Raw genomic sequence first — 55,666 nt, forward strand, 5'->3', positions numbered from 1 at the left:
AATGGCGCGGTGTACCCGGTGACGCGGCCCTGACGTCAGTCGCGCTGGTCGTCGCGGGTCAGGCGGGATTTGCGCAGGCCGCCGTGGCTGTAGAACAGCCCGGTATCGCCGCGCCAGTGGAAGAGTGTGGCAAGGAAGGCGGAGCTGATACGGCCGACGTCCCAGCTGCGCAGTTTGCGGTAGGCCCAGTGCCAGCTGTCGGCATTCGAGGAGTCGCCCATGGAATCGTCCTTGATTCGAAAAGCGGAAGTACAAGGACGTTAGTGCGCAGGACGGGCCTGCGCAAGTCTCCGCTCCCGCGCACAGTTCGGCGGTCAGCTGGCCGCCGCCTCCTCGACGTATTCCTTGAGCCAGCGCAGCACCTCCACGGCGTCCCAGCGGCTGGGGTCGAACATTGCATAGGCCTGTCCCTGGTAGCCGACCACGTCCAGCGGGCGGTGGTAGCCGGCGCGTTGCAGCAGCGCCTCGATCTCGGCGAAGCAGGCGTTGAAGTGCGTGCGGCTGAAGGGGGTCTTGCCTTCGGTGACCAGCCCCTCGAGGAGCAGTTCCTCGACGGCTTCGCGCACTTCGTCGATGTCCATGTGATTCACGGTGTACTTCAGCTGATGGATGCTCACCATCGCTCGCTCCTTGAGAGGGACCGACCCTCGTAATACGGCGCTCCGTGATGTCGGTTCGTCGCGCCTTTGTCGTCGTTGAGCGAATGTTCTCAAAATACTGTATGCATGAACAGTATTTTGTGATTACTATTGCCTCGCTGTCTGACCGAATCCATGGAAGCCCGCAGGCGCCCGAATGGCGTCCGGGGCCCGTCGACGAATGAGGAGGGTGTAGCGATGCTGGGGAAACTGATGGCGTGCGGGATGCTGGCGGTACTGGCTGGCTGCGCGGAACCGCCGATGGACGTGCCCAGGGCCAATGGCGCCTATCTGATCATCGAGGGGCGCGAGGCCTGGGCGGTGCTGATCGCCGACGGCAAGCGCATCGAAGAGCGCGGCACGGTGCATGACGCCATCCGCCTGCCGAAGGCGCGCTCCAGCATCGCCGCCAGTTATGTGATCGACACTCCCAACTGCGGCCGGCTGCAGTGGCTGACCGAGACGGAAGGTGATTCCGTGGTGCGCTTGACGCCTGGCGATGATGAGCAGGACCTGTCCGCCTGCCGGATCAGCGGCGGCCTCAGCCGGGCCTGGACGGCCCTGGATTATTCGAGCTGACGGCGTCTCGTCGGGCGACGAAATTTGTTGCAAATACTGATGAAGCCTTCACGTTTTTTTCACGAGAGTGAGGGGAGTATGGCTTTCAGCTAAAGGATTAGCTCCCCATGAAAAAGCCCGCATACGAGCGGGCTTTTTTATGCCTGTCATCTGGCCGGGCGCAGTCGCCAGCGATGGCCGCGAACGGTCAATTGCGCGTGACCTGGAAGGCCTCGCCGGTGGCGAAGAAGGCGCCGCCGGCCTGGTAGTGGATGGTGCGCAACTCATCGTTGGGGAAGTGCCAGCGACCGTTGGAGAAGGCGCGCTCGTCCGCGTAGGCGGCCACCACCTCGGCGATGAACAGGTCGTATTTTTCCTGGTTGTTCGGCTCGCTGATCACCTTGCATTCCAGATAGGCCACGCAGCCCTCGACGATCGGCGCTTCGATGTGGCGTGCCCGCGTGGTGCGGATATCCAGTTGCTCGAACTTGTTCATCTCGCCGCCATTGCTGGAGCCGACCGCCAGGGTCAGTTCCGCCTGCTGGCGCGAGGGCAGCTGGATGACGAAGGCTCCGGAGTTTTCCACCAGGTGACGTGACCAGGTGTTGCGGTCGAGCACCAGCAGCAGCTTGGGTGGGTCGAAGTCCAGCGGCATGACCCAGGCGGCGGCCATTACATTGGCAACGCCGTTGTGTTCGCTAGTGACCAGGGTGCTCGGGCCGTGGTTGAGCAGCAGGTAGGCCTTGGCCAGCGGCACGTCTTTCAGGTGACTCATTGAGTGTTCCTCGGGGCTGGGCTCAGAGCAGCAGGCCGTCCACCGGCTTCAGCGGTTCGGGCAGGGGCGTCTCGCCGAGGATTTCCAGCACGGCGATTTCCAGGTTGCGGCTCATGGCGTCCAGCGGCAGGTCGTTGGGTTGGGTGTCGAACGGGTCGGCGATCTGGTCACCCAGGGCGTCCAGCCCGAAGAAGGTGTAGGCCAGCACGCACACCGCCAGTGGGGTGAACCAGCCAATGCTGTCGACCAGGCAGAATGGCAGCAGGAAGCAGTAGACGTGCACGATGCGGTGCAGCATCAGGATGTAGGGGTAGGGAATCGGGGTGTTGCGGATGCGCTCGCAGCCGCCGAGTACGTAGGAGAGCCGGGTCATCTGCTGGTCGATGGCGGCCAGGGTGATGTCGCCGGCACCGGCCTGCCGGGCGCGCTCGGCAAAGCGCTGGCCGAGGCTGGCCAGCAAGGCGTTGGTCGGGGAGGCGGTGGTGTCCAGCGCGGTCGCTTCTTCGGTGCCGAGCAGGCGGCGCACGTCCTCGCTCTGCGGGTTGCCGCGCAGTTGGTCGCGTAGCACATAGGCAAAGGCGATCAGCGGGTTGCACAGGCTGCGGCGGGCTTCCGGGTCTAGGTCCGGCAACAGCGAGCGGGTCTGGCGGGCCAGGTTACGCGTCACGATCAGCAGCTCGCCCCACAGGGTGCGTGCCTCCCAGAAGCGCTGGTAGGCCACGTTGTTGCGAAAGCCCAGGAAGATGGCCAGCGTCAGGCCCCAGAGGGTAAAGGGCGTAGAGGTGATGACCACCTTGTAGTGGTAGAGCGTGCCGTGGGTGGCCACCACCAGCGAACTGAGCAGCACCGTGTAGAGCACCTTGCGCCAGATGGCCGGGATGATCGAGCCCTTCAGCGAGAACAGCAGGACCCAGAGTGTCGGGGTTTGCGGGCGGAGGATCATGCGGCGGCGTCCGGAAGCGGTGGAGCGGGCATGATAGCTGAGACGAGCGGTCAGGAGGGCTCGAGCGTAGGGCGTATAACGCTCCGCGTTATACGCCGTTTGACCTTGGCCTCCGGGCTCTCCAGGGTTGACCTTGGAGCGGACGATGGACGCGGTGAATCGGCGTACAACCGCGAACGGTTGTACGCCCTACGGTAAGGTTCAGCCTTGCTGGTAAAGCTTCACGATCGCCGAGAAGTCCAACTGGCCGTTGCCCTGGTTGCTGAAGGTCTGGAACAGCTGCTGGGCCAGTGCGCCGAGCAGTACCGGTTGGCGCACCTGGCGTGCGGCCTCGCTGGCCAGCCCCAGGTCCTTGAGCATCAGGTCGGTGCCGAAGCCGCCGCTGTAGCCGCGCGCCGCCGGGGCGCCGGTGAGCGGGTTGTTCACCTCCGAGCTCCAGCAGCGGCCGCTTGAGGTGTTGATGATGCCGGCCAGCACTTCCGCGTTCATCCCCAGCTTCACGCCCAGGGACATGGCTTCCGCCACGCCGATCATGGAAATACCCAGCAGCAGGTTGTTCGCCACCTTGGCCACCTGGCCGTTGCCGGCGCCGCCGCAGTGCACGATGTTCTTGCCCATGGCCGCCAGCACCGGGCGTGCGCGTTCGAAGTCGGCCGGCTCGCCGCCAACCATGAAGGTCAGGGTGCCCGCTGTGGCACCGGCGGTGCCGCCGGAGACCGGCGCATCCAGCATCGGGTTGCCGTGGGCCTGGGCGGCGGCGGAGACCTCGCGGGCGTTCAGCGGGTCGATGGTCGACGAGTCGATCAGCAGCACGCCGGGCTGCACGTTGGCCAGCAGGCCGTCGTCGCCGAGGAAGACCAGCTTCACGTGGGCAGCGGCGGGCAGCATGGTGATGATCACCTCGACGTCGTCGCGGGCCACTTCGGCGGGCGAGGCAAGCGCGCGGGCGCCGAGGGCGACGGCCGCTTCCACGGCCTTGGCGGAGAGGTCGAAGACGCTCAGGTCGAAGCCGGCCTTGAGCAGGTTGGCGGCCATGGGGCCGCCCATGTTGCCGAGTCCGATGAAGCCGATGCGCATGGGGTTGTCCTCTTGTTCTGATGGTCGGACAGGAAACAGGCCCCGGCCCGCCAGCATCCTGGCTGGCGTCCGGGGCGGTTGGGGCGGGAAGGGCTTACTTGAGGTGGATGGTGGTATTCACCGCGCCACCGACTTCGTTCTCGTCGAACCAGCGTTCGGTGACGGTTTTGGTCTGGGTGTAGAACTGCACCACCTGCTTGCCGTACGGGCCGAGGTCGCCCAGCTTGGAGCCGCGCGAGCCGGTGAAGGAGAACATCGGCACCGGCACCGGGATCGGCACGTTGATGCCGACCTGGCCCACGTCGATCTCTTCCTTGAAGTGCCGTGCGGCGGCGCCGGAGCGGGTGAACAGGGCGGTGCCGTTACCGTTGGGGTTGGCGTTGATCAGCTCGATGGCCTCGTCGAAGGTCTTCGCCGACACCACGCAAAGTACCGGGCCGAAGATTTCTTCGCGGTAGATGGTCATCTGCGGGGTGACGCCGGAGAAGACGGTCGGGCCGACGAAGTTGCCCTTGGCGTAGCCGGCGACCTGCGGGTTGCGGCCGTCCAGCTCCAGCTTGGCGCCTTCCTGGGCGCCGCGTTCGATCAGGCCGCTGACACGGTCCAGCGCTGCGCAGGAAACCAGCGGGCCGACATCGGTATTGGCTTCGGTACCGCCGCTGACCTTGAGGCTCTTGGCCTTGGCCACCAGGTCGGGAATCCATTCGTTGGCCTCGCCGACGAGAATCGCCACCGACAGGGCCATGCAGCGCTGCCCGGCGGCACCGAAGGCGGCGCCGGCGATGGCATTCAGGGTCTGCTCCTTGTTGGCGTCGGGCAGCACGATGGCGTGGTTCTTCGCACCCATCATGCACTGCACGCGCTTGCCGGCCTGCGAGGCGCGGTTGTAGACGTGGGTGCCGACACGGGTCGAGCCGACGAAGGAAACGGCCTTGATGTCCGGATGGTCGCAGATCGCGTTCACCACGTCCGGGCCACCATGGATGACGTTGAGCACGCCCGGCGGCACGCCGGCTTCATGGGCCAGTTCGACCAGGCGCATGGTCACCATCGGGTCCTGCTCGGAGGGCTTGAGGACGAAGGTGTTGCCGGTGGCGATCGCCATCGGGAACATCCACAGCGGGATCATCGCCGGGAAGTTGAAGGGGGTGATGCCGGCGCAGACGCCGATGGGCTGCAGCAGGGTGAAGGTATCCACGCCGCCGGCCACGTTGTTGGCCAGCTCGCCCAGTTGCAGGTTGCCGATGCCGGCAGCGTGCTCGACCACTTCCAGGCCACGGAATACGTCGCCTTCAGCGTCTGGCAGGGTCTTGCCCTGTTCGGCGGTGAGGATCGCCGCCAGCTCCTTCATGTTCTCGCGAATCAGCTGCTGGTACTTGAGGAAGATGCGCGCGCGGGCGCCGATGGGGGTTTTCTTCCAGGTCTTGAACGCGGCCTTGGCGCTGGCGACGGCGCGGTCGACTTCCTCTTGCGTGGCGAAGGGCACGCGGGCGAGGACTTCCTGGGTGGCGGGGTTGATCACATCGCGCCATTCGGAGGTGGTGGACTCGACGGGCTTGCCGTCGAGGAACAGTTTGACGGTAGGGACGGCAGTTGCGGTCATCGGGATTCTCCCAGCCTGAGGCTTTCTTGTTGTCTGAACCGATCCTAACAGTGCATTTTTGATGTTCTCAATGCGGTGATGTGCAAGTATGGTCTGCGTTTTTGCACAACTGCCGCAGAGTGGGGCGATTCATGGATTGGGATAACCTGCGTTTCTTCCTCGAACTCTCCCGCGCCGGCAAGCTCACCGTCGCTGCCCGCCGCCTGGGCGTGGACCACACCACGGTCGCCCGCCGCCTGCAGGCGCTGGAGAAGAGTATCGGCGCGCAACTGCTGGTGCGCGAGCCGGGCGGTTACCGGCTGACCGAGGCCGGCCACGGCCTGCTGCCCCAGGCCGAGGCGATGGAAAGTGCCTGCAAGGTGATCGAGAAGCGCCTGGCGGGAGCCGAGGACAATCTCTCCGGCAAGGTGCGCATCGGCGCCACCGAAGGTTATGGCTCGACCCTGCTGACCTCGCAACTGGTAGAGCTGAACCGCCGCCACCCGCACCTGGGCGTGGACCTGCTGGCGGTGCCACGGGCGTTGCAGCTGTCGCGCCACGAGGCGGACATCGTGATCACTCTGGAACGGCCGGGACGCGGCCCCTACCTGATCACCCGGCTGACCGACTATGTGCTGCGGCTCTACGCCTCGAAGGACTACCTGGCCGAACGCGGACCGATTCGCAATCGCGATGACCTGCGCGATCACGCGCTGGTGGGCTACGTCGACGACCTGCTGTACAGCAAGGAGCTGCAATACCTCGACGAGATCGGCCGGCCGCTGCACATGGCGCTGCGGTGCACCAGCATCCTCGCCCAGCAGCGGGCGGTGGCGGAAGGCGCCGGGCTGGCGATCCTGCCGGCGTTCGCGGCGAGCGAAGACCCGTCGCTGCAACCGGTGCTGGCGGGGGAGATCGAATTCGTGCGGACCTTCTGGATGCTGATGCCCACCGAGCTCAAGGACATCGCGCGGATGCGCACGACCTGGGATTTCCTGCGGGAGAAGGCGGAGGGGAGCCAGGATGCGCTGATGGGGCGGGTGGGATAGCAGGGCGTGCATGGCACGCCTATCGCGGGCAAGGTCCGCTACCTACCTGTGAGTTCGGCGCTCTGATCGGCCCTCACCCTAACCCTCTCCCAAGGGGAGAGGGGACCGTTCGGGGCAGGATGAAACCATGGCGTCAGCCGGCACAATCTGCCCCCTCTCCCTGAGGGAGAGGGCTGGGGTGAGGGGGAAGCACAGGCACGGATTTATCCAGGGGGCTGCGAGCTTTTGTAGGAGCGGAGCTTCTCCGCGAAGGGCGGACATAGTCCGCCTTCAGGCGTTACGCCAGACCGACGTAAAGGTTCTGCACGTCGTCGTTGCCGTCCAGAGCATCGAGGAAGGCTTCGACCTCTTCCAGCTCCGCGCCGGACAGGCTGACCGGGTTCTTCGCCTTGTAGCCCAGCTTGGCCGAGGCGACGGTGAAGCCGTGCTCGGGCAGGGCGCGGCAGACGGCGTCCAGGTCGGTGGAGTCGGTGAGGAACAGCGTGTCGCCGTCTTCCTCGCCCGGCTCGAAGTCCTGGGCGCCGGCTTCGATGGCGGCCAGTTCCGGATCGGCATCGGCGCTGGCCGGGGTGGCCTCGACCATGCCCAGGTAATCGAAGTCCCAGGCTACCGAGCCGGAAGCGCCCAGCTGGCCCTTGCGGAACAGCACGCGGATTTCCGCGACGGTGCGGTTCACGTTGTCGGTCAGGCACTCGACGATCACCGGCACGCGGTGCGGGGCGAAGCCTTCGTAGACTACACGCTCGAAGCTGGCGCCGCCGTCCAGCAGGCCGGCGCCTTTCTTGATGGCGCGCTCCAGGGTGTCGCGGGGCATCGAGGCTTTCTTGGCCTGCTCGACGACCAGACGCAGTTTCGGGTTCATGTCCGGATCGGCGCCGTTACGCGCGGCGATCATGATTTCCTTGGACAGTTTGCCGAAGATGCGGCCCTTGGCGTTAGCTGCGGCTTCTTTGTGTTTGGCTTTCCACTGGGCGCCCATAGTGATCTCTAGCTGGCGGTGACTGATAGGCGGCAAGTCTAAGGGCTGGCGCGGCCGCTGGCGATATCTGGCGGACCGGCGAGGCTTTTGGTAGGAGCGAGCAAGCTCGCTCCTACAGGGGTAGATCGCCCTGGGCGGAGAGGAACTCATACAGCCGCTCATCCAGCGAATGCGCGACGTTGAAGCGCATCCACGGCACGCTGCGCCCGTCGGGCATGAACAGCTGGCCGGGGAACAGCAGGATCTTCGCCTCCTTGGCGCGGCCGGCGAGCAGGGTGGCGTCGTCCACCGCGCGGTGGCGGGCCCAGAGGAACAGCCCGGCGCGGGGCTCGTGGAAGATTTCCAGGCCGGCCGCCTCCAGCCGCCGCGCCACGCTGTCGTGGGCCTCGCTGAGCTGGTCGCGCAACTGCTTCACATGCTTGCGGTGGCGGCCCTGCAGGAGGATGTCCAGCGCCAGGGTCTCGGTGAGCTCCGAGCTGGTCAGGCCGCTGACCATCTTCAGCGGCACCAGCTCCTCGATCAGTTCCGGGTGGGCCGCGATGAAGCCGGTGCGCAGCGCCGGGGCGATGACCTTCGACAGGCTGCCGATATAGATCACCCGCGCCAGTTGGTCGAGGTTGGCCAGCAGCATCTGCCCGGCGGGATCGAGGTCGGCGTAGATGTCGTTCTCGACGATGAGGAAATCGTACTTCTCCGCCAGTTGCAGCAGGCGGTGGCTGGCCGCCAGGGACAGACTGCCGCCGGTGGGGCTCTGCAACCGCGCCTGGGTGAAATAGACCTTCGGCCGGTGCTCGCGGGCCAGCTGTTCCAGGCGGTCCAGGTCCAGGCCGTCGGCGCTGCGCGGCACGCCCAGGAGCTGCGCGCCCTGCAGGCGCAGGTTGAGGAACAGGTTGTGGTAACCGGGCTCGTCCACCAGCACCGGGTCGCCGCGCTGCACCAGGTAGCGCACCGTCAGGTCCAGCGCCTGGCTGGCGCCGGCGGTCAGCAGAATTTGCTCGGGACTGGCGGCAACGCCGGCATCGGCAAGGCGGTCGGCCAGCTTGCCGCGCAGCTTCGGGTTGCCCTTGCTGTGGCCGTAGTTGCCGAACTGGGTCGGCTCCTCCCGCGCCAGGCTGCGCAGCCCGCGCAGCAGGCCTTCACCGTCGAGCCAGTGCTCGGGCAGCAGGCCGACGCCGGGGCGGATCTCCATGCCCAGCGGCTGGAAGACCTTGTGCAGCAGCAGGTGGGCGTCGAAGTCGAATTCCGGCGGTGCCTCGCTGCCGACGCTGTCTTCGACCACCGGGCCGCGCACGTAGAAACCGGCGTTGGGCACGGCGTTCAGGCAGCCGCGCGCCACCAGCCGGTCATAGGCCTCGACCACGGTGAAGTGGCTGACGCCATTGGCCTGGGCGAACTTGCGGATCGAGGGCAGCTTGGCGCCGGGGCGCAGGCGCTGCTCGTCGATGGCCTGGGCGATGCCGTCGACGATCTGGGTGACCAGGGGAATGTCCGAGGTGGGGTCGAGCAACAGCATCCGAAGGTCCGTTCAGGTAAGGGGAAATCTGTACAGGTCCGGCGACCATAACAGCACTGCAGGGGGGACCTTGTTCCTGTGCATGGTGCGCCGCGGCGCCGGCCAGCACTATCGGCCCGGTGATGCGGCAGCGCGCCGCACCGGCCTGATAACAAGGAACCGCCATGCGTGACACAGCTTACAACATCGATCCGTCCAGTATTTCCGCCGAAGAGTGGCAGGCGCGTTGCGACCTCGCCGCACTGTATCGGCTGATCGCCCACTTCCGCTGGACCGACCACATCGACACCCACATCTCCGCGCGGGTGCCGGGCGAGCCGGGGCATTACCTGATCAACCGCTACGGCGTGCTGTTCCACGAAATGCGCGCCTCGGACCTGGTGAAGGTCGACCACGCCGGCGACGTCATCGACCCGCGCTTCGGCCCGAAGAGCGTCAACCGCGCCGGCTTCAACATCCACTCGGCCGTGCATGCCGCCCGCGAGGACGTGGCCTGCGTGATCCATACCCACACCGCCGCCGGCATTGCCGTGTCCGCCCAGGAAGAAGGCCTGCTGCCGATCAGCCAGCACGCGCTGAAGTTCTACAACCGCCTGGGCTACCACGACTACGAGGGCATCGCCCTGGACCCGGACGAGCGCTCCCGCCTGGTGCGCGACCTGGGCAGCCACATGGTGATGATCCTGCGCAATCACGGCCTGCTGGCCACCGGACGTTGCATCGCCGAAGCCTTCAACCAGATCTACTTCCTCGAACGCGCCTGCCAGGCACAGATCCAGGCCCTGGCCGGCGGCCGCCAGCTGCGCTACCCACCGGAAGCCGTGTGCGAGCGCGTCGCCGTGCAGGAAGAGGAAGCCCTGGCCGACGGCCTGCACCTGCTCGCCTGGGAATCGGCGCTGCGCCTGATCGCCGACGGTGAGGCTGACTATCGCACTTGAAAAAGCGGGCGCAACTGACCCGCTATCACCGTGCTCCGGCCCGCAGAGGCCGGGCGCCTGCGTGCTTTAACCATCTGCCAACAACAAAGCCAAGAGGTGGAAATGAAGAACCCGATTCTGGGAGCCCTGCTCATGGGCGTGGCGTCCGGCGCCATGGCCGCGGACCTGACCGTGATCTCCTTCGGCGGCACCAGCAAGGACGTGCAGACCGAAGCCTTCTACAAGCCCTTCGAGAAGAAGGAAGGGATGAAGGTGATCGCCGGCGAGTACAACGGCGAGATGGGCAAGATCAAGGCCATGGTCGACACCGGCAGCGTCAACTGGGACGTGGTGCAGGTTGAAGGTCCGGAGTTGCTGCGTGGCTGCGACGAAGGCCTGTTCGAGCCCCTCGACCCGGCGCTGTTGGGCAAGACCGAGGACTACGTGCCCGGCACCGTCTCCGACTGCGGCGCCGGCCTGCTGGTGTGGTCGATGGCCATGGCGTACGACGCCAAGCGCCTGCCCAACGGCCCGACCGGCTGGGCTGATTTCTGGGACACCCGGAAATTCCCCGGCAAGCGCTCATTGCGCAAGGGCGCCAAGTACACCCTGGAAATCGCCCTGCTGGCCGATGGGGTGAAGAAGGAAGACCTGTACCAGGTGCTGGCGACGAAAGAGGGCGTGGACCGCGCGTTCAGGAAGCTCGACCAGATCAAGCCGTCGATCCAGTGGTGGGAGTCCGGCGCGCAGCCGATGCAGTTCCTCGCCAGCGGTGACGTGGTGATGAGCACCGCCTACAACGGCCGCGTGTTCGCCGCCCAGGAGGAGGGCGCGCCGATGAAAGTGGTGTGGAACGGCAGCCTGTACGCCATCGACTCCTGGGCGATTCCCAAGGGCAGTCCGAACAAGCAGGCCGCCGAGGATTTCATCGCCTTCTCGCTCAAGCCCGAGCAGCAGAAGATCCACACCGTGAAGCTGGGCTACGGCTCGGTCAACCTGGGCACCACCGCGTTGCTCGATCCGAAACTGGTCGAGCGCCTGAACACGGCGCCGGCGAACCTTGAACAGGCGGTGCCGGTGAACTTCGCGTTCTGGGTGGATCACGGGGAGGATCTGGAGCAGCGCTTCAATGCCTGGGCGGCGAAGGCGCCTTGAGGCACACGAAGCTCTATCGGTAGGGCGTACAACCGTTCGCGGTTGTACGCCGTTACACCGTGATTGCTGGCTGGCGCTATGGCCGGGCTCGAAGCGCTTTGTAGCAGGTTTCCAGGTTGGAAATGGAGCGCTCGGGAGCCATGGTCAAGCGGCGTATAACGTCGAACGTTATACGCCCTACGCTCGGTCGTCGATCAGCCGGCAGGTGCGGTTTGAGGCGGGTTCGCGAGCAAGCTCGCTCCTGCAGGTAAACGCCGGCGCCCATCCTGTAGGAGCGAGCTTGCTCGCGAACCGCATTGCACAAAAATCGCCCCTACACCCGCCGCCACACACTCGCCAACCACGGCTGCTGCTCCCGCGGCAGCCCCGCCGGCCGGTAGTAATGCTCCAGCTCCACGAAGCCTGCCGCCTCCAGCAACTGCTTCCAGCTCTCCCAATCGTGATAGGAACCGTAGCGCGGGCCGTTCCAGCCCTCGGCGTTTTCGCCCCGTGGGTTGGAGGCAAACAGTACGCCGCCTGGCTTCAGCGCGTCGCGCAGCTGGCCGAGCACGCGCGGCAGTTCCTGGCGCGGCACATGGAACAGGCTGGCGTTGGCGTAGATACCGTCGAAGCGTTCGGCGGGCAGGTCGAGGGCGAGGAAGTCCTGCAGCCACACCTCGCAACCACTGGCCTGGTGGGCCATGGCGACGAAGTTCGGGCAGCCGTCCAGCCCGACCGGCTGGTGCCCCATGGAGCGGAACACGCACAGGTCGCGGCCGGGGCCGCAGCCGAAGTCGAGCAGGGCGAAGGGCGGTTCGGCCTGGATATGGCGCAGCAGGGCGGCGATGTTCTGGCTGACATCGTGCTCCCAGGTGCCTTCGCGGAAGGCGTCGGCGGTGGCCTGGTAGTGCTCCAGGGTCAGCCGGGAAATATCGCGCAGGGTCTGGTCGTCGAGGCTCATGGCGGGCATCGGGTGATTCATCGGAGCTGTCATCTTAACGCGACTTTGAAAGTCAGCCGCGGCAAACGGCGACCCCTGTGCAGGCCTAGACTGGCGGCGTGACAGACCGGAGCACCGCCATGACCACCCTCGCACGACAGATCGCCGAACTGGACTGGCCGGCCCTCGCCGCGCGGCTAGATGCCAGCGGCCAGGCGCTGATTCCCGGCCTGCTCGACGCCGCCCGGTGCGAGGCATTGCGTGCGCTCTACGCGCAGGACAAGCCGTTCCGCAGCCGCGTGGTGATGGCGCGATACAATTTCGGTCTGGGCGAATACCGCTACTTCGCCTATCCCTTGCCCGCGTTGGTTCAGGCGCTTCGCGAGGCCTTCTACCCGCCGTTGCGCAGCATCGCCAATACCTGGCACGAACGCATGGACACCGGGATCAGCTATCCGGAAACGCACGCCGACTTCGTCGCCCAATGCCACGCGGCAGGACAATTGCGCCCGACGCCCTTGCTGCTGCGCTACCGCGCCGGCGACTACAACTGCCTGCACCAGGACCTCTATGGCGAACTGGCCTTCCCGCTGCAGGTGGCGATCCTGCTGTCCCGGCCCGGAGAGGAGTTCGAGGGCGGCGAGTTCGTCCTCACCGAACAGCGGCCGCGCATGCAGTCGCGGGTGGAAGTGGTGCCGCTCAGGCAGGGCGATGCCGTGGTGTTCGCCGTGGCACAGCGGCCGGTGCGGGGTGTGCGCGGCTATCACCGGGTGAACCTGCGCCATGGCGTCAGCCGCCTGCACAGCGGAGAGCGCTATACCCTCGGGGTGATCTTCCACGACGCGCTCTGAGCGTTACCATCGGTGCTTTCCATGGAATCAGGAATGCGGCATGCAGTACGACGTGATCCGGCCCCACCGCAGCGAATATCCCGAACCGATCACCTTCAGCAAGGGGACGGCACTGACGGTGGGTGAGCGCTATGAAGGTGAGGAAGGCTGGCAGGACTGGTACTTCTGTTCGACGGCCGGGCAGAAGGATGGCTGGGTGCCGGCGCAGGTCTTCCAGTTGACGGCTCCGGGCGCCGGAATCGCAATGGAGGATTACACCGCCCGCGAACTCGATGTCGAGGTCGGCGAGCGGCTGGAAGGCGGCCGGGAACTGGGCGGCTGGCGCTGGTGCAGCCGGGGCGACGGCGAGTCCGGCTGGGTGCCGCTGGCGTGCCTGTGCGAAGCCGGTCTCAGCGGACCCGGCCGAGCTTGATGGTCAGCGGCCAGCTCACGGCGCGCTCCGGTGCGTCGCCCCAGGCCTGGGCGAACTGCTCGCGCAGCGGCTCCACCGGGTCCAACCCGGTTGCGGCGCGGTAGCTGGCGACGGCGGACCAGCTTTCGAAGTAGCCCAGCAGGCGCGCCAGGTCCCAGGTCGCTTCCAGGGCGAAGGCCGGCGTCGGCACCCGCTCGAAGGGGAAGGCAATGGTTTCGTAGCCGGTTTCCACGTGCTTGCGCTCGGGCGCCCAGTAGGAGCCGACGACGTCGTGGTAGAGGTGGCTCACCAGGGCGTCCAGTTCCGGGGTGATGTTCAGCATGTTGTAGGAGATCACTGCCAGCAGTGCATCGGTCTGGGAGACGCGGTGCACCTCCTCGTAGAAGCGCGGCACGTCGAACCAGTGCAGTGCCTGGGCGACCAGGGTGAGGTCGACGCTGGCGGGTTCCAGCGAGGTGCTTTCCGCTGGTTCGCAGCGGTAGTCGACGTTGGGCAGGCGCGGCGCCTTGTCCAGCTGCGCGGCGTTGATGTCGGTGGCGATGACTTCGCCGAAGTGCTTCGCCAGGTCTTCGGTGGCCTGGCCCGAACCGCAGCCGCAGTCCCAGGCGCGCGCCGTGCCGGGCGCAGCCTGGGCCAGCCAGGCGAAGAAGGCCGGGTCGTAGGTCGGGCGGTTGGCGCGGTAGGCGTCGGACTGGGCGGTGAACAGCGAGCGCGTGTCGGTGCAGGTCGGCATGGCGGGCCTCGGCGCGGTGGGCGGGGCTCCATCTTGCTCCGCCCTGCGCGCCGAGGCCAGTGCGACTCATACCTTGTAGCGGCGCCCGGCGTACTGCTTCAGCCAGGCCATCAGGCCACGCTGCGGCGCTATCACCGGTTGTTCCACCAGCAGGGCGGCGCTGGCCTTCTGGCGGAAGTCGAGCAGCCGGGTCATGGCTTCGGCGATTTCCTGGCGCGCTTCCAGGCAAGGCCCCAGCACGGCCTTGTCAAGGCGATAGACCGCGCCATCGCTCAAGGCGGTGAACTGCGCCTGCCAGGCGGAGCCGGTGAGCACGCCGGCTTCGCCGATCACCTCGCCCGGCCCCATGCGGCCGGCTTCGAGGGTTTGCCCGTCGTGGGGCAGGGTCACGCTGACCACTCCGGTGTCGATGATCAGCAACTGGTCGCTGACATCGCCGGCCGCCAGCAGCACGTCGCCGGCCTTGAACGGCCGGCGCTGCATGGTGGCCGCCAGTTCGTCCCGTTCGGTATCGGCCAGGGCATCGAACAGGCCGGAGCGCACCAGCAGCGCGCGGGCGCGGGAGGCGTGCTCGCGGGCCGGGATATCGACATCGCTGAGCAGCTCGATGCCGGCGGCCTGCAAGTGGCGGAAGGCCAGGTCGTAAAGCTGGTTGCGCGCCTCGCGCTTCTCGCCCATGGCGGCGACGAAGCCGCTGAGTTCGTATTCCACGCCCTCGGGCGATGACTTGCGTACGCTCACCGTCGGCGCCGGGCTGGCCAGCAACGTGCGGCAGCCGCCCAGGGCGCGTTCCAGCGCCTCGATGGCCTTGCGCGGGCGGACCCGCGGGCTGAGCGTCAGGCTCAGGCTCAAGCCGTAGAGGTTCGCCGGCCGGCTGAGGTTGAGCAGCTTGGCCTTGGCCGCCAGGGAGTTGGGGACCACCGCCAGGGTACCCTGGGCGGTCTGCAGGTAGGTGGAGCGCCAGTCGATCTCGGTAACCCGGCCCTCGATGCCGTCGATGGAGATCCAGTCGTCCAGCTGGTACGGCTTGGTGGTGTTGAGCACGATGCCGGAGAACACGTCGCTCAGCGTGCTCTGCAACGCAAGGCCGAGGACGATGGCGACCACCCCGGAAGTGGCCAGGAGGCCCTTCACCGGCAGCTCCAGCACGTAGCCGGCGGCGGCGATGCTGGCGATCAGGAAGATCAGCGCGCCGACCACATCCTGCAGCAGCCGCCCGGCGTGGCCGACGCGTTGCACCAGGAGGAAGCCGAGCACCACGGTCAGGCAGCGCGCGGCGAACAGCCACCAGATGATCTGCACGCCGGTGGCGACCAGGTGGCTGGGCAGGTCGTCGGGCCAGGGCGCGGCGCGCAGCGGGTTCATCCCGGCGTTGAACAGCAGCAGGCTGAACAGCAGGAAGCAGAGCACGCGGGCGGTCAGACGCCAATGCGGATGGGCCATGCCGAGCAGGCGCCAGAGCAGCAGGTCGATCAGCAGCAGCGCCGGGGCGGCGAACAGGGGGTGTTGGCTGAGCAGGGCGGGCATCGCGCCTCTCCGTGGGACGATGCGCAAAAGATGGCACAGAAAAACGCTTCTGGCAGCCGTCTCAACCGGCGTTCGGCCGATGCCTCAGCTCCGCCCAGTCAGGCACTTCGATTTCGCCGGCGATCCATGGCGAGCGACTGTCGTTGTCGAACAGCACCAGGGTCTCGCCGTACTCGGGCGTTTCGCCTTCGGGCTTGTCGAGGTTGTGCATCAGGCGGTCGAAGCACTCGCTGTGGGTCACCAGCACCAGGTTGCGGTGGGCGGCCTTGTGCTGGCGGATCTGGCCCAGCAGGTCGTCGTTCTTGCAGGTGAAGAGCCAGTCCTGGCGAGCGACGGTGTGGTCGAACATCAGGTCCGCCGTCTGTGCGGTGCGGGTCAGCGGGCTGCTGTAGATATCGGTGGCCGCCAGGCCGTAGTGGGCGATGGCCCGGCCCAGCCCCTTGGCCATTTCCGCGGCGCGGACGGTGATGCCATCGGCCGCGCCCAGGCAGGGGGCGCTGGTCCGGTCGCAGCGTTCCAGGTGGCGGACCAGCAGGATCACCCGGCCTTGCATCCAGCGTTGCTGAAAGGCGCTGCCGCTGGGGTTGTCCAATGATTCGGGGAGGACCGAGCGCCAGGCGCACAGCGCCAGGGTGATGCCGGTCAGCAACAGGAGGGCCAGGTAGGGGTTTCTGGCGATGGATCGTACGGCGTGTGTGGGGTTCACAGCGATCCCGGGTCAGAGTGCGAATGGACCCATGTTGACCGGCGGGAATGACAAACGTGCTACGGAGTCGATGATTCCACAATTTTCTAGGGCTCGGCTTCCACTACGCTGACCGTGGCCGTGGTCCCGGCGCGCAGGCGGTCGCGCCCGGCGTAGGCGGGGTCGATGGCGATGCGCACCGGGATGCGCTGGGCGAGCTTGACCCAGGTGTAGGTCGGGTTGATGTTGGCCAGCAGGCGGCTGCCGGGCAGGTTCTCGCGGTCGGTGATGGCGAAGGCGATGCTTTGCACGGTGCCGTCGAAGCGCTCGCCGCTCATCAGTTCGATGCGGACCCGGTCGCCTTCGTGAATGCGCGGCAGCTTGGTTTCCTCGAAGTAGCCGCTGACGTGGAAGGAGTCGCTGTCCACCACCGCGACCAGCGCGCTGCCAGCGGTGGCGTAGTCGCCGGCGCGGGTCAGCAGGTTGGTCACGTAGCCGTTCACCGGCGCCAGCACGCGGGTGCGCTCCAGGTCCAGGCGTGCCTGGCGCAGCGCCGCCTCCGCCAGGCTGACGCTGGCCTGGGCCAGGCCCAGGTTGGCCTGTTCGCGCAGCAACTGGGCCTCGGCCACGGACACATCGGTGCTGGCCTTTTCCCATTCCTCGTTGGAGATCGCCGAGCGTGCCTTCAGCTCCCGCCGGCGGACCTCCTCGCTCCTGCGCTGACGCAGCAGCGCCTGGTTGGCGACGATGGATGCCTGCGACTGGCCCAGCGCCGCACGCGCCACTTCCACCGCGCGCTCGGCGTGCTGCACCGCCAGCTCGTAGCGGGCGGGGTCGATCTGCAGCAGCAGGTCGCCCTTGTTCACGTGCTGGTTGTCCTGCACGCGCAGATCGACGATGCGCCCGGTGACATCCGCCGACAGCGACACCACGTCGGCCCGCACGCGGGCGTCGCGGGTCCAGGGCGCGCGGGTGTAGTAGACCCAGGCGTAGCTGCCCAGCACCAGGGCGAGCGCCACCACGGCGAGGGTGATCAGCGGCGGGATCGCCTTGCGGACGTCGAGCATGTCAGTGCAGTGCTCCCATGAGCAGGATCAGGCTGGCGCAGATGCAGCTGTAGAGTGCGCCCTCGAACAGCGCTTCGTGCCAGACCAGACGCAGCACGCCGAGGCGCCGCAGCACCCAGTCCAGCAGCAGGAAGATCGGCAGGGCAAGGAGCAGGGCCTGGGCCAGTGGCGGCAGGTAGACGCCGCCCAGTTCGATATCAACGGGCATGGAGCGGTTGTTCTCCGTGGTCGTCGTGGAAGCGCGCGGCTTCGCTGTAGAGGTCGCGGAAGCGCTCCAGCAGGGCGGCGGCCACCAGCAGTGCCACGCCGCTGACGAACAGTGGGCGCATGGCCTCGCCGCCGGAATGAGAGTCCTGGCCTTGCAGCTCGTCCAGCCCCGTGCCCAGCTCGCGCATGGCCTGCAGGACCCGTTGCAGGGGCGCCGCGGGGGGCTGGTCGAGGCAGGCGGCGAGTTCGTCGAGCACCAGTGACAGGCGTTCGCGCAGCGCTTCCGGCAGGCCGTCGGGGTTGAGGCTCTCGCGCCGCAGCTGGTGCAGCACCACGCCCAGGGTCATGCTCGCCAGGCTGCACTGGAAACGCTCGCCGGACTGGCTGTCGCGGGCCGCCGGCAGCAGCCCGAGCATGATCGCCAGGCGGTCGACCATGCGGCTCTCGAACAGGAAGCGGCGCGACTCGCTGGGCTTTGACAGCAGCACCGCGCGCACCTCGGCACGGGTGCGCCGCGACTGGCGGCGCAGGCGTGCATCCGCATCGAACGGGAAGACCCAGGCGTACACCAGCAACGCCAGTACGCCCGCGCAGACATAGCCGCCGGCGAACTCGAACCATTGCAACGAGGTGTTGATCCAGGCGCCCTGGTTCTGCGGGCCCACCAGCAGGAAGGTGGACAGCCCCAGGCCGATACCGATGCCGGCGGTCTGCGGGTTGGCCAGGCCGACGGCGATCACGTAGAGCAACGGGGTGAGGAACAGCGCGAGCATCTCGAAGTCGCCGACGCTGGGTAGCAGCAGGAACTGCAGCAATGCCGCTGCCACCAGCGCCAGGGCCAGCCCGCGCAGGTATGCCTGGCTGGCCAGCAGGGGGCGCGGGAAGGTCGCCAGCATGGAGCAGAGGATGCCCACCAGGATCATCCCGGCGCGGGCGCCGTCCCAGGCGGTTTCCACCCAGATCCAGCCGGCGCAGCACAGGGCGATGAAGGCGCGGCTGGCGTTCATCGCCGCGAGGTGGAAGTCCAGATGGAGGGAATGGGCCTGGCCGCGGTGGGAGATGCGGTTGCCCGGCCGACCGTCCTGGATTGCATCGCTCAGCTCGATCATCTCGTCCAGCTGCTGCATCAGCCGCGCCTGCTCGATGCGCAGCGCCCAGGCCAGGGAGCGCAGCGAGGTCGGCAGGCCGTCGGCCAGTTCCTCGGCCTGGCGCGCGGCGGCGTCGAAACGCTGGCGCAGGCGGGTGATACGCTTGCGCACCGGGGCGGGCAGGGCACGGCCGTACTCGGCCAGTTCTTCCAGGCAGGCCAGTTCATCCTCGCGCAGACGCTGCACCGACTCCGGGATCGGTCCCGTGAGGCGGGCCTGGATCAGCTTGCGCTGGCGGCGCAGGATGGCCAGCCGCGAGGTCATCAGCACCAGCTGGTTGGCCAGCAGCTGCACCAGCTCGTCGGCGCCGCGCAGGCGCGGCGCATCGAAGTAGAGGTGGCGGCGCAGCATTTCCAGTGCGGAGATTTCGCCCAGCAACTGAATCTGCCGTTGCTGGAAATCCTCTTCGGCTTCCTCGCCGCGAATCACCGCCGCGGCATGCACGGCGATCAGCCGGATCAACTGGTCGACCTTGGCGAAATAGCCCCGCGCCACGCTCTGCGGACGGGCGAAGAACAGGCTGACCAGGGTCACGCAGGCCACCCCGAGCAGGGTCTCGGTGACCCGGGTGATGGCCAGGGTATAGGTTGAGTCGGGGGCGGGCTGGGCCAGCAGGGCGACGATCACCGCGGTGAAGCCGCTGAGCACGAAGGCGTGGGAGTGGGTGAAGCGCAGCAGGGTGCCGCCGGCGGTGCAGATCGCCAGCCAGGCCGCCAGGGTGACGATGAAGGGCAACGGCGCCTGCGGGAACAGCGCCATGATCGCCACGGCGACGATGGCGCCGATGGTGGTGCCGATCACCTGGGAGAAACTTTTCTGCAAGGTCATGCCGGCCAGCGGGGTGCTGATGATCACCACCGTCATGGTCGCCCACTTGGGCTGCTCCAGGTCCAGCAGGAACGCCAGGTACAGGGTCAACAGCCCGGCCAGCACGGTGCGCAGGGCGAACAACAGGGTGTCCCTGCCCGGATGAATGACAGCGCGCAGATACAGCAGCAGCGATGGCATGCCGGCCCCCTCGTGTCGACGTGACGAAAACCCCGGCGCAGGGCCGGGGCTGGTCAAAACAGTGTGGTCGAGGATTGCCGAGGTTGCGGGATTTCTTCGCGCTTCAGCCGACGCTGTCCAGCGATTGCGCCAGGCGCTCCTGGATGAAGTCGAGGAAGCACTGGATGCGCAGAGCCAGCTGCGAGTTGCGGTAGTACACCGCGTGGATTGGCTGGCGGCGTTCGCTGGTCAGCTCCGGCAGCACGCGCACCAGGCGTCCGGCCTGGATGTCGGCGCAGGTCATGAAACTCGCCAGGCAGGCGATGCCCTGGCCGCTCAGGGCCAGCTGGCGCAGGGTCTCGCCACTGGAGGCGGAGAGCCGCGGGGTGATCGCCAGGGTGTCGCCGCCGGCATGCCGCAGCGGCCAGATGTTCAGCGCCTCCGGCTGGGTGAAGCCGAGCAGCGTGCGGCCCAGCAGGTCGTCCAGGTCGGCCGGCATGCCGTGGCGTTCCAGGTACTCCGGCGAGGCCAGCAGGTTCAGCCGGCTGCTGCCCAGGGGACGGGCGTGCAGGCTGGAGTCGGCGAGCTGGCCGATGCGGATGGCGATGTCGGTGCTCTGTTCCAGCAGGTCGATGTTCAGGTCGTTGGTGTTGAGCTGCAGTTCGATGTCCGGGTAGCGCTCGCGGAAGGCGCCGATGTGCGGCACCACGGCGTGCAGCATGAAGGGCGAGGCGGCGTTGATCCGCAGGCGCCCGGCGGGGGATTGCTGGCGCAGGGCGAGGCGTTCTTCGAGGGCATCCATCTGTTCGAGGATGTGCCGCGCGTGCTCGAGGAAGAACTCGCCTTCTTCGGTGAGTTTCATCCGCCGCGTGGTGCGGTTGAGCAGGGTGGTGCCGAGCTTTTCCTCCAGCTTCGACAGCGCACGGCTGACCGCCGAGGGGGTCAGCCCCAGTTGCTCGGCGGCGGCAGTGATGGAGCCGCAGTCGATCACCGTGGCGAAGGTCTTGAGTTCGTCGGAGTGGGCTTTCATCGGCGGGCCTGTTGGGGAGCGGCGGGGTGGATTGTAAGAGTGTGATCGGTGCGTTGGATTGAAGATTTGATGTCCCTTGTAGGAGCGGACCTTGTCCGCGATCACGGTCATGGCCCGCTCCTACGAAGAGCCGTCCAGCGCCCGCGCAAGTGCGCTCGGCGCCAGCCGTGCCCTTCAGCAATCAGAACGTCCCCGGATAAGCCCCGCCATCGAGCAACAGGTTCTGCCCGGTCAGATAGCCCGCCTGCGCGCTGCACAGGAAGGCGCAGAACGAGCCGAATTCCTCGGCGGTGCCGAAGCGACCGGCGGGAATCGCCTTGCGCTCGGCATCTACCAGTTCACCCTCGTCACGCCCGCTGAGTTCGGCGGCACGCTGGAGGCCGCTGCGCAAACGGTCGGTATCGAAGGAGCCGGGCAGCAGGCCGTTGATGGTGACGTTGCAGCCGGCCACCCGAGGCTGACGGGCGAGGCCGGCGACGAAACCGGTCAGGCCGCTGCGTGCGCCGTTGGACAGGCCGAGCGTGTCGATCGGTGCCTTCACTGCGCCGGAGGTGATGTTGACGATGCGTCCGAAGCCGCGCGCAGCCATGCCGTCCACCGTGGCCTTGATCAGCTCGATGGGGGTGAGCATGTTCAGGTCCAGGGCGCGCAGCCAGTCCTCGCGTTCCCAGTTGCGGAAGTCGCCGGGCGGCGGGCCGCCGGCGTTGTTGACCAGGATGTCCACCTGCGGACAGGCCGCCAGCAGCGCGGCGCGTACATCCGGGTCGCTGATGTCGCCGGCCACCTCGCGCACTTCCACGCCCAGCTGGCGTAGTTCGGCGGCGGTGGCGGCGAGGGTATCGACGTCGCGGGCGTTGATCGCCAGGTTCACGCCTTCGCGGGCCAGTGCCAGGGCGCAGCCCTTGCCCAGGCCCTTGCTGGCGGCGCAGACCACGGCCCAGCGGCCCTTGATGCCTAGATCCATGAGGTTCTCCTGTTCGGTGTGAGTGGCCGGAGCGTCAGGTTATCGGTCAATTCCACGCGCGGCGGGGCTGAGATGTAGGGCGTATAACGTTCGACGTTATACGCCGTTTGACCATGGCCGCCGAGCGCTGCAGGGCTGGCCACGGAGCCGCACTTTCAGGACTCTCCTGGCTTGGCCAAGGCACCGGCGATACGCAGGGTGTATCGGCGTACAACCGCGAACGGTTGTACGCCCTACGACGTGACCGCCGGGGCCGGCAGCAGACTGATCCATTTACCGCTCCCCTGGCCGGACTTCAAGCGGCGCAGTGCTTCGGGCAACTCGGCGAACTCGAAGAACTGCTTCGCCGGCGGCTGCAAGCGCCCGTCGGCGACGCCCTGCATCAGGCTGGCGGCGGCGCGGCGCAGCTCCCGCCAGTCCAGCGCATCGCCGTGGGCATGGATGCTGTTGAGCGCCACTTCATGTAGCGAGAGGGCGCTACTGAAGGCCGGCAGCGGGGCATGTTCCTGGCGGTCCTGGATGCACACCAGGTGGCCGTTGTAGCCCAGCAGCGGAGCGAGGCTGGCGGCGTGGCTGCCGCTGACGGTGTCGAACACCCCGTGCAGGCGGCGCGGGCCGAGGGCGTCGCGCAGGCGTGCGGACCATTGCGCGTCGCGGTAGTCGAAGACGCCGGCGATGCCCAGTTGCAGCAGGTGTTCACGGTGCTTCGGCGCGGCCGTCACCCACACGCGCAAGCCGCGCTGCACGGCCAGTTGCGCGAGCAGATAGCCGACTGCGCCACCGGCGCCAGTCACCAATACGTCACGGTTGTCGCAGGCTGGCAGCTTGTCCAGCGCCTGCCAGGCGGTCAGGCCGGGGCAGGGCAGGCTGGCGGCGGTGGCGTCGTCCAGTGCGTCCGGCACCGGGTACACCGCGTGGGCGCGCAGCAGGGTGTATTCGGCGAAGCTGCCGCCACGGGGCAGCGCCTGGTGGTAGGCAACACGGGTGCCGACCCGCAGGTTCACCGCGCTGCCGGCAGCTACGACCAGGCCAACGCCATCCACGCCAGGCACCTGGCCTTGCTGCCAGTCGTCACGACCCCAGTCGATCATCTTCCAGTCCACCGGGTTCAGCGCGATGGCGGTGTTGGCCAGCAGCACCTCGTCCGGGCCGGGGATGGGCAGCGGCAGACGCGCCAGCTTCAGGCCGTCGAGGCTGGCGCCGGGCGTCCAGGTCCAGGCGGCATAGTCGTTGAGGGCATAGTCATTGAGATAGCTGGTTGCACTCATGAAGATTCCTTGGGAACGGGAAAGCCGCCCGGAAGGGGCGGCTGACTGCGGGTGATCGATCAGTCCCAGGCCGGGGCCAGGCTTTCCGGGCTGGTGATGCGCTCGTTGCGATCCAGCGCGGCGATGGCGGCCATGTCGGCGTCGGTCAGGCGCAGGTCGACGGAGCGCAGATTGCTTTCCAGGTTTTCACGCTTGGTGGACGACGGGATCACCGAGTAGCCGAGCTGCATCGCCCAGGCCAGGGTCACCTGCGCCGGTGTGGCGCCGTGGCGTCCGGCGATTTCGTCGATCACCGGGTCGCTTAGCACCTTGCCGTAGCCCAGGGTCATGTAGGAGGTGAGGTGGATGCCCTGGCTCCGGGCGAACTCCGCCACCTTGCGGTTCTGCAGGTAGGGGTGCAGTTCCACCTGGTTGGTGGCGATCTGCCCGGCGCCGACGGCGGCGATGGCTTCCTGCATCAGCGCGATGGTGAAGTTGGACACGCCGATCTCACCGGTCAGGCCCTGGGCCTTGGCTTCGGCCAGGGCGCCCATGAACTCGGCGACCGGCACTTGCCCCTTGGGCGAGGGCCAGTGGATCAGGGTCAGCTCGACGCGGTCGGTGCGCAGCTTGTGCAGGCTGTCCTTGAGGCTGGGGATCAGCTTGTCGGCGGTGTAGTTCTCGGTCCAGATCTTGGTGGTCAGGTACAGCTCGTCACGCTTGACCCTGGCGCCTGCGATGGCTTCGCCGACGTCGGCTTCGTTGCCGTAGATCTGCGCGGTGTCGATGGCGCGGTAGCCCAGGTCGATGGCGGTGCGGATCGAGTCGATGACGGTCTGGCCCTTGAGGCGGAAGGTGCCGAGGCCGAAGGCGGGTACGCTCATGGAGGAACTCCTTGTAGTCGATCAGTGAGTGGGAACCGCGCCGGGGGCGGTCGGTTCCATGGATGTGCGACGGTCCAGACGGCCGCTCAGGGCGGTCAGGCCGAAGGCGGCGAGCGTTACCACGGCGGCGATCCAGGGCGTATGGCCCAGGCCCAGGTGGCTCACCACCAGTCCGCCGGCCCAGGAACCGCCAGCCACGCCGAGGTTGAACGCGGCGATGTTGAAGCCGGCGGCCACGTCTACCGCTTCCGGCGCCACACGCTCGGCCTGCTGCACCACGTAGACCTGCAGGCCGGGCACGTTGCCGAAGGCCACGGCGCCCCACGCCAGTACGGTCAGTACCACCAGCCACGGGTTGCCGGCAGTGAAGGTCAGTACCAGCAGCACCGCCGCCAGCAGGCCGAAGATGATCTTCAGCGCGCTCACCGGGCCGCGTTTGTCGGCCAGGCGACCGCCCCAGATATTGCCGATGGCCACCGAGACACCGTAGGCCAGGAGTACGGCGCCGACCATGTTCGGGCTGAAACCGGCCAGGTCCTGGAGGATGGGCGCGAGGAAGGTGAAGGCGATCAGCGAGCCGCCGTAACCCACGGCGGTCATCGCGTAGACCAGCAGCAGGCGCGGCTGCAGCAGTACGCGGGCCTGGCGCAGCAGCGGGGCCGGCGGGGTGTGCTGGATGTTCTTCGGCACGAACAGCAGGCTGCCGAGCAGGGCGATCACGCCGAAGGCGGCGACCGCGAGGAAGGTCACGCGCCAGCCCAGGTGCTGGCCGATGAAGGTGCCCAGCGGGATGCCGGTGACGAAGGCCACGGTCATGCCGCTGAACATGGTGGCGATGGCGCTGGCGGCCTTGTCCTTGCTCACCAGGTTGGTGGCGATGATCGAGCCGACCGAGAAGAACACGCCGTGGGCGAGGCCGGTGAGGATGCGGGCGATGATCAGCGATTCATAACTCGGCGCCTGCCAGGCCACCAGGTTGCCAACGGTGAACAGCGCCATCAGGCCGACCAGCAGCGCCTTGCGCGGGATGCGGCCGGTGAGGGCGGTGAGCAGCGGGGCGCCGATGGCCACGCTGAGGGCGTAAAGGCTGACCAGCAGGCCGGCGGAGGGCAGGGTGACGCCCAGGTCGCCGGCGATGGTGGGGATCAGGCCGACGATGACGAACTCCGTCGTGCCGATGGCGAAGGCGCTCAGGGTCAGCGCCAGGAGTGCGAGGGGCATGAGGTGGGACTCCGGATAGTGGAATGCGATGGAGGGCATTCTCCCTATTCGGTCCCTTGAGAAAAACGCGGCGAACGGCAAAGGATAGTTGATCTGAATTCACAAATTGATCGTCCGTCTAAGCTGGAACGATCCATGACGAGGATTCAGCCATGCATTACACCGGCACCTGTCACTGCGGCGCGGTGGCCTTCGCCTTCGAGGCGGAACTGGATGAACTGGTGCGCTGCGACTGTTCGCTGTGCGCGAAACGCAATGCGTTGATGGCGACTGTGCCGAAAGGCCAGTTCCGCATTACTCGCGGCGAGCAGGCGTTGTGCCTGTATCGCTGGAACAGCGGGGTGGCGATGCATTACTTCTGCGGGACGTGCGGGGTCTACGTCTATCACCAGCGGCGCAGTAATCCGGGGCTGCTGAGTGTGAATGCCTGCTGCATCGATGGGTTCGATCCGGAGTCGCTGCCCGTGCGGCGGGTGGATGGCAGGAGCATGAGCACCGTTGCGGAGCAGAAGAAATTGTAGGAGCGGGCCATGCCCGCGATCGCGGACGAAGTCCGCTCCTATGCCGGCGCCTGGCAACAGTCACTCCCGGGGGCCTCGAATTCCTCCGCTGTGGATTTCGCGGACAAGGGCTAGGCGCCCCGTCGCTCCTACGGGAGCGCAGCTCCGCTCTGGCTCTCTAAGGCTTCCAGAGAAATCTCCGCACGCACCGGAGCGCCCCTGAAACTCCGATGGAGCGAGGGGAGTCCCGCGAAGCGGGACCCGGATGGTGGGGCAAAGACCTTTGGTTACTTTCTGTGGGGCGGCCATCCGTAGTTTGAGAAAGTGACTCGCCCGAGGGGGCGAAACAAGGACTATCAACACACGCCAAAGCGGCGCAGAAATACCCAAACTCAATGCATCGCGGACAAACTCCGTTCCTATCCCGGCGAAAACCAACCGCCCACAAAAAAGCCCCGCATTGCGCGGGGCTCTTTCATTCACTCGTCACTCAAGCGTGCGGACGCAGCTCGGTGCTCAGGCCGGCCTGGGCGATCGTTGCAATCGCCTGCTCACGGGCGGCCTCGGAGTCGTACAGCTTGCTCTTCAGCAGTTCTGCACCGGTGTTATCGCGGATCACGAAGAAATTCTTGCCACCCGGCGACATCTGCCGCTTGAAGCGATCGACGCTGCCGCAGCAGCTGCGGAGGCTGCCGATGGCCTGCTCGGCTGCCTCCTGTGTCGGGTAGGCGAGACTTTCCAGCAGGGTGCCGTGGGCGCTGTTCTTGAGAAGAAAACGGTGGTTGCCGCTGCTGAGTTCCTTGATTTCATACCAACCGGGCATGTGTTGCTCCATATATCCGGTGTCAACGACCTGCGGGTGCTCCCGCAGGGTGACAGGCCAGTTTAGGAGGACGGACGTTCTATTTGTATAGGAAAAGTCCTACGAATCAGAGGGTTACTGTGTCAATTTGTCTCCGCAGCTCGCCGGTGCGCCGGGCACCAGGCTGCAGCGACGGTTTGGGAGGCGGGAAATCGCGGGCAAGAAAAAGCCCCGCGCTGGGCGGGGCTTCTTCCTTATCTACCGAGCTGGCGGGCTATCAGTTGCCCGCAGCAGCGGCGGCGGTCATGTCCGACACGCTCTCGCCACGGTGCTGGCTGAACTGCGGAGCCAGGGAGCCGACGATCATGCCGATGGCGCTGCAGATCAGGCCGACCAGCTGCGGCGGCCAGAAGTCGCCTTCCTGGTAGCCCAGCTCCAGCGACACCCAGCCGATCAGGCCGCAGGCGATGGCGGTCAGGGCACCCTGGGTGGTGGCGCGCTTCCAGAACAGGCCGAAGAACAGCGGTACCACGGCGGCGACCAGGGTCACCTTGTAGGCGTTGCCGACCATCTCGTAGATGCTGGCGTTGGAGAACAGCGCGAACACACAGGTGGCGACGGTCATTGCCAGCACGCTGCAACGCATGGCCAGCAGGGCCTGACGGTCAGTCATGTTGGGCAGGAAGTGCTTGACGATGTTTTCGGTCAGGGTCACCGACGGGGCCAGCAGGGCGCCCGAGGCGGAGGACATGATGGCCGAGAGCAGGGCGCCGAAGAACATGATCTGGGCGAACAGCGGGGTACGTTCCATGATCAGGTGCGGCAGGATCTGCTGGGAGTCTTCGGCCAGCCAGTGCTTGACCATCTCCGGATCGATCATCTGCGCGGCGTAGATCAGGAAGATCGGCAGCATGCAGAAGGTCAGGTAGCAGCAGGCACCGGTCATGGTGGCGCGCGAGGCGATCTTCTCGGTCTTGGCCGACATCACGCGGGCATACACGTCCTGCTGCGGGATCGAGCCGAACATCATGGTCACCGCGGCGCCGAGGAAGGCGACGATATCCTTGGCCGAGGTGCCGTGCAGGAAGGTGAACTTGCCTTCGCTGGCGGCGTGGCTGATCACGTTGACCGGGCCACCGGCCATGCCGCCGATCAGCCAGACCAGGTAGAACAGGCCGGCGACGATGATGATCATCTGCAGGAAGTCGGTCAGTGCAACGGACCACATACCGCCGAACAGGGTGTGCAGCAGGACGATCACGGTGCCGATGATCATGCCCTGGGTGGTGGTGATGCCGCCGTCGGAGAGCACGCTGAAGACCACGCCCAGCGCGGTGATCTGCGCGGCGACCCAGCCCATGTAGGAAATGATGATCACCAGGCTGGTGAAGATTTCCACGTGCTGGCCGAAGCGCTTGCGGAAGAAGTCACCGATGGTCAGCAGGTTCAGGCGATAGAGCGGGCGGGCGAAGATCATGCCCACCAGCATCAGGCAGCCGAACGAGCCGAACGGGTCTTCGATGATCCCGGCGAAGCCTTCTTCGAGGAAGGTGGCCGGAATGCCCAGGACGGCTTCGGAGCCGAACCAGGTGGCGAAGACCATGGTGACGACGAGGGGGAAGGACATGCTTCGGCCGGCAGCCGCGTAGTCCGAGGAATTGTGTACGCGGGTGGTAGCGTAGAAACCGACAGCTACGGTGATCAGCAGATACACCGCTACAAACCAGATCAGCATTTGTTCGTTCCGTTGGCTCGCCGCGAACCGCGCCGCCGGGGACGAACCCGGGCAGAGGTGCCGCGACTGACAAGTTGTTTTTGTTGTGTTGCGCGGCAGCGGGTTATCCGGTGCACCAGGCAGGGGGAGCCGGAGAAACGTAACCAGTTGCGTCAACGGGCCGCAGTCTGCCAAATCCGTCAAATATGTCAAACACTTGAATCGCTCATGAGTAAAAAAAATTACATCTCCGGACGGATGGTGCTCTTAAAGGATTGATTTGATTGGCTGCTAACGATTCTGGATGACCCAATAGTCGATTATTTTTTACGACCCCTGTTTGATAAGCAGAACATCTTCCAAGGCGCTAGGCTCTTGGCTCAGGGCATTGCCGAAGGACACTCATGTTCGATCACCCCGACCTCGCGCAATTGCTTTCCAGCTACGGCTATCTGGCGCTGTTCGTCGGCTGCCTGCTGGAGGGCGAGACCATGCTCCTGCTGGCCGGCCTCGCGGCGCACCAGGGGCTGATGGGCTTCGCGCCGGTGCTGTTCTGGGGCTGTGTCGGCGGCACCTGCGGCGACCAGTTGCTGTACTGGGCCGGCCGCCGCGCCGGAGGGCGGGCGCTGCCCTGGCTGCAGCGGCGCGGCCTGGCGGTGGAGCGGGTGACCGGGCTGATCGAGCGTCATCCGCTGCTAGCGATCTTCGCCGTGCGCTTCCTCTACGGCATGCGCCTGGCCGGGCCGCTGCTGATCGGCGCCAGCCGGGTGGCGCCGCTGCGCTTCTTGCTGATCAACCTGTTCGGTGCGTTCTGCTGGGCGCTGGTGTTCGCCAGCGCCGGCTACTGGGCCGGGCAGATGCTGGAGAGCTGGCTGGGCGATCTGAAACCCTACCGGCTGCCGATCCTGGTCGGCGTCGTGCTGCTGGGCGGTGGCTTCGAGCTCTGGCGGCGTCGGCGCGGCCGTCGCGCGCCGTCTTCCGCCGGTAAACCCAGGCAGTGAGCCGTGCCTTGATGTAGAGCGGTTTGGATTCGCGCTCGTGGCGATTAGAATTGCCGCTCTTTTGTTCAAGGATGCAGCCATGAGCCTCTACCAGCCCGGCATTCTCGCCACCCCGGTTCCCGCCCACGCCCGCCACCTTTTCTTCGACCTGACCTCGCTGCAGGACCTGCCGGCCGCCCTGGACCGCCTGGTGCAGTTCGCCGATGGCGAGGCGGCCGTCGTCGGTTTCGGCGAGTCGCTGGTGCGCGCGCTGGGTCGCGGTATCGAGGGTTTGCGCGAGTTTCCGGCAATCGCCGGCGTTGGCGTGGACAACCCGTCCACCCCGCATGCCCTGTGGGTCTGGCTGCGCGGCGAGGAGCGTGGCGAACTGCTGCTGCGCACCCAGCAGGTGCAGGCGCTGTTGGCGCCGGCGCTGGAGCTGGCCACGCTGACCGAAGCCTTCCGCCACGGCGATGGCCATGACCTGACCGGTTACGAGGACGGCACCGAGAACCCGCAGGATGACGACGCGATCGCCGCCGCCATCGTTGACAATGGCGTGGAAGGCCTGGCGGGTGGCAGCTTCGCCGCCATCCAGCAGTGGCGTCACCAGTTGCAGGATTTCGCCGCGCTGCCCCAGGCCGAGCGCGACGACATCATGGGCCGCCGCCTGAGCGACAACGAGGAACTGGAGGACGCGCCGGTGTCCGCCCACGTCAAGCGCACCGCCCAGGAGAGTTTCGACCCCGAGGCCTTCATCGTGCGCCGCTCGATGCCCTGGACCCACGACCAGGACGCCGGACTGATGTTCCTCGCCTTCGGCCGTACCCTCGACGCCTTCGAAGTGCAACTGCGGCGCATGAGCGGCCTGGAAGACGGCATTACCGACGCCCTGTACCGCTTCAGCCGCCCGCTGACCGGCGGCTACTACTGGTGCCCGCCGCGCAAGGATGGTGTGCTGGACCTGCGCGCGCTGCTCGGCTGATCTGTCGCCGCCCGCCGGAAGCCCCGCCACTGAGCGGGGCTTTTTTGTGGGCGCTGCTCGCGAACCGCACGGCACAGACTTCGCCAATGGCCCCCCGATCTTCCACCGAATTGGCTGTTGGCCCTCACCACCTCGGGGCGTAGCGTGGGCTCATCTCCCCACTGCCCGAGGAAAGCGCCATGCCCGCAGTCACTTCCCTGAAACGCCTGTTCGTTGGTCTTGGCCTGGCCCTGAGCCTGCCGGTCTTCGCCCATGGCACCGGCGAAGAGACGGTCACCACCCAGCAGGAGCACAAGCTCCCCGACGCCGCGGGCAAGAAGGGCCTGGTGATCACCGTTGCCTACGAGCCGGGGCAGTCCTCCGACCCCCATGTGCACAGTGGCTCGGTGTTCGCCTACGTGCTCGAAGGTGCGGTGATCTCCCAGCTGGAGGGGCAGAAACCGGTGACCTACCAGGCCGGCCAGTCCTGGTACGAGGCGCCCAACACGCCGCACCTGGTCTCGCGCAACGCCAGCAACCAGAAGCCGGCCAAGTTGCTGGTGTGGATGCTGTTGGACGAGAACGCCCCGGTGCTCACACCGCTGAAGAAGTGAGCGTAGAAAAAAGAACCCCGCGTATTCGCGGGGTTCGTCGTTACGGCTTCAAGCTCACTCCGTCGCGCCGGGTACCTTGCGCGGGGCCATGAAGAACATCCAGGTCAGCGCCAGGAAGTACATGGTCGGGATGATGGTGAACAGCACCGCATAGTTGTTGTGGGTGACGGTGAGGATGTAGCCGACGATCTGGGTCATGAACATGCCACCAATCGCCGCGCACATGCCGCCGAAGCCGAACACCGTGCTCATCATGTGCTTGGGCGTGTAGTCCATCACCAGGCTCCAGATGTTCGCCGTCCACGCCTGGTGTGCACCCACGCCCAGGGCGATGGCGGCCACGGCGATCCACAGGCCGCTGGCCTTGGCGGCGAAGACCACGCCGATTATTGCGCAGGCACAGATGAACATCGACAGCAGGCGCGCATGGATGGCGTTCATGCCGCGGCCGATCAGCCAGGACGACAGGATGCCGCCACCGATGCTGCCGAAGTCCGCGGTCAGCCAGATCAGCATCAGCGGGATGCCCATCTGGGTGACGCTGATCCCCAGGCCGTACTGCTGGTTGAGGAAGGGCGGCAGCCAGTACAGGTAGAACCAGAACACCGGTGCGGTCAGCGAAAGGGCCACGGCGAAGGCCCAGGTGCCGCGCATGCGCAGAATGGCGGAGAAGGGCACGCGCTTGGCTGGCGGCTCGTCGGCTGCCTGGATGTAGTCCAGCTCGCTCTGCTTCACCGTCGGGTGCTCTTCGGGATTGAAGTACTTCAGGCCCCACAGCACCACCCAGACGAAGCCCAGCGCGCTCATGCAGAGGAACGCCGCCTGCCAGCCCCAGGCTGCGAGGATCAGCGGCAGCAGGGCCGGGGTGAGCATGGCGCCGACATTGGTGCCGGCGTTGAAGATGCCGGTGGCCATGGCCCGCTCGCCGGCCGGGAACCACAGGCGCGTGGTCTTCACGCAGGCCGGGTAGTTGGCCGCCTCGGTCAGGCCGAGGATGAAGCGGCAGACCATGAAGCCCGCCGCCGAACTGGCCAGGCCATGGGCGCCGGTGGCGAAGCTCCACAGCAGCACGGCGAAGAAGAACGCACGCTTCACGCCGATGCGGTCGATCAGCCGGCCCTGCAGCACGAAGCCGATGGCGTAGCCGACCTGGAACCAGAAGTTGATGTTGGCGTAGTCCATGGCCGTCCAGGCCATTTTCTCGGCGAGCAGCGGCTGCATCACGCCGAGGGCGGCGCGGTCGATGTAGTTCAGGGTGGTGGCGAAGAACACCAGGGCGAGCATGCCCCAGCGCACCTTGCCGACGGCCATGGCGCCACGCACCTTGCCGAAGAAGGAGGAGCCGTGCGGAGCGACGGCGGCGAGGGGAGCGGATTGCGTATGGATCATGATCGGGGCCATCCGTTTGAGGCTGGCGAGCAGCCTTGGGAATTATTGTTGTGTCGCAAGCCGTGTGCGTCGCCGCCGGGCGGCGGGGAGGGCGAAAAGGCTTGCGTTGGCTGGCGGAAATCAGTGCGTGCGGCGGCGGCCGAGCAACGGGCACAGACCTGGCATCAGGCGGGCCAGGCGGGTTTGCGGAGAGGGAATGGAAGCGGCGGGGCGAAGGTGAGGTACGTACATGAGCAGTTACCCGTTCTTGAAATTGTTATGGATGACACGCAGGCCATCTCGCAGCGGCTCAGGGGCTTCTCCAGGGCAGAGGCAGGTGCCTGGGGAGGCTGCCGGAATGCGTCGACGTGGCTAAATCTTGAGCAGCGGCCGGAACAGCGTCAATTCGATAAACGGCCTTCCGTTCGGTAATCGAACACAAAACTAACCAGTTAGTACACTTTAAATTGCTGCGAGCCCCGGCCGCCAGAATAATCGAGCCAAGCCGGGGAGCCTTCCGACAAGACCCCTAACCAGTCCCGGCAGGAGTCATGAGATGCAGCGTTCGATCGCCACCGTTTCCCTCAGCGGAACCCTGCCGGACAAGCTCGAAGCCATCGCCGCCGCCGGGTTCGACGGTGTGGAAATCTTCGAGAACGATCTCCTTTACTACGGCGGCAGCCCGCGCGACGTGCGCCGGCTCTGCACCGACCTGGGCCTGGCGATCACCCTGTTCCAGCCGTTCCGCGACTTCGAGGGTTGCCGCCGCGACCGCCTGCCGCGCAACCTCGACCGCCTGGAGCGCAAGTTCGACCTGATGCAGGAGCTGGGCACGGACCTGGTGCTGATGTGCAGCAACGTCGCCGCCGATTCCCTGGGCGAGCGTGAATTCCTCCTCGAAGACCTCGGGCTCGCCGCCGAACGCGCCGGCGCCCGTGGCCTGCGCGTGGGCTACGAAGCCCTGGCCTGGGGCCGCCACGTGAACACCTGGCAACAGGTCTGGGACCTGGTGCGGGAAGTGAACCATCCGGCCCTGGGCGTGATCCTCGACAGCTTCCACACCCTCTCGCTGAAGGGCGACCCGGCTGGAATCGCGCAGATTCCGGGGGAGAAGATCTTCTTCGTGCAGATGGCCGACGCGCCGATCCTGGCCATGGACGTGCTGGAGTGGAGCCGGCATTTCCGTAACTTCCCCGGCCAGGGTGAGTTCGACCTGCCGGGCTTCCTCGCGCCAATCCTCAGGAGCGGCTATCGCGGCCCGCTGTCGCTGGAAGTCTTCAACGACGGCTTCCGTGCCGCGCCGCCGCGCGCCAATGCCGCCGATGGCCTGCGCTCGTTGCTCTATCTCGAAGAGAAGACCCGCGAACGCCTGCACGCCGAAGGCATGCCCCCGGAACAGCTGGACTGCCTGTTCGCGCCGCCGTCGGCCAGTCAGTTGGAGGGCGTGGAGTTCCTCGAATTCGCCGTGGACGAAGCCCTGGGTGCGCGCCTGGGCAACTGGCTGGAGCGCCTGGGTTTCGCCCGCGCCGGCGAACACCGCTCCAAGGCGGTGAGCTTGCTGCGCCAGGGCGACATCAACATCGTGCTCAATGCCGAGCCGTATTCCTTTGGCCACAGCTTCTTCGAGGCTCACGGCCCGTCGCTGTGCGCCACCGCGTTGCGCGTGCGCGATGCCGGCAGCGCCCTGGAGCGGGCGCAGGCCTACAAAGGTCAGCCGTATCGCGGGCTGGTCGGCCCCAACGAGCGGGAGATTCCTGCCGTGCGCGCGCCGGACGGCAGCCTGATCTACCTGGTGGAAGAGCGCGCCGCCGGACAGACCATCTATGACGTGGACTTCCGCCTTGACCCCGATGTCCAGCCCAGCGGTAAGCTGCAGCGCATCGACCACATGGCCATGGCGCTGCCGGCGGACGGTCTGGACAACTGGGTGCTGTTCTACAAGGGTCTGTTCGATTTCGAGGCTGACGACGAAGTGGTGCTGCCCGACCCCTATGGCCTGGTAAAAAGCCGCGCCCTGCGCAGCGCCAACGGCAGCGTGCGCTTGCCGCTGAACATCTCGGAGAACCGCAACACCGCGATCTCTCACGCGTTGTCCAGCTATCGCGGCTCCGGCGTTCACCATATCGCCTTCGCCTGCGACGACATCTTCGCCGAGGTGGAGCGGGCGAAGGATGCCGGGGTGCCGCTGCTGGAAATCCCCCTCAACTACTACGACGACCTGGCCGCGCGCTTCGACTTCGACGACGAGTTCTTGAGCGAGCTGGCCTACTTCAACGTGTTGTACGACCGCGACGCCAGTGGCGGCGAACTGTTCCACGTCTACACCGAGCCCTTCGAGGAGCGCTTCTTCTTCGAGATCATCCAGCGTCGCGGTGGTTACGCCGGCTACGGCGCGGCCAACGTTGCCGTGCGCCTGGCGGCCATGGCCCAGGCACGCAACGGCACCACGCGCCGGCCGCGCGGTTAGGTCGGTACCGTGCTTGGCCTCGGGTGCACTCGGGTCGCATAATCCGCGCACCTACCAGTGCATAGCAGGCGCCCTGGCGCCTGCCGAACGAAAGCCGAGCCCATGACCGACAGCGCCACCCAGCCGACCCCCGCCGACACCGCGCGCCGGGGGCGCAAGAATAACCCGGAGAAGACCCGCGAAGACATCCTCCAGGCGGCCATCGTCGAGTTCGTCCAGCAGGGCCTTTCCGGCGCGCGGGTCGACGCCATCGCCGAGCGGATGAACACCTCCAAGCGGATGATCTACTACTACTTCGGCAGCAAGGAGCAGCTCTACCAGGCGGTGCTGGAGAAGCTCTACGGCGACATCCGCGGCACCGAGCAGACCTTGCACCTGGCCGAGCTGGAACCGCTGGAGGCCATGCGCCGGCTGGTGGACTTCACCTTCGACCACCACGACCGCAACGTCGACTTCGTGCGCATCGTCTGCATCGAGAACATCCACTACGGCCAGTTCGCCTCGGGCTCGGAAACCATCCGTTCGATGAGCAGCAACATCCTGCGCACCATCGAGGACATCCTCCGTCGCGGCGCTGCCAGCGGCGTTATCCGCGAGGGGCTGCAGGCCATCGACGTGCATATGCTGATCAGCTCGTTCTGCTTCTATCGGGTGTCCAACCGGCACACCGTCGGTTCGTTGTTCCAGATCGAGCTGGAAGATGCGGCGGTGAAGGCGCGGCACAAGGAAATGATCATCGAGGCGGTGTTGCGGTACGTGCGGCCGTAGGCCGGATCGGGGATTGTTCTCGGACCAGGATTTGCGCCGGCCCTGCCGGCGGATCGCGGATAAGATCCGCTCCTACGAGAGTGCGCACCGATGGCAACTGTAGGAGCAACTGTCTCCTTCCTGGGAGTCCGTGCCTGCGCATTCCCCTCACCCCAGCCCTCTCCCTCAGGGAGAGGGGGCAGTCCGACCCGGCTGACGCGAAGGTTTCATCCTGCACCGAACGGTCCCCTCTCCCCCTGGGAGAGGGTTAGGGTGAGGGCCGACCCAAGCGCAGATGTACCTCATAGGAGCGGACCTTGTCCGCGAAATCCTTCAGCGCACATCGATGTTCCTGGCGAATACCAGGGTAGGATGGCGTGGAGCGAAGCGATACCCATCGCAGGGTATCGCCCCCTGACGCCAGTTACATCGCGCTGAAATGCGCCAACATCCGCTGGGCATCTGCCGCGACGCCACTGAACAGCTCGAACGCCTTCACCGCCTGGAACACTGCCATGTTGCCGCCATCCAGCGTGCGGCAGCCGAGGCTGCGGGCGTGTTTCAGCAGTTCGGTTTCCAGCGGGAAATAGATGATCTCCGCCACCCACAGGTGCGGGTGCAGCAGCTCCAGCGGCAGCGGCGCGCCGGGCAGCTTGGCCATGCCCACCGGGGTGGTGTTGACCAGCCCGTCGGCCTCGGCAACTGCGCCGGCAAGATCATGACCGACGCGGGCACGCTGGCCGCCGAAGTGCGCGTTGAGGTTGTCCACCAGTGCCTGGGAGCGGGCCGGGTCCACTTCGAAGATCGTCAGCTGCCGCACGCCTTCGCTGAGCAGCGCGTGGGCCACCGCAGCGCCCGCGCCGCCGGCACCCAGCTGCACCACGCGCTCGCGTGGCGCATCGCTGAGGTTGCGCCGGAAGCCTTCGGCGAAGCCCAGACAGTCGGTGTTGTGGCCGATGCGCTTGCCGTCGCGCAGGACCACGGTATTCACCGCGCCGATGCCGCGCGCCTCGTCAGACAGCTCATCGAGCAGCGGAATGACCGCCTGCTTGCAGGGGAAGGTGATGTTCAGCCCGGTGTAGCCCATGCGCTCGGCGGCGGCCAGCAGGTCGGGCAGGGCGCCGGCATCGACGCCCAGCATGTCCAGGTCGATCAGCCGGTACAGGTAACGCAGGCCCTGGGCGTCGCCTTCGCGTTCGTGCATGGCCGGGGTGCGCGAAGCCTGGATGCCGGCGCCGATCAGGCCGGCCAGTACGGTGCGTTGTTCGTTCATGGCGCTCACCCTTTCAGCAGTTTGGAGAAGTGCCGGATGCCGGCGCGATAACCGTCGCTGCCCAGGCCGGCGATGACGCCGACGGCGATGCCGGAGACGAAGGAGTGCTGCCGGAATTCCTCGCGCGCGTGCACGTTTGACAGGTGCACCTCGATGACCGGCAGCTCCACGGCGGCCAGCGCGTCGCGGATGGCCACCGAGGTGTGGGTCCAGGCCGCCGGGTTGATCAGGATGCCCGCGCAGCGACCGCGTGCCTGGTGAATCCAGTCGATCAACTGGCCTTCGTGGTTGGTCTGGCGGAAGTCGATCTCCAGGCCGTGCTCGGCGCCGGTGCGCTCGCAGATCGCGGCGATGTCGTCGAGGGCCTCGTGGCCGTAGGTGGCCGGCTCGCGGGTGCCGAGCAGGTTGAGGTTGGGGCCGTTGAGCACGAGGAGGGTGTGAGGCATGAGGGTGAGGAGCTCCGTTGTTATATGGCCGCGATAAAAAAGCCTGTGGGAGCAAAATGTACCAAATGGTTAATTTGGTCAATGGAGGCGTGCGTAGATCGGGTGTGGGGGATTTCGTTGCTTAAAGACTCGATTTGGCTGCTAAGTTCGGTGATTGTTTGGGAATGTCGACGTGGGCATCGGGTGCGACGGATCAGGTTTTGTGCGGTTATCGGCTATTCGCGTACAAGGTCCGCTCCTACGAGATCAAAGCCCCTCACCCTAACCCTCTCCCGCAAGCGGGAGAGGGAACCGTTCGGTGCAGGATGAAACTACGGCGTCAGCCGGAACAATCTGCCCCCTCTCCCTCTGGGAGAGGGCTGGGGTGAGGGGGAAACACAGGCACAGACTTTCAGGAAAAAGACAGTTGCTCCTACAGGTGGCCTGGAGCGCTCTCGTAGGACCTTGTCCGCGAATGGCGGGCATGGCCCGCCCTGACGCTGCATGAGCACCAAAAAACCACCAGGCAAAAAAAGACCCGCCAATCGGCGGGTCAAGCGAGGGGGAAGTCGGATCAGATGTGCAGGGCGTGCCCCAGCGCGCGCAGCGCCGCTTCCTGCACGGCCTCGCCCAGGGTCGGGTGGGCGTGGATGGTGCCGGCGATGTCTTCCAGGCAGGCGCCCATTTCCAGGGACTGCACGAAGGCCGTGGACAACTCGGAGACTGCCTTGCCTACCGCCTGCCAGCCGAGGATCAGGTGGTTGTCCTTGCGGGCCACCACGCGGACGAAGCCGTCGTTGGACTCGAGGGTCATGGCGCGGCCATTGGCGGCGAACGGGAAGTTCGCTGTCAGCACTTCATGGCCCGCGGCTTTCGCCTGGTCGGGCGAAAGGCCGACCACCACCACTTCCGGATCGGTGAAGCACACCGCCGGGATCGCCGTGGGGGTGAAGGCGCGGCGCCTGCCGCCGATGATCTCGGCGACCATCTCGCCCTGGGCCATGGCGCGGTGGGCCAGCATGGGCTCGCCGGCGATGTCGCCGATGGCCCAGACATTGCGCATGGAGGTGCGGCACTGCTCGTCGATCTTCACGGCGCGACCGTTCATGTCCAGGCTCAGGCTCTCCAGGTTCCAGCCCGTGGCATTGGGGTGGCGGCCGACGGCGACCAGCACCTGGTCGGTCTCGATCACCCGTTGCGAGCCGGCGCCATCCTGCACACGCAGGCCTTTGCCGTCCGGCTCCAGGCCCATGACGCTGTGGCCCAGGTACAACTCGATGCCCAGCTTGCGCAGCGAATTCGCCACGGGTTTGGTCAGCTCCTCGTCATAGGTTGGGAGAATGCGCGGCTGCGCTTCCACCACCGTCACCTCGACGCCCAGCTTGCGGTAGGCGATGCCCAGTTCCAGGCCGATGTAGCCGCCGCCGACCACCGCCAGGCGCTTGGGCAGCACCTTGGGCGCCAGGGCCTCGGTAGAGGAGATCACATTGCCGCCCACCGGCAGGAAGGGCAGCTCCACGGATTTCGAACCGGCCGCCAGCAGAAGGTGTTCGGTGTGGATGTGCTGGGTGCCGCCTTCGGCCAGATCCACTTCCACGGTCTTGCCATCGACAATCTTCGCCCAGCCGTTCACCACGGTGACGCCATGCTTCTTCAGCAGTGCGGCGACGCCGGTGGTGAGGCGGTCGACGATGCCGTCTTTCCACTCCACGGTGCGCTGGATGTCGATGCTCGGCGCCTGCACGCTGATGCCCAGCGGTGAGGTACCGGCGAACTCGCGGGCCTTGAGGTATTCCTCGGCGGCGTGGATCAGCGCCTTGGAGGGGATGCAGCCGATGTTCAGGCAGGTGCCGCCGAGGGAGGCGCCTTCCACCAGCACGGTACGGATGCCCAGCTGGCCGGCGCGGATCGCCGCAACGTAGCCGCCGGGGCCGCCGCCGATCACCAGCAGGGTGGTTTCGAGAGTCTGGTTCTGTTTCACGAGTCGGCTCTCCCTCAGTCGATGAACAGGGTGGCGGGATGTTCGAGCAGGGCGCGCACGGCCTGGATGAAGGCCGCCGCATCCATGCCGTCGACCACCCGGTGATCGAAGGACGAGGACAGGTTCATCATCTTGCGCACCACGATCTGGCCGTTGATCACCATCGGCCGCTCGACCATGCGGTTGACGCCGACGATGGCCACTTCCGGATGGTTGATCACCGGCGTGCTGACGATGCCGCCGAGCGCGCCGAGGCTGCTCAGGGTGATGGTCGAGCCGGAGAGTTCCTCGCGGCTGGCCTTGCCGTGGCGCGCAGCCTCGGCCAGGCGCGCCACTTCCGCGGCGTTGCCCCACAGGTCGCGGGACTCGGCGTTGCGCAGCACCGGCACCATCAGGCCGTTGTCGCTCTGGGTGGCGACGCCCAGGTGCACCGCGCCGTAGCGGGTGATCACGTCGGCCTCGTCGTCATAGCGTGCGTTGAGCTGTGGGAAGTCGCGCAGGGCGACGACCATGGCGCGGGCGATGAAGGGCAGCAGGGTGAGCTTACCGCGTGCCGCGCTGTGCTTGGCGTTGAGGTGGACGCGCAGGGCTTCCAGATCGGTAACGTCGATTTCCTCGACATAGCTGAAGTGCGGGATGCGCCGCTTGGCCTCGGCCATCTTCTTCGCAATCATGCGGCGCAGGCCGATCACCGGGATCTGGTGCTCGTCGTGGCGCGCGGCATAACCGGAGGCGATGGTCGCTCCGCCATGTTCCAGGTAGTGTTCAAGGTCTTCGTGGAGGATGCGTCCGGCCGGGCCGCTGCCCTGCACGAACTGCAGTTCCACGCCCAGGTCGCGGGCGCGCTGGCGCACGGCCGGTGAGGCCAGCGGCTTCTCGCCCGGTGCGCGGCGCGGGGCCGGTGTCGGGGCAGGGCGGGCGGCCGGGGCGACCGGCTTGTTCTCGGCGCGCGGTGCCGGCTTGGGCGCTTCGGCCGCCGGTGCGGGCTTGGCTTCCGGTTTAGCCGGCGCCTCTTCATGAGCCTTGGGTTGCGCGGCTTCCTTGAGGTTGCCCTGGCCTTCCACTTCCAGGCGGATCAGCTCGCCGCCCACGGCCATCACCTGGCCCGGCACACCGCCGAGGGCGAGGATCTTTCCGGCCACGGGCGAGGGAATCTCCACCGTGGCCTTGTCGGTCATGACCTCGGCCAGCAGCTGGTCCTCATGGACCTCGTCGCCCACCTGGACGTGCCACTCCACCAGCTCGACTTCGGCGATGCCTTCGCCGATGTCCGGCATCTTGATGATGTGAGTGCCCATTCAGACCTCCATGGCGCGTTTGAAGGCCGCGCCGACGCGGGCGGGGCCGGGGAAGTAATCCCATTCCTGGGCGTGCGGGTAGGGCGTGTCCCAACCGGTGACGCGGGCAATCGGCGCTTCGAGGTGGTGGAAGCAGTGCTCCTGTACCAGCGACATCAGCTCGGCGCCGTAGCCGCAGGTGCGGGTGGCCTCATGGACGATGACGCAGCGGCCGGTCTTCTTCACCGACTCGACGATGGTGTCCAGGTCCAGCGGCCAGAGGCTGCGCAGGTCGATGATCTCGGCATCGATACCGGTCTCCTCGGCGGCGGTCTGGGCGACGTAGACGGTGGTGCCGTAGGTCAGCACGGTGAGCTCGGAACCGGGGCGGGCGATGGCGGCCTTATCCAGCGGCACGCTGTAGTAACCTTCCGGCACCTGGCTGGCCGGATGCTTGGACCAGGGCGTCACCGGGCGGTCGTGGTGGCCGTCGAACGGGCCGTTATACAGGCGCTTGGGTTCGAGGAAGATCACCGGGTCGTCGTTCTCGATGCAGGCGATCAAGAGGCCCTTGGCGTCGTACGGGTTGGACGGCATGACGGTGCGCAGGCCGCAGACCTGGGTGAACATTGCCTCGGGGCTCTGGCTGTGGGTCTGGCCGCCGTAGATGCCGCCGCCGCAGGGCATGCGCACCACCATGGGCACGGTGAAGTCGTTCACCGAGCGGTAGCGGATACGCGCGGCTTCCGAGACCAACTGGTCGGTGGCCGGGTAGACGTAGTCGGCGAACTGGATTTCCACCACCGGGCGCAGGCCATAGGCGCCCATGCCGACGGCGGCGCCGATGATGCCGCTCTCGGAGATCGGCGCGTCGAACACCCGCGAGGTGCCGTACTTCTTCTGCAGGCCTTCGGTGCAGCGGAACACGCCGCCGAAGTAGCCTACGTCCTGGCCGAATACCACGACGTTGTCGTCGCGTTCGAGCATCACGTCCATGGCCGAGCGCAGGGCCTGGATCATGGTCATGCTGGTGACCGCCTGGGCGTTCTCGTGTTGCTGGTTCACGGCATTCATACCCCGAGCTCCTGGCGCTGCCGGCGCAGGTGTTCCGGCAGGTCCTTGTAGACGTCATCGAACAGGTTGGCGGCGCTGAACACGTGGCCATCCACCAGCGAGCCGTGGCGTTCGGCCTCTTTCTGCGCGGCGATCACTTCGGCTTCCAGCTCCTTCTGCAGCGCTTCCTGCTGCTCGTCGGACCAGATGCCGAGCGCGATCAGGTGCTGCTTCAGGCGGGCGATCGGGTCGCCCAGGGGGAAGTTGGTCCAGTCGTCGGCGGGGCGGTACTTGGACGGGTCATCCGAGGTGGAGTGCGGGCCCGCACGGTAGGTGACCCACTCGATGAGGCTCGGCCCATGGCCGCGGCGGGCGCGCTCGGCGGCCCATTGCGAGGCGGCGTAGACGGCGAGGAAGTCGTTGCCGTCGACCCGCAGCGAGGCGATGCCGCAACCCACGCCACGGTTGGCGAAGGTGGTGCCTTCACCGCCGGCGATGGCCTGGAAGGTGGAGATCGCCCACTGGTTGTTGACCACGTTGAGGATCACCGGCGCGCGGTAGACGTGGGCGAAGGTGAGGGCGGTGTGGAAGTCGGATTCGGCAGTGGCGCCGTCGCCGATCCAGGCGGACGAGATCTTGGTGTCGCCCTTGATCGCCGAGGCCATGCCCCAGCCGACGGCCTGGATGAACTGGGTGGCGAGGTTGCCGGAAATCGAGAAGAAACCCTTCTCGCGGCTGGAGTACATGATCGGCAGCTGACGGCCCTTGAGCGGGTCCTGCTCGTTGGAGAGCAGCTGGCAGATCATGTCCTTGAGCGGGTAGTCGCGGGTGATCAGGATGCCTTGCTGACGGTAGGTGGGGAAGGTCATGTCGCCGTCGCGCAGGGCCATGGTGTGGGCGGTGGCGATGGCCTCTTCACCCAGGCACTGCATGTAGAAGGACATCTTCTTCTGGCGCTGGGCGGTGAGCATGCGCGCGTCGAAGATGCGCGTCTTGAGCATCAGGCGCATGCCGCGCAGCAGTTGCTCGTGGCTCAGGTCCGGGGCCCAGGGGCCGAGGGCGTTGCCCTGGTCGTCGAGCACGCGCACCAGGCTGAAGGCCAGGTCGGTGGTCTGGGCCGGTTCGACGTCGATGGCGGGCTTGCGCACCTCGCCGGCGGGCGAGAGGTGCAGGTAGGAGAAGTCGGTCTTGCAGCCCGGGCGTCCGGTGGGTTCGGGGACGTGCAGGCGGAGCGGAGCGTAGTCGGTCATGGCGGGTCTCCAGTTGTGATCGTGGGTGTGGATCAGCGAACGGAAGAGGCCATGCCTGGCGGGCGCACCCGGCCGGGTAGGGCTACGGTGCGGGTGTCGCGCAGGGTCGCGCGGCGGGTGGTGACATCACTCATGGTGAGGTCCTCGGTTGTTGTAGTTGTGGTTTCAGTATAGGTGTGACCGATTGGTTTTTTGCTCCAAATTGACTAGATCCGAGCTTAGCGATTAGTGTGTTTGAACTATAAAAACAACCACTTGTAGTACTGAGAGAAAATGGCTGATCTCGACCGCACCGACCTGAAAATCCTCCGCGCCCTGGCCGACGATGGCCGTCTTTCCTGGCGCGACCTCGCGCAGAAGATCGGCCTGTCGCTGACCCCGACCCTGCGCCGGGTGCGCCGCCTGGAGGAGGAGCACTACATCCAGGGCTACTTCGCCCGGCTCGACGAGGAACGCCTGTCCGGCGGCATGAGCGTGTTCGTTTCGGTGTCCCTGGAAAAACAGACCGGCGACTACCTCGCGCGGTTCGAGGAACGTATCGTCCAGGCGCCGCAGGTGATGAGCTGCTTCCAGATGACCGGGGATGCGGATTACGTGCTGCGGGTGGTGGTGAAGGACCTGTCGGCGTACCAGCTGTTCCTGACCAATACGCTGACGCAGATTCCAGGGGTGGCGGGGATCAAGTCGGCGTTCGCATTGAAATCGGTGATGCTGCGGTCGGCGCCGCCGATCTAGCCGGGAATCCATGGCGCGGCATCGATTCCTTCGCGGATAAGATCCGCTCCTACGAGAGCGGGCGCCGATCCTGACCGCAGGAGCGGACCATGTCCGCGAAATCCTCAAGTCCGCAGCGGGGGGATCGGTTCGCGAGCAAGCTCGCTCCTGCAAAAACAGGTTCAGGCATCGCGCCGAAACTGCTCCCGATACTGCGTCGGCGTCACTCCCAACCGCTGCACGAACACCCGCCGCATCCGTGCCGCGCTGCCGAAGCCGCAGCGCCAGGCGATCACTTTCAGCGCCAGGTCGCCGCCCTCCAGCAATCCACGCGCCGCATCGATGCGGGCGCGCTGGACGAACTCCGCCGGCGTCACCCCGGCCTCACGAACGAAAACGCGGGCAAAGCTGCGCGGACTCATGGCTACCTCAGCAGCCAGTTCTGGCACGCCCAGCGGCTGGTCGAGGTTTTCCTGTACGTGGCGCTGGATGCGCGCCACGGGCGACGCTTCATCTGCCGGCGCCTGCAGGAAGGGGCTGAACTGTGACTGCCCGCCCTGGCGCTGCGCCACCACCAGCAGGCGTTTGGCGACGGCCAGGGCAACCGCCGCGCCGTGGTCTTCGGCGACCAGGGCCAGCGCCAGGTCGATGCCGGCCGTAACACCCGCCGACGTCACCAGCGCGCCATCGCGTACATGGATGCGATCGGGCTCCACCCGCGCCTGTGGGAACAACTCCGCCAGGCGCCGCGCGTCGCTCCAGTGGGTGGTGACGCGCTTGCCATCCAGCAGCCCGGCGTGGCCGAGGAGAAAGGCGCCGGTACAGATCGAACCGTAGCGCGGCGCCTGGGCACAGGCCGCGTGCAGCCAGTCGATCAGTTCGGCGCTGGGCATTTCCTCCGGCAGCTTCGGTCCGCCGGGCACCAGCAGGATGTCGGCAGTGGCAAAGCCCGGTTCGAGGTTGAAGTCGGCGCCCAGCAGTTGCCCATTGGATGCGCGCAAGGGCAGGGGCGGCGCGGCAAGGGTGACGACCCGGTAACCCTGCCCAGGCGGCACGAAGGCGTTGGCCTCGGCGAACACATCCAGCGGCCCGGAAACGTCCAGCGCCTGCACGCCGGGGAACAGCAGCATGGCCACGCGTTTCATGACGACTCCCGATCCGATCGATGGCGTTCATTCTTGCGGCGGATCGGTCTGGCTGTAAACGCATCAGGAGTGCGAATACTGCCAATCAGGCGACAACCAGGGTCACAATCGCACGTGCAGCATCCTTACAAGGCATTATTGTTGCGCGATCTGCATGAATTCTTTGCCGAAGTCGCACTGTGTCCAGAACGGCGGCTCGACTAGATTTAATGGCTGTGGGCCACGATCAACGCGACCCGCGTGATACTCGAGGTTCCCGCCATGAAATCCACTCTTTTCCTTCTGTTCTCCGTCCCGGCCGTGCTTCTTTCCGTCCCTGCTTTCGCCGCCGACGCCCCTGTCTATCAATACGGCATGCCGCTGGACGTGGCGAAGGTGTTGCGCATCGAGCAGCCCAACGAACGCTGCGAAGTCAGCCTGGCCACCATGACCTACCTGGACTCCCAGGGGCAGGTCCATACCCTGCGCTACCTGCGCCAGACCGAGCGGTGCAGCGACGCCTGAGTCGATTCCGGACGTTCGCGCAGAGGGTGAACGGCTTGGCGAAGTCCGCTGAACGGTAGGAACTCAAGTCAGGGTTTCGTCAGATTTGGTGCGAAAAAGCTGCATCGTGCCCCGAAAATCCGCACAATGCACATTTGAGCTATCTTGAAACGCCGTTACACCCACCGGAAGTGTGCATTGTGAACAGTTCACAATGTTCCACATGCTCAAAATTTCCGCGTCGTTCCTGATTGGCTTTTCCGGCCCGCTATTTGCGTAGGGCCGGGAGACATTCACCAATCCTCGCGGAGACACCTGATGAGTTCCCCCAGTGAGTTCCCCCTGAGCGCGACGCCCAGGGAAGGGCGCAAAGGCCTGCTGCCCATCGCCATGGTCCTGTTCAGCTTCACCTTCTTCACCGGGACCATGTTCGCCGGCGGCAAGATCGGCATGGCCTTCGACTTCGTCGACATGCTCTGGGTCGCCTTCATCGGCAACGTGCTGCTGGCCATCTATGCCGCCGCCCTGGGCCTGATCGCCTCACGCAGCGGCCTGAATACCGTGCTGATGGGACGCTTCTGCTTCGGCGAGCGCGGCAGCAAGCTGTCCGACTTCCTCCTCGGCTTCGCGGAACTGGGCTGGTACGCCTGGGGCACCGCCACCGTGGCCATCGTGCTGGTGAAGATGCTGGCCCTGCCGGCATGGCTGAACATCCCGCTGATGGTGGTGTTCGGCCTGCTGTTCTCGGTCACCGCGATCATCGGCTTCAAGGGCCTGGACATCATGTCCCGCGTGTCGGTGCCGCTGATGTTCATCCTGCTGGTGGCATCGATGGTCATCGCCACCAACCATGCTGGCGGCTGGAGCGGGCTGCTGGCGAAGGAGCCGAGCCAGACGCTGACCTTCTCCGCCGCCGTGACCATGGTCTTCGGCACCTTCGCCAGCGGCGCGACCCAGGCCACCAACTGGACGCGCATGGCCCGCAGCGGGCGCATCGCGGTGATCGCCAGCGTGGTCGCCTTCCTCATCGGCAACGGCCTGATGATCGTCGCCGGCGCCTGGTGCGCCATCGTCTACCAGAACGCCGACATCGTTGAAGTGATGGTGCTGCAGGGCCTGTCCTTCGCCGCGGTGATCATGCTCTGCCTGAACCTGTGGACCATCCAGGGCCCGACCATCTACAACGTCTCCGCCGCCGCCTGCCACCTGGTGCGTAGTGAGCGCCGCCGCAGCATGACGCTGCTGGCTGCCGGCGTGGGCATCATCCTCGCCATTGGCGGCATGTACGAATGGCTGATCCCGTTCCTGGTGCTGCTGGGCTCGATCATTCCGCCGCTGGGTGGCGTGATCATGGCCGACTTCTGGTACCGCAACCGCGGCGAATATCCGGCGCTGGTGGGCACGCACATTCCGGCGTTCAACCTTTCCGGCCTGGTCTCCTACGCGGTCGGCGCGGGCCTGGCCTACGCCTCGCCGTGGATCGCGCCGCTGGTGGGCATCGCCGCCTCGGCGGTCTGCTACATCGTCCTCACCGAAGTCACCCGCGCCCGCGCGCCGCTGAGCGAGCCGCGCGCTTGAGCCTGAGCGTCGAGGAAATCCTCCGCCTGCCGGGGCTGGAAAGCCTCGCGCTGCGGGCCGGCTCGCGCAATCTGCATCGCAGCGTGCGCTGGTCCTACGTGGCGGAGAACGTCGGCATTGCCGACTGGGTGATGGGGGGCGAGCTGGTGTTCGTCACTGGCATCAACCACAGCCGTGACGAGGCCAACCTGCTGCAGCTGGTGCGCGAAGGCGTCGCCAGCGGCATCGCCGGCATCGTCATCCTCACCGGCGACGAGTTCATCCAGCGCATCCCCGATTCCGTGGTTCATTTAGCCGAAGTGGAGGGCCTGCCGCTGATTGAGCAGCCCTATGCGCTGAAGATGGTCATCGTCACCCACCTGATCGGCACGGCACTGGTGCAGATGACCCAGGTGAAGACCTCGCGCCGCGACATCCTTGGCCAGTTGCTCAGTGGTGATTTCCCGAGCCTGGAGATCGTCCGCCGCCGCGCGCAACACCTGGAGTTGCCGCTGGAAACTCCGCGCCGCCTGGTGGCGCTGCGACTGTCCGGCATCGACACGCTGTTCCAGCAACAGGAGCCGGAAGAGGCCGAGCGCGCGTTGCAACTCACCCGCCAGCGCCTGCTCGACCATCTGGAGAACTGGCAACAGGCGCGCCCCGAGCGCCTGCCGGTGGTGATCCAGGGCGACCTGTTCGTTCTCCTGCTGGCTGACGTGGAGCGCGCCGAGCTGCACACCCTGGCCGCCGAACTGCAGCAGGAACTGGCGCCGTTGCGTGCCTACCTCGGGCTGTCCGCCCGCGCCGATTCCTGCGCGGAATTCCCCCGTGCGTTGCTCGAAGCGCGCCAGGCGCTGGACGTTGCCGAAGGCATGCAGGCGTCCAGCGGATTCTGCGACTACCGTGAGCTGGGCGTGCTGCGCCTGCTGCGGGCGATTCCCGATCGGGCGGTGGTCGAGCAGTTCATGAAAGACACCCTCGGCCCGCTCTCGGAGCCGGGCCGCAAACAGCCGCACCTGCTGATCGAGACGCTCGACGCGCTCGTCCAGGAGAACGGCAACGCGCTCAAGGCGGCACAGCGCCTGGGCATCCATCGCAACACCCTGAACCAGCGGATCACGCGCATCGAGGCCCTGAGCGGCCAGTCCCTGGACGACGCGCAATTCCGCCTGAATACCTCCGTGGCGCTGCTCATCTGGCGCATGTCCAGCGCGCCGCGCCACGAATAGCCTGAAGAGGAACAAGAGCCCATGAAGATCATCAACGCCTCGCTGCGCAAGCAGACCGGCCTGTTCACCATCCGCTGCGAAGGCGACGTCATCGCCGAAGTCATCCAGCAAGCCGGCACCCTGGCCGCCAGCGGCGACGACATCGACGCCCGTGGCAACCTGGCCATCGCCCCGCTGGTGGAGCCGCACATCCACCTCGACGCCACCCTGACCGCCGGCGAGCCGGAGTGGAACATGAGCGGCACGCTGTTCGAGGGCATCGAGCGCTGGGCTCAGCGCAAGGAAACCATTACGCACGAGGACACCAAGTCCCGCGCTCACACCACCATCCGCATGCTGGCCGCCCATGGCATTCAGCACGTGCGCACCCACGTCGACGTGACCGATCCGACCCTGGCCGCGCTCAAGGCGATGCTGGAAGTGAAGGAAGAGGCCAAGCACCTGGTCGACCTGCAGATCGTCGCCTTCCCGCAGGAGGGCATCGAGTCCTACGAGGGCGGTCGCGAGCTGATGGAAGAGGCGATCCGCCTGGGCGCGGATGTGGTCGGCGGCATCCCGCACTTCGAGAACACCCGCGAGCAGGGCGTCAGCTCGATCAAGTTCCTGATGGACCTGGCCGAGCGCACCGGCTGCCTGGTGGACGTGCACTGCGACGAGACCGACGACCCGAACTCGCGCTTCCTCGAAGTGCTCGCCGAAGAGGCCCGCGTGCGCGGCATGGGCGGCCGCGTCACGGCCAGTCACACCACGGCCATGGGTTCCTACGACAACGCTTACTGCTCCAAGCTGTTCCGCCTGCTCAAGCGCTCGGGCATCAACTTCGTTTCCTGCCCGACCGAGAGCATCCACCTGCAGGGTCGCTTCGACACCTTCCCGAAACGCCGTGGCGTGACCCGCGTGGCCGAGATCGACCGTGCCGGCATGAACGTCTGCTTCGGCCAGGACTCGATCAAGGACCCGTGGTACCCGCTGGGCAACGGCAACATCCTGCGCGTGCTGGATGCCGGCCTGCACATCTGCCACATGATGGGCTTCGAAGACCTGCAGCGCGCGCTGGACCTGGTCACCGACAACAGCGCCCGCGCGCTGAACCTGGGCGCGCGCTACGGCATCGCCGCCGGCCGTCCGGCCAACCTGCTGGTGCTCGGCGTGGACAGCGATTACGAGGCGGTGCGCCAGCAGACCAAGGCGCTGTACTCGATCCGCAATGGCCGCGTGCTGATGAAGCGCGAGCCGGAGCAGGTGGAACTGGTCGAAGGCTGACGGGCGTTTCACGGGGGCTGCAGCAGATTGCCTTCAACCCGGCTGCTGCAGCCCTGCGGCGTTCATTGCCATGCGCTGGCGACTGGCGAGCACTACACCGGAGCGATCTTTCGCGCCCTGACCCAAGGCTGCGATCCCCTCAGCAGCGACCTTCTTCCAGGCCCTTGAGGGTCTTGCGGCAGTGCACCAGCGCGTCGCGCACCATGAAGTTCACCAGCGTCGGGGAAACCCCCAGTTCCTCGGCGATCTCCTTCTGCGTGCGACCGTGCAGGCGGTACATCTCGAAGGCATAGCGCGTGCGCTCGGGCAACGCGAGCAGGGCGTTGGAAATGGCTTCGAGCGTCTGCCGACCCTCATGCTCGGTCTCCGGCGAGGCAGCCGGCGTCGCGACGTGCATGCCTTCCTCCTCGTTCCCCGAATAGCGCTTCTCCAGCGCCTGGCGCCGGTAGAGATCGATGGCCAGGTTGCGTACCACGCGCATCAGGTAGCCGCTCTGCGACTGGATGCCGGAGGTCAGGTCGGTGGCGTTGAGCTTGATGTACGCATCGTGGACCACGTCTTCGGCATGGCTGCGGCAGCCGAGGATGCGTGCGGCCGCATTGATGAAGGTCTGCCGGTGGGTGGCGAACAGCTCATGGAGAGCGGGGCGCGACTCGGCGGGCATTGGCTTGGACATGCAAGGTGTTCCTATGCGGCGGCGGAGGCGGGGACGTCCACATGGGTTGAGGCGGTCAATCTAGATCAAATGATAATTATTATCAATTAATTCGAGAGACTTCGGCAATCGCTCTGGAATAGGGTTCCCACAGTGGTTCGAAGATTTTTCATTCGTATCCTTCCTTGAAAGTTCTTCCCGGGTGCCCAGCACAGATCAGGCACTTTCGCCGGCGCATATCCTGTGAGAATTAATCGCATATGCGATAGCTAACTATTTCCCTGCCTCCTTCGTCTTCATGGCAGAGCCGGAAAACATCGGTAATGGCCGGTGGCCGGCATCCCATATGGCTGAAGGAGAAGAGCGATGGCGTTCGATCGCGAAGATGCGGTTTACAAGGTGCTGGTCAACGGTGAAGAGCAGTACTCGCTGTGGCCGGGCTACAAGGAAGTCCCCGCCGGCTGGCGCGAAGCCGGCAAGCAGGGGAGCAAGGCCGACTGCCTGGCTTTCGTCGAGGCCAACTGGACCGACATGCGTCCGCTCAGCCTGCGGCAGAAGATGGCCGAGGGGCAGTAACCCATGCTGCGCCTGTTCTGCCTGCCGTACTCCGGCGCCAGCGCCATGCTCTACGCCCGCTGGAAGCGCCAGTTGCCGGCCTGGATCGAGGTCTGCCCGGTGGAGTTGCCCGGTCGTGGCCGACGCTTTGCCGAAAACCTGCAGACCGACCTGCGCGCGTTGGCCGGCCAGTTGGCCGACGAAATCGCCGCGCGCCTGGACCAGCCCTACGCGCTGTTCGGCCACAGCCTTGGTGGCCTGCTGGCCTTCGAACTGGCCCATGCCCTGCGGGAGCGCGGCCTGCCGATGCCCCAGGCGCTCTTAGCCTCGGCGGCCTCCGCGCCGTCGCGCCGCGACAGCCATCGCGAGCTGGCGCAGGAGCAGAGCGACGAACAGCTGATCGAGCGCATGCGCCGCCTGGGCGGCACCGCCGAGGCGGTCTTCGCCGATGTGGAGATGCTCGCCCTGAGCCTGCCGGTGATGCGCGCCGACTTCCTTCTCTGCGGTCTCTACGACTACCGCCGCCGCCCGCCGCTGTCCTGTCCGATCCACGTGTTCGGCGGCAAGGCCGACCGGCTTTCGGTGGAGTCGTTGTCCGCCTGGCAGGACGAGACCTGCGCTGGCTTCTCCCTGGAGATGCTCGACGGCGGCCACTTCTTCCTCAATTCCAGCGAGGCGCGCCTGCTCGAACTGCTGCGTGCCCGCCTGCAGCAGCCGGGCCAGGCGACCAGCGCGGCGCTGGCCTGAGCGATCTTGCGGAGAACCCCGATGTCCAGTTCCACCCTGTTCGACGTTGCTCCTTTGGCCCAGGCCCGTGGCGGCCTGCCGCTGCTGGTACAGGCTCGCGGCGACGGCATCGACCTGCTCGACGCCCTGGCCGACCTGCGCCCGCTGGTGGCTGAACGCCTGCCGGTTTGCGCCGGCATCCTCTTCCGTGGCTTCCAGGTCGGCGCGCCGGAGCGCTTTCGCGAGTTTGCCGCCGGCTTCGGTCATCCGCTGCTCAACTACGAGTTCGGTTCGACGCCGCGCAGCAACGTCACCAGCGGCGTGTACACCTCCACCGAGTACCCGCCGCACCAGCACATCCCGCTGCACAACGAGCAGGCCTACACCCGCGAATGGCCGATGAAGATCTGGTTCTACTGCGTGCAGGCGGCGCAGAGCGGCGGCGAGACGCCCATCGCCGACAGCCGCGAGATCTACCTCCGGGTGGACGAGGGCATCCGCCGCCGCTTCAGCGAACGCGGGCTGATGTACACGCGCAACTTCGGCAACGGCCTGGACGTGGCCTGGGAGCAGGTGTTCAACAGCGATGACCCGGCGGTGGTCGAGGCCTACTGCAAGGCCCACCGGATCGGCTGGGAGTGGAAGGAAGACGGCGAACTGCGCACCCGCCAGGTCTGCCAGGCGGTGGCCCGCCACCCGCGCACCCGCGACTGGGTGTGGTTCAACCAGGCGCACCTGTTCCACGTCTCCAACCTGCCGCCGGACGTGCGCGAGAGCCTGCTGGAAATCGTCGACGAGGAAGATCTGCCGCGCAACGTCTACTACGGCGACGGCAGCCCCATCGAACCCTCGGTGCTCGACGAAATCCGCGGCGTGCTGGAGGAGGCGAAGGTGAGCTTCCCCTGGTACAGCGGCGACGTCCTGATGCTCGACAACATGCTCGCCGCCCACGCGCGCTCGCCGTTCAGCGGGCCGCGAAAAGTCGTGGTCGCGATGGCTGAGGGGCATGGGGCTGACGCCGAGCGTTGAAGTCCGCACGGATAACTCCCTCTCCCAGACGGAGAGGGGACTGATCGGCGCGCGCGACCTGCCTCGGCGCCCCGAAACCAACGAATTTCCTTCCGGCGGGCCCCACGCGCCCGCCGCCAGAACAGGTGATGTCATGAACGACCGCTACGAAGCCGCAGGAAACCTGGTCGAGGCCCTGCTGCAACGCGCCTGCGAAATGCCGCGCAAGACTGCCCTGCGATTCATCGCCGAGAACATCGAGGTGCCCATCAGCTTCCGTGAGCTGGACGAGCGCGCCCGCGCCATGGCCGCCTGGATGCTGCGCCATGGCCGGTGCGGCGACCGCGCCGTGCTCCTGCTGCCCAGCGGGCCGGACTACGTCACCGCGTTCTTCGCCTGCCTCTACTCGGGGATCATCGCCGTGCCGGCCTATCCGCCGGAGTCCGTGCGCCCGCAGCACCTGGCGCGCCTGCGTTCGATCCTCGATGACGCGCAGCCTAGCCTGGTGCTCACCGATTCCATGCTGATCGAAACACTGCGCCCGGCCTGCGTGCGCGAGACCGGCGACAGCCCGCTGCTGCTCGCGGTGGACCAGGCCGACCCGGCGCTGGCCGTCGAATGGCAGATGCCCGAGCTGGCCGACGACGACATTGCGTTCCTGCAGTACACCTCCGGCTCCACCTCGACGCCCAAGGGCGTACAGGTCAGCCATGGCAACCTGATCGCCAACGAACGCCTGATCCGCCACGGCCTTGGTATCGGCGACGACGACGTGATGGTCAGTTGGCTGCCGCTGTTCCACGACATGGGTCTGATCGGCGGGCTGCTGCAGCCGATCTACAGCGGCATCGAATGTGTGCTGATGTCTCCGCGTTACTTCCTCGAACGTCCGCGTCGCTGGCTGGAGGCAATCGCGCGCTTCGGCGGTACCGTCAGCGGCGGCCCGGACTTCGCCTACCGCCTGTGCTGTGAGCGGGTCAACGAAGCCGCGCTGGAAGGCCTTGACCTGAGCACCTGGCGCGTGGCCTTCTCCGGCTCCGAGCCGATCCGCCCGGACACCCTGGAACGCTTCGCCGCCTGGTTCGCCCCGGCCCGGTTCGACGCCTCGTCCTTCTACGCCTGCTACGGCCTCGCCGAGGCGACCCTGTTCGTCACCGGCGGTGTGCGCGGTGAAGGCATCGGCCAACTGGAAGTCGACCTCAACGCCCTGGGCGAGAACGTCGCCCGACCGGGCCGCGGCACTTCGCTGATCAACTGCGGGCGCACCCAGCCGGACCACGACGTGCAACTGGTTGACCCGCTGAGCGGCGAAGCCCTCGGCCCGGATCGCGTCGGTGAAATCTGGAGCAGCGGTCCCAGCGTGGCGCTGGGCTACTGGCGCAACCCGGAGGCCAGCGCGCGCACCTTCGTCGAGAAGGACGGCCGCACCTGGCTGCGTACCGGCGACCTGGGCTTCCTGCACAACGGCGAGCTTTTCGTTACCGGCCGCCTCAAGGACATGCTCATCGTCCGTGGGCAGAACCTCTACCCGCAGGACGTGGAGCGCTGCGTCGAGGAAGAGGTGGACCTGGTGCGCAAGGGCCGCGTTTCCGCCTTCGCCATCGAACACCAGGGCCGCGACGGCATCGGCATCGCCGCCGAAGTCGGGCGTAGCGTGCGCAAGCTGATTTCCGCCGAAGCCCTGGCCAAGGCCATTTCCGCCGCCGTGGCGGAAACCTTCCAGGAGGCGCCGCTGGTGGTGGCGCTGCTGGAACCGGGTGCGCTGCCCAAGACCTCCAGCGGCAAGCTGCAACGCTCGGCCTGCCGGGCCCAACTGCTCGACGGTAGCCTGCAGGCCTACGCCATCCAGCGTGCCGGCGAGCCGATCAGCGATGGCGCGAGCGCCAGGCCGGTCGCCGCATTGAACGCCGAGGAAGAATCCATCGCCGCGCTGTGGAGCGAGGTGCTGGAGCTGCCGGCGATCCGCCGCGACGACAACTTCTTCGCCCTGGGCGGCAACTCCATCAAGGCCACTCAACTGATGGCGCGCCTGCGCGAGCGCCTGGGGCGTCCCGTGGAGCTGCGCCTGCTGTTCGAAGCGCCGGAACTGGGCGCCTTCGCCGCCGCGCTGGCGGCACTGCCGACGACTGAAGCAGAAACCATTGCGCAGGTCCCGCGTGACGGCCTGCTGCCGCTGTCGCCGGCTCAGCGTCGCCTGTGGTTCCTCTGGAAGCTGGAGCCGGAAAGCGCCGTCTACCACATCGCCGGGCGCATGAACCTGCGCGGTGAGCTGCGTCGTCCGGCGGTGGAGCAGGCCTTTGCCGTGCTGCTGGGCCGCCATGAAACCCTGCGCAGCCGCTTCATCGAACAGGCGGATGGCGAAGTCACGCTGAGCCTGTCCGGCGACAATCGGGTAGAACTGACCGAGAGCGATTTCAGCTCCCTCGGCAATGCCCGCCGCGACATCGCCGCCCGCGAGGACGCCGATGCCTTCGCCGCCGAACCTTTCGATCTGGCCGCCGGCCCGCTGCTGCGCCTGCGCCTGCAGAACCTCGGCGGCGGCCGCCAGGCGCTGCTGCTGTGCGTGCACCACATCATCGCCGACGGTTGGTCGCTGAACCTGCTGCTGGACGAGTTCGCCGAGTGCTACCGCGCCGTCGTCGAACAACGCGAGCCGGTGCTGCCGATGCTGCCGCGCCAATACCTCGACCTGGCCGCCGCCCAGCAATCCCGGCTGGAGGCGGGCGAGGGCGCGCGCCTGCTGGATTGGTGGAGCGAGCGCCTGGGCACTCAGCATTCGCCGCTGGAGCTGCCTTTCGCGACGGGAGGGAAAGGCCAGAGTGCCGCACTGATCGAACGCGAAGTCGACGCCGACCTGACCCGCCGGCTGCGTGGTCTGGCCCAGGCCCACGGCGCGACGCTGCCGATGCTCCTGCTCAGCGCCTACAACCTGTTGCTGCAACGCTACAGCGGTCAGCACGACCTGCGCATCGGCCTGACCCAGGCTGGCCGTGAACAGTTGGACAGCGAGCGTCTGGTCGGTTTCTTCGTCAACCTGCTGGTGCTGCGCAGCGAGCTGCCCGAAGGCGCGACCCTGCGTGGCGTGCTCCGCCAACTGCGCGACGACCTGCTGCAAGCCCAGGCGCACCAGGGCCTGCCGTTCGAGCAACTGGTGGAAGCCCTGCAACCCGAGCGCGGCCACGGCCGCCATCCGCTGTGCCAGGTGGCCTTCGACCACCAGTGGCAACCGCACGCCGGCAATGGCCTGCCGGGCCTGACGGTGGATGCGCTGGAGCAGATCGACCTGGAAACCCCGTTCGACCTGGTGCTGCGCGTTCGCGAAGGCGAACAGACGTTGCGCCTGAGCTTCTGCTATGCCCGCGAGCGCTACGTCGCTGCCGGTATGCAGCGGCTGGTCGGGCACTTCCTCGACCTGCTGCGCGCGCTGCCGGAGCTCAACGCTGACGCTCCCCTGGACGCCCGCGACTGGCTGCCCGCCAGCGACTGGAGCATCGCCGTGGCCGGTGACGCGCCTGCGTTCGAGGCGCTGAGCGAGACCATCGCCGCCCAGGCCCGGCGGCATCCGGCCAAGGTCGCGCTGATCGACGCTCAGCGCGAAGTGAACTTCGCCGAGCTGGAAGACCGCTCCAACCGCCTGGCGCAGCGCCTGATCCAGCGCGGCATCGGCCCGGAGCGCCGGGTTGCCGTGGCGCTGCCGCGTGGCGTGGACATCCCGTTGGCCCTGCTGGCCGTCATGAAGGCCGGCGGAGCCTACCTGCCGCTGGACGTCGACTACCCCGAGGAGCGACTGGCCTGGCTGATGCAGGATGCCGGCGTCGACCTGCTGCTGACCACTGCCGAGTTGGCCG

The 55,666-nt window shown here is 66.6% G+C and carries 53 protein-coding genes (2 of these 53 cut by a window edge); 22 read left to right on the forward strand and 31 right to left on the reverse strand.

All coding sequences use genetic code 11. The features are described 5' to 3' along the window. A protein-coding gene (locus SD196_RS11460; RefSeq protein ID WP_275607525.1) for a hypothetical protein crosses the window boundary here: on the forward strand, positions 1–33 show its final stretch. It extends 330 nt beyond the left edge of the window; 33 of the gene's 363 nt are visible here — the last part of the coding sequence; its start codon lies beyond the left edge, outside the window; the stop codon is at positions 31–33. 2 nt (positions 34–35) lie between these two features. Here SD196_RS11460 and SD196_RS11465 read toward each other — a convergent pair whose 3' ends face one another. Next, complete coding sequence (locus SD196_RS11465; RefSeq protein ID WP_275607524.1) at positions 36–221, reverse strand: hypothetical protein; 186 nt, start codon at positions 219–221, stop codon at positions 36–38. A gap of 93 nt (positions 222–314) precedes the next feature. Further along, positions 315–620, reverse strand: a complete 306-nt coding sequence (locus SD196_RS11470) for a transcriptional regulator (RefSeq protein WP_416311469.1) — start codon at positions 618–620, stop codon at positions 315–317. Positions 621–836: 216 nt separating this feature from the next. On the opposite strand from SD196_RS11470, the gene SD196_RS11475 reads away from it, so the two are divergent. Further along, positions 837–1,217 carry a hypothetical protein gene (locus SD196_RS11475; protein ID WP_275607522.1) on the forward strand — a complete coding sequence of 127 codons (381 nt, stop codon included), beginning with the start codon at positions 837–839 and terminating at the stop codon, positions 1,215–1,217. A gap of 187 nt (positions 1,218–1,404) precedes the next feature. Here the strand turns inward: SD196_RS11475 and SD196_RS11480 are convergent, their stop codons facing one another. The 4 genes from SD196_RS11480 to SD196_RS11495 all read right to left on the reverse strand — a co-directional run bounded on the left by SD196_RS11480 (position 1,405) and on the right by SD196_RS11495 (position 5,594). Next, positions 1,405–1,971 (reverse strand): flavin reductase family protein, encoded by a 567-nt coding sequence (locus SD196_RS11480; RefSeq protein WP_275607521.1) that lies wholly within the window; start codon positions 1,969–1,971, stop codon positions 1,405–1,407. Positions 1,972–1,993: 22 nt separating this feature from the next. Continuing rightward, a complete protein-coding gene (locus SD196_RS11485) occupies positions 1,994–2,914 on the reverse strand; it encodes a bestrophin family protein (RefSeq protein ID WP_275607520.1) in 921 nt (306 codons plus the stop codon). Between the two features lie 201 nt (positions 2,915–3,115). Next, positions 3,116–3,991, reverse strand: coding sequence for a 3-hydroxyisobutyrate dehydrogenase (gene mmsB, locus SD196_RS11490; RefSeq protein ID WP_416311470.1), 876 nt, complete (start codon positions 3,989–3,991; stop codon positions 3,116–3,118). 94 nt (positions 3,992–4,085) lie between these two features. Further along, on the reverse strand, positions 4,086–5,594 hold the full coding sequence (locus tag SD196_RS11495; RefSeq protein WP_275607518.1) for a CoA-acylating methylmalonate-semialdehyde dehydrogenase: 1,509 nt from the start codon (positions 5,592–5,594) through the stop codon (positions 4,086–4,088). A 131-nt stretch (positions 5,595–5,725) separates the two neighbouring features. On the opposite strand from SD196_RS11495, the gene SD196_RS11500 reads away from it, so the two are divergent. Then, positions 5,726–6,622 (forward strand): LysR family transcriptional regulator, encoded by an 897-nt coding sequence (locus tag SD196_RS11500; protein ID WP_416311471.1) that lies wholly within the window; start codon positions 5,726–5,728, stop codon positions 6,620–6,622. Positions 6,623–6,899: 277 nt separating this feature from the next. On the opposite strand, the gene SD196_RS11505 is transcribed toward SD196_RS11500, so the two are convergent. Continuing rightward, on the reverse strand, positions 6,900–7,601 hold the full coding sequence (locus SD196_RS11505) for a YebC/PmpR family DNA-binding transcriptional regulator (RefSeq protein WP_207883228.1): 702 nt from the start codon (positions 7,599–7,601) through the stop codon (positions 6,900–6,902). A 112-nt stretch (positions 7,602–7,713) separates the two neighbouring features. Beyond that, the gene (locus SD196_RS11510; RefSeq protein ID WP_416311472.1) at positions 7,714–9,114 is read right to left on the reverse strand and encodes a PLP-dependent aminotransferase family protein; all 1,401 of its coding nucleotides are present in this window, start codon (positions 9,112–9,114) and stop codon (positions 7,714–7,716) included. Between the two features lie 164 nt (positions 9,115–9,278). Here SD196_RS11510 and SD196_RS11515 point away from each other — a divergent pair, with 164 nt between their 5' ends. Further along, positions 9,279–10,052 carry a class II aldolase/adducin family protein gene (locus tag SD196_RS11515; RefSeq protein ID WP_416311473.1) on the forward strand — a complete coding sequence of 258 codons (774 nt, stop codon included), beginning with the start codon at positions 9,279–9,281 and terminating at the stop codon, positions 10,050–10,052. Between the two features lie 102 nt (positions 10,053–10,154). Next, on the forward strand, positions 10,155–11,186 hold the full coding sequence (locus tag SD196_RS11520) for an ABC transporter substrate-binding protein (RefSeq protein ID WP_416311474.1): 1,032 nt from the start codon (positions 10,155–10,157) through the stop codon (positions 11,184–11,186). A 313-nt stretch (positions 11,187–11,499) separates the two neighbouring features. On the opposite strand, the gene SD196_RS11525 is transcribed toward SD196_RS11520, so the two are convergent. Continuing rightward, a complete protein-coding gene (locus SD196_RS11525) occupies positions 11,500–12,126 on the reverse strand; it encodes a class I SAM-dependent methyltransferase (protein WP_416311735.1) in 627 nt (208 codons plus the stop codon). A 119-nt stretch (positions 12,127–12,245) separates the two neighbouring features. Between SD196_RS11525 and SD196_RS11530 the strand changes: the two genes are divergently transcribed. Both SD196_RS11530 and SD196_RS11535 read left to right on the forward strand, forming a co-directional pair. Next, entirely contained in the window at positions 12,246–12,956 is a 711-nt protein-coding gene (locus tag SD196_RS11530; protein WP_416311475.1) for a 2OG-Fe(II) oxygenase, read from the forward strand. A 40-nt stretch (positions 12,957–12,996) separates the two neighbouring features. Next, positions 12,997–13,368, forward strand: coding sequence for an SH3 domain-containing protein (locus SD196_RS11535; protein WP_416311476.1), 372 nt, complete (start codon positions 12,997–12,999; stop codon positions 13,366–13,368). Here the strand turns inward: SD196_RS11535 and SD196_RS11540 are convergent. The 11 genes from SD196_RS11540 to SD196_RS11590 all read right to left on the reverse strand — a co-directional run bounded on the left by SD196_RS11540 (position 13,346) and on the right by SD196_RS11590 (position 25,068). Next, a complete protein-coding gene (locus SD196_RS11540; RefSeq protein WP_416311477.1) occupies positions 13,346–14,101 on the reverse strand; it encodes a class I SAM-dependent methyltransferase in 756 nt (251 codons plus the stop codon). The genes SD196_RS11535 and SD196_RS11540 overlap by 23 nt on opposite strands. Positions 14,102–14,167: 66 nt before the next feature. After that, positions 14,168–15,628 carry a mechanosensitive ion channel family protein gene (locus SD196_RS11545; RefSeq protein ID WP_275607508.1) on the reverse strand — a complete coding sequence of 487 codons (1,461 nt, stop codon included), beginning with the start codon at positions 15,626–15,628 and terminating at the stop codon, positions 14,168–14,170. Positions 15,629–15,689: 61 nt separating this feature from the next. After that, complete coding sequence (locus SD196_RS11550) at positions 15,690–16,334, reverse strand: histidine phosphatase family protein (protein ID WP_416311478.1); 645 nt, start codon at positions 16,332–16,334, stop codon at positions 15,690–15,692. Positions 16,335–16,420: 86 nt separating this feature from the next. After that, positions 16,421–17,380 (reverse strand): biotin/lipoyl-binding protein, encoded by a 960-nt coding sequence (locus SD196_RS11555; RefSeq protein WP_416311479.1) that lies wholly within the window; start codon positions 17,378–17,380, stop codon positions 16,421–16,423. A 1-nt stretch (position 17,381) separates the two neighbouring features. Beyond that, entirely contained in the window at positions 17,382–17,588 is a 207-nt protein-coding gene (locus SD196_RS11560; protein ID WP_331314316.1) for a DUF1656 domain-containing protein, read from the reverse strand. Beyond that, a complete protein-coding gene (locus SD196_RS11565) occupies positions 17,578–19,743 on the reverse strand; it encodes an FUSC family protein (RefSeq protein ID WP_416311480.1) in 2,166 nt (721 codons plus the stop codon). Before SD196_RS11565 ends, SD196_RS11560 begins: the two co-directional genes overlap by 11 nt. A gap of 103 nt (positions 19,744–19,846) precedes the next feature. Next, complete coding sequence (locus SD196_RS11570) at positions 19,847–20,752, reverse strand: LysR substrate-binding domain-containing protein (protein WP_416311481.1); 906 nt, start codon at positions 20,750–20,752, stop codon at positions 19,847–19,849. 181 nt (positions 20,753–20,933) lie between these two features. Beyond that, on the reverse strand, positions 20,934–21,716 hold the full coding sequence (locus SD196_RS11575; protein WP_416311482.1) for an SDR family oxidoreductase: 783 nt from the start codon (positions 21,714–21,716) through the stop codon (positions 20,934–20,936). Between the two features lie 233 nt (positions 21,717–21,949). Beyond that, entirely contained in the window at positions 21,950–22,984 is a 1,035-nt protein-coding gene (locus SD196_RS11580) for a zinc-binding dehydrogenase (RefSeq protein WP_331314321.1), read from the reverse strand. A gap of 59 nt (positions 22,985–23,043) precedes the next feature. After that, positions 23,044–23,847: a 2,5-didehydrogluconate reductase DkgB gene (dkgB, locus tag SD196_RS11585; RefSeq protein WP_416311483.1), complete on the reverse strand. Its 804-nt coding sequence runs from the start codon at positions 23,845–23,847 to the stop codon at positions 23,044–23,046. Positions 23,848–23,868: 21 nt separating this feature from the next. Then, positions 23,869–25,068, reverse strand: coding sequence for an MFS transporter (locus tag SD196_RS11590; RefSeq protein WP_275607500.1), 1,200 nt, complete (start codon positions 25,066–25,068; stop codon positions 23,869–23,871). Positions 25,069–25,220: 152 nt separating this feature from the next. Between SD196_RS11590 and SD196_RS11595 the strand changes: the two genes are divergently transcribed. Beyond that, positions 25,221–25,589, forward strand: coding sequence for a GFA family protein (locus SD196_RS11595; RefSeq protein WP_416311484.1), 369 nt, complete (start codon positions 25,221–25,223; stop codon positions 25,587–25,589). Positions 25,590–26,058: 469 nt separating this feature from the next. Here SD196_RS11595 and SD196_RS11600 read toward each other — a convergent pair whose 3' ends face one another. Both SD196_RS11600 and SD196_RS11605 read right to left on the reverse strand, forming a co-directional pair. Next, complete coding sequence (locus SD196_RS11600; RefSeq protein ID WP_331314328.1) at positions 26,059–26,391, reverse strand: DUF1508 domain-containing protein; 333 nt, start codon at positions 26,389–26,391, stop codon at positions 26,059–26,061. A gap of 256 nt (positions 26,392–26,647) precedes the next feature. Next, complete coding sequence (locus SD196_RS11605) at positions 26,648–28,105, reverse strand: sodium:solute symporter family protein (protein ID WP_331314330.1); 1,458 nt, start codon at positions 28,103–28,105, stop codon at positions 26,648–26,650. 383 nt (positions 28,106–28,488) lie between these two features. On the opposite strand from SD196_RS11605, the gene SD196_RS11610 reads away from it, so the two are divergent. From SD196_RS11610 to SD196_RS11620, 3 genes are all read left to right on the forward strand, one after another. Further along, the gene (locus tag SD196_RS11610) at positions 28,489–29,085 is read left to right on the forward strand and encodes a DedA family protein (protein WP_275607496.1); all 597 of its coding nucleotides are present in this window, start codon (positions 28,489–28,491) and stop codon (positions 29,083–29,085) included. Positions 29,086–29,164: 79 nt separating this feature from the next. After that, positions 29,165–30,049, forward strand: a complete 885-nt coding sequence (locus tag SD196_RS11615) for a Dyp-type peroxidase (RefSeq protein ID WP_275607495.1) — start codon at positions 29,165–29,167, stop codon at positions 30,047–30,049. 179 nt (positions 30,050–30,228) lie between these two features. Further along, positions 30,229–30,642: a cupin domain-containing protein gene (locus SD196_RS11620; RefSeq protein ID WP_416311485.1), complete on the forward strand. Its 414-nt coding sequence runs from the start codon at positions 30,229–30,231 to the stop codon at positions 30,640–30,642. Between the two features lie 54 nt (positions 30,643–30,696). Here the strand turns inward: SD196_RS11620 and SD196_RS11625 are convergent, their stop codons facing one another. Next, positions 30,697–32,031 (reverse strand): MFS transporter, encoded by a 1,335-nt coding sequence (locus SD196_RS11625; RefSeq protein ID WP_416311486.1) that lies wholly within the window; start codon positions 32,029–32,031, stop codon positions 30,697–30,699. 535 nt (positions 32,032–32,566) lie between these two features. Between SD196_RS11625 and quiC the strand changes: the two genes are divergently transcribed. Next, complete coding sequence (gene quiC / locus SD196_RS11630) at positions 32,567–34,477, forward strand: 3-dehydroshikimate dehydratase QuiC (protein ID WP_416311487.1); 1,911 nt, start codon at positions 32,567–32,569, stop codon at positions 34,475–34,477. A gap of 102 nt (positions 34,478–34,579) precedes the next feature. Continuing rightward, positions 34,580–35,245, forward strand: a complete 666-nt coding sequence (locus SD196_RS11635; RefSeq protein WP_275607491.1) for a TetR/AcrR family transcriptional regulator — start codon at positions 34,580–34,582, stop codon at positions 35,243–35,245. A 403-nt stretch (positions 35,246–35,648) separates the two neighbouring features. Here the strand turns inward: SD196_RS11635 and SD196_RS11640 are convergent, their stop codons facing one another. The 6 genes from SD196_RS11640 to SD196_RS11665 all read right to left on the reverse strand — a co-directional run bounded on the left by SD196_RS11640 (position 35,649) and on the right by SD196_RS11665 (position 42,483). Beyond that, complete coding sequence (locus SD196_RS11640; protein ID WP_416311488.1) at positions 35,649–36,497, reverse strand: shikimate dehydrogenase; 849 nt, start codon at positions 36,495–36,497, stop codon at positions 35,649–35,651. Positions 36,498–36,502: 5 nt separating this feature from the next. After that, entirely contained in the window at positions 36,503–36,943 is a 441-nt protein-coding gene (gene aroQ, locus SD196_RS11645; protein WP_275607489.1) for a type II 3-dehydroquinate dehydratase, read from the reverse strand. Positions 36,944–37,496: 553 nt separating this feature from the next. After that, on the reverse strand, positions 37,497–38,903 hold the full coding sequence (gene lpdA / locus SD196_RS11650; protein ID WP_275607488.1) for a dihydrolipoyl dehydrogenase: 1,407 nt from the start codon (positions 38,901–38,903) through the stop codon (positions 37,497–37,499). A 14-nt stretch (positions 38,904–38,917) separates the two neighbouring features. Beyond that, on the reverse strand, positions 38,918–40,201 hold the full coding sequence (locus tag SD196_RS11655; protein ID WP_416311489.1) for a dihydrolipoamide acetyltransferase family protein: 1,284 nt from the start codon (positions 40,199–40,201) through the stop codon (positions 38,918–38,920). Next, positions 40,202–41,254: an alpha-ketoacid dehydrogenase subunit beta gene (locus tag SD196_RS11660; RefSeq protein ID WP_275607486.1), complete on the reverse strand. Its 1,053-nt coding sequence runs from the start codon at positions 41,252–41,254 to the stop codon at positions 40,202–40,204. Continuing rightward, the gene (locus tag SD196_RS11665; protein ID WP_275607485.1) at positions 41,251–42,483 is read right to left on the reverse strand and encodes a 3-methyl-2-oxobutanoate dehydrogenase (2-methylpropanoyl-transferring) subunit alpha; all 1,233 of its coding nucleotides are present in this window, start codon (positions 42,481–42,483) and stop codon (positions 41,251–41,253) included. The genes SD196_RS11660 and SD196_RS11665 overlap by 4 nt, the downstream gene beginning before the upstream one ends. Before the next feature lie 273 nt (positions 42,484–42,756). Here SD196_RS11665 and SD196_RS11670 point away from each other — a divergent pair, with 273 nt between their 5' ends. Continuing rightward, the gene (locus SD196_RS11670) at positions 42,757–43,218 is read left to right on the forward strand and encodes an Lrp/AsnC family transcriptional regulator (RefSeq protein WP_152222911.1); all 462 of its coding nucleotides are present in this window, start codon (positions 42,757–42,759) and stop codon (positions 43,216–43,218) included. 161 nt (positions 43,219–43,379) lie between these two features. Here SD196_RS11670 and SD196_RS11675 read toward each other — a convergent pair whose 3' ends face one another. After that, the gene (locus tag SD196_RS11675) at positions 43,380–44,342 is read right to left on the reverse strand and encodes a GlxA family transcriptional regulator (RefSeq protein ID WP_275607484.1); all 963 of its coding nucleotides are present in this window, start codon (positions 44,340–44,342) and stop codon (positions 43,380–43,382) included. A gap of 261 nt (positions 44,343–44,603) precedes the next feature. Here SD196_RS11675 and SD196_RS11680 point away from each other — a divergent pair, with 261 nt between their 5' ends. From SD196_RS11680 to codA, 4 genes are all read left to right on the forward strand, one after another. Then, positions 44,604–44,846 (forward strand): DUF2790 domain-containing protein, encoded by a 243-nt coding sequence (locus tag SD196_RS11680; protein WP_275607483.1) that lies wholly within the window; start codon positions 44,604–44,606, stop codon positions 44,844–44,846. Between the two features lie 297 nt (positions 44,847–45,143). Further along, a complete protein-coding gene (gene codB, locus SD196_RS11685) occupies positions 45,144–46,403 on the forward strand; it encodes a cytosine permease (protein WP_416311490.1) in 1,260 nt (419 codons plus the stop codon). Further along, positions 46,400–47,611: a PucR family transcriptional regulator gene (locus SD196_RS11690; protein ID WP_416311491.1), complete on the forward strand. Its 1,212-nt coding sequence runs from the start codon at positions 46,400–46,402 to the stop codon at positions 47,609–47,611. The genes codB and SD196_RS11690 overlap by 4 nt, the downstream gene beginning before the upstream one ends. A gap of 21 nt (positions 47,612–47,632) precedes the next feature. Next, entirely contained in the window at positions 47,633–48,874 is a 1,242-nt protein-coding gene (codA, locus tag SD196_RS11695; protein ID WP_275607480.1) for a cytosine deaminase, read from the forward strand. 139 nt (positions 48,875–49,013) lie between these two features. Here the strand turns inward: codA and SD196_RS11700 are convergent, their stop codons facing one another. Beyond that, on the reverse strand, positions 49,014–49,550 hold the full coding sequence (locus SD196_RS11700; RefSeq protein ID WP_275607479.1) for an RNA polymerase factor sigma-70: 537 nt from the start codon (positions 49,548–49,550) through the stop codon (positions 49,014–49,016). 345 nt (positions 49,551–49,895) lie between these two features. On the opposite strand from SD196_RS11700, the gene SD196_RS11705 reads away from it, so the two are divergent. The 4 genes from SD196_RS11705 to SD196_RS11720 form a co-directional block, all read left to right on the forward strand. After that, complete coding sequence (locus SD196_RS11705; protein ID WP_416311492.1) at positions 49,896–50,105, forward strand: MbtH family protein; 210 nt, start codon at positions 49,896–49,898, stop codon at positions 50,103–50,105. Positions 50,106–50,108: 3 nt separating this feature from the next. After that, a complete protein-coding gene (locus tag SD196_RS11710) occupies positions 50,109–50,831 on the forward strand; it encodes a thioesterase II family protein (protein ID WP_275607477.1) in 723 nt (240 codons plus the stop codon). Positions 50,832–50,852: 21 nt separating this feature from the next. Continuing rightward, entirely contained in the window at positions 50,853–51,839 is a 987-nt protein-coding gene (locus tag SD196_RS11715) for a TauD/TfdA family dioxygenase (RefSeq protein ID WP_275607476.1), read from the forward strand. A gap of 133 nt (positions 51,840–51,972) precedes the next feature. Further along, positions 51,973–55,666: the start of a non-ribosomal peptide synthase/polyketide synthase gene (locus SD196_RS11720; RefSeq protein WP_416311493.1), read on the forward strand. 9,062 nt of this gene lie beyond the right edge of the window; only the first 3,694 of its 12,756 coding nucleotides appear in the window; it begins with the start codon at positions 51,973–51,975; its stop codon lies off the right edge, out of view.

Origin of the sequence: Pseudomonas macauensis (genome assembly GCF_047902425.1) — a bacterium.
Taxonomy (GTDB): domain Bacteria; phylum Pseudomonadota; class Gammaproteobacteria; order Pseudomonadales; family Pseudomonadaceae; genus Pseudomonas.

Bases quoted from the DNA above. Each gene is read 5' to 3' on its own strand.
- SD196_RS11465 (WP_275607524.1), bottom strand. From the start codon at position 221: ATGGGCGACTCCTCGAATGCCGACAGCTGGCACTGGGCCTACCGCAAA.
- SD196_RS11470 (WP_416311469.1), bottom strand. From the start codon at position 620: ATGGTGAGCATCCATCAGCTGAAGTACACCGTGAATCACATGGACATC.
- SD196_RS11475 (WP_275607522.1), top strand. From the start codon at position 837: ATGCTGGGGAAACTGATGGCGTGCGGGATGCTGGCGGTACTGGCTGGC.
- SD196_RS11480 (WP_275607521.1), bottom strand. From the start codon at position 1,971: ATGAGTCACCTGAAAGACGTGCCGCTGGCCAAGGCCTACCTGCTGCTC.
- SD196_RS11485 (WP_275607520.1), bottom strand. From the start codon at position 2,914: ATGATCCTCCGCCCGCAAACCCCGACACTCTGGGTCCTGCTGTTCTCG.
- mmsB (WP_416311470.1), bottom strand. From the start codon at position 3,991: ATGCGCATCGGCTTCATCGGACTCGGCAACATGGGCGGCCCCATGGCC.
- SD196_RS11495 (WP_275607518.1), bottom strand. From the start codon at position 5,594: ATGACCGCAACTGCCGTCCCTACCGTCAAACTGTTCCTCGACGGCAAG.
- SD196_RS11500 (WP_416311471.1), top strand. From the start codon at position 5,726: ATGGATTGGGATAACCTGCGTTTCTTCCTCGAACTCTCCCGCGCCGGC.
- SD196_RS11505 (WP_207883228.1), bottom strand. From the start codon at position 7,601: ATGGGCGCCCAGTGGAAAGCCAAACACAAAGAAGCCGCAGCTAACGCC.
- SD196_RS11510 (WP_416311472.1), bottom strand. From the start codon at position 9,114: ATGCTGTTGCTCGACCCCACCTCGGACATTCCCCTGGTCACCCAGATC.
- SD196_RS11515 (WP_416311473.1), top strand. From the start codon at position 9,279: ATGCGTGACACAGCTTACAACATCGATCCGTCCAGTATTTCCGCCGAA.
- SD196_RS11520 (WP_416311474.1), top strand. From the start codon at position 10,155: ATGAAGAACCCGATTCTGGGAGCCCTGCTCATGGGCGTGGCGTCCGGC.
- SD196_RS11525 (WP_416311735.1), bottom strand. From the start codon at position 12,126: ATGAGCCTCGACGACCAGACCCTGCGCGATATTTCCCGGCTGACCCTG.
- SD196_RS11530 (WP_416311475.1), top strand. From the start codon at position 12,246: ATGACCACCCTCGCACGACAGATCGCCGAACTGGACTGGCCGGCCCTC.
- SD196_RS11535 (WP_416311476.1), top strand. From the start codon at position 12,997: ATGCAGTACGACGTGATCCGGCCCCACCGCAGCGAATATCCCGAACCG.
- SD196_RS11540 (WP_416311477.1), bottom strand. From the start codon at position 14,101: ATGCCGACCTGCACCGACACGCGCTCGCTGTTCACCGCCCAGTCCGAC.
- SD196_RS11545 (WP_275607508.1), bottom strand. From the start codon at position 15,628: ATGCCCGCCCTGCTCAGCCAACACCCCCTGTTCGCCGCCCCGGCGCTG.
- SD196_RS11555 (WP_416311479.1), bottom strand. From the start codon at position 17,380: ATGCTCGACGTCCGCAAGGCGATCCCGCCGCTGATCACCCTCGCCGTG.
- SD196_RS11560 (WP_331314316.1), bottom strand. From the start codon at position 17,588: ATGCCCGTTGATATCGAACTGGGCGGCGTCTACCTGCCGCCACTGGCC.
- SD196_RS11565 (WP_416311480.1), bottom strand. From the start codon at position 19,743: ATGCCATCGCTGCTGCTGTATCTGCGCGCTGTCATTCATCCGGGCAGG.
- SD196_RS11570 (WP_416311481.1), bottom strand. From the start codon at position 20,752: ATGAAAGCCCACTCCGACGAACTCAAGACCTTCGCCACGGTGATCGAC.
- SD196_RS11575 (WP_416311482.1), bottom strand. From the start codon at position 21,716: ATGGATCTAGGCATCAAGGGCCGCTGGGCCGTGGTCTGCGCCGCCAGC.
- SD196_RS11580 (WP_331314321.1), bottom strand. From the start codon at position 22,984: ATGAGTGCAACCAGCTATCTCAATGACTATGCCCTCAACGACTATGCC.
- dkgB (WP_416311483.1), bottom strand. From the start codon at position 23,847: ATGAGCGTACCCGCCTTCGGCCTCGGCACCTTCCGCCTCAAGGGCCAG.
- SD196_RS11590 (WP_275607500.1), bottom strand. From the start codon at position 25,068: ATGCCCCTCGCACTCCTGGCGCTGACCCTGAGCGCCTTCGCCATCGGC.
- SD196_RS11595 (WP_416311484.1), top strand. From the start codon at position 25,221: ATGCATTACACCGGCACCTGTCACTGCGGCGCGGTGGCCTTCGCCTTC.
- SD196_RS11600 (WP_331314328.1), bottom strand. From the start codon at position 26,391: ATGCCCGGTTGGTATGAAATCAAGGAACTCAGCAGCGGCAACCACCGT.
- SD196_RS11605 (WP_331314330.1), bottom strand. From the start codon at position 28,105: ATGCTGATCTGGTTTGTAGCGGTGTATCTGCTGATCACCGTAGCTGTC.
- SD196_RS11610 (WP_275607496.1), top strand. From the start codon at position 28,489: ATGTTCGATCACCCCGACCTCGCGCAATTGCTTTCCAGCTACGGCTAT.
- SD196_RS11615 (WP_275607495.1), top strand. From the start codon at position 29,165: ATGAGCCTCTACCAGCCCGGCATTCTCGCCACCCCGGTTCCCGCCCAC.
- SD196_RS11620 (WP_416311485.1), top strand. From the start codon at position 30,229: ATGCCCGCAGTCACTTCCCTGAAACGCCTGTTCGTTGGTCTTGGCCTG.
- SD196_RS11625 (WP_416311486.1), bottom strand. From the start codon at position 32,031: ATGATCCATACGCAATCCGCTCCCCTCGCCGCCGTCGCTCCGCACGGC.
- quiC (WP_416311487.1), top strand. From the start codon at position 32,567: ATGCAGCGTTCGATCGCCACCGTTTCCCTCAGCGGAACCCTGCCGGAC.
- SD196_RS11635 (WP_275607491.1), top strand. From the start codon at position 34,580: ATGACCGACAGCGCCACCCAGCCGACCCCCGCCGACACCGCGCGCCGG.
- SD196_RS11640 (WP_416311488.1), bottom strand. From the start codon at position 36,497: ATGAACGAACAACGCACCGTACTGGCCGGCCTGATCGGCGCCGGCATC.
- aroQ (WP_275607489.1), bottom strand. From the start codon at position 36,943: ATGCCTCACACCCTCCTCGTGCTCAACGGCCCCAACCTCAACCTGCTC.
- SD196_RS11655 (WP_416311489.1), bottom strand. From the start codon at position 40,201: ATGGGCACTCACATCATCAAGATGCCGGACATCGGCGAAGGCATCGCC.
- SD196_RS11660 (WP_275607486.1), bottom strand. From the start codon at position 41,254: ATGAATGCCGTGAACCAGCAACACGAGAACGCCCAGGCGGTCACCAGC.
- SD196_RS11665 (WP_275607485.1), bottom strand. From the start codon at position 42,483: ATGACCGACTACGCTCCGCTCCGCCTGCACGTCCCCGAACCCACCGGA.
- SD196_RS11670 (WP_152222911.1), top strand. From the start codon at position 42,757: ATGGCTGATCTCGACCGCACCGACCTGAAAATCCTCCGCGCCCTGGCC.
- SD196_RS11675 (WP_275607484.1), bottom strand. From the start codon at position 44,342: ATGAAACGCGTGGCCATGCTGCTGTTCCCCGGCGTGCAGGCGCTGGAC.
- SD196_RS11680 (WP_275607483.1), top strand. From the start codon at position 44,604: ATGAAATCCACTCTTTTCCTTCTGTTCTCCGTCCCGGCCGTGCTTCTT.
- codB (WP_416311490.1), top strand. From the start codon at position 45,144: ATGAGTTCCCCCAGTGAGTTCCCCCTGAGCGCGACGCCCAGGGAAGGG.
- codA (WP_275607480.1), top strand. From the start codon at position 47,633: ATGAAGATCATCAACGCCTCGCTGCGCAAGCAGACCGGCCTGTTCACC.
- SD196_RS11700 (WP_275607479.1), bottom strand. From the start codon at position 49,550: ATGTCCAAGCCAATGCCCGCCGAGTCGCGCCCCGCTCTCCATGAGCTG.
- SD196_RS11705 (WP_416311492.1), top strand. From the start codon at position 49,896: ATGGCGTTCGATCGCGAAGATGCGGTTTACAAGGTGCTGGTCAACGGT.
- SD196_RS11710 (WP_275607477.1), top strand. From the start codon at position 50,109: ATGCTGCGCCTGTTCTGCCTGCCGTACTCCGGCGCCAGCGCCATGCTC.
- SD196_RS11715 (WP_275607476.1), top strand. From the start codon at position 50,853: ATGTCCAGTTCCACCCTGTTCGACGTTGCTCCTTTGGCCCAGGCCCGT.